The sequence below is a fragment of the Phytomonospora sp. NPDC050363 genome, assembly GCF_040655735.1.
Lineage (GTDB): Bacteria > Actinomycetota > Actinomycetes > Mycobacteriales > Micromonosporaceae > Phytomonospora.
Genome location: NZ_JBFAKK010000014.1, coordinates 55721 through 110954 on the forward strand (window position 1 = coordinate 55721; position 55234 = coordinate 110954).

The window sequence follows — 55234 nt, forward strand, 5'->3', positions numbered from 1 at the left end:
GCTGGATCCGAACGGAGGGGCCACCCGGTCCGCCTCCCACTTCTGACTGTAGATGGGCGCCACGCGTGGGTGTGTAGGGCTGAGCCGGCGACCCTGTGGATAACTCGCGGGTTGTGGACAGCCCCGCGCCCCCCAACCCCGCCCCCACGAGGCCCACACCCCACCCACGCCCCCGCAACCCCCGCCCGCCCCCACGAGTGTCCAGAAGGCCGCGAACCTTCCCGATCACCCCCGCAGCCCCCGTCCGCCCGAAAGGCACCCCCATGTCCCCAGCCGACCTCGCCCAACTCCTCGTCGCCTTCCTCGCCGCGGCCGTCCTCACCGCGCGCCTGCCCACCGCCCGCGAGTCGCCCCGCACGCCGGAATCCCGCTGGCTCACCGCCTTACTGGCGTGCACCGCCGCGGCCGTGATCGTCGGCTGGCCGCCCCTCATGACGGCTCTTGCCGGCGACGGCGGCGGCCTCGTCGCCCTCCGGCTCGTCCAGCACGCCTTCGTCCTCGCGATGGGCCTGACCTTCCTGGCCTTCTCCGAGCACGGGGACCACTCCTCGACGACCACCCGCCGCCGCGTTCTGCGCTGGGCCGCCGGGTTCGCCGTGGCGTTGTGCGTCATGGTCGCCTCCGCCGTCGTCGGCCACCTGCGAACTCCCGACGCACCGTCGATGCACCTGCTGACCCCGGAGTACGCCACCACCTCGGCGATCGCGGTGTACCTCGCGGCCTACGCCCTCCCGCTGGCGGCGATCGCCGGCAGAGTCGCGGTCCTGTGCTTCGGCCGCTTCCGGCGGGCGGAGAACGTCGCGCCGAGGGTCGCGTTCCTGCTGTTCTTCGTCGGTTCGACGGCGGGCGGCCTGTACTGCGTGCTTCGGGCTGTCGCGGCGATCCTCACGGCGGCTGGCGGCTCGCCGGACACCGCCGGAGTCTCGTTCGTGCTGACGCTCGTCGCCATGGTGTGCGTGCTCGCCGCCGCCGCGACCCTCGCCGCGCTGCGCCTGGGACAGCGGGCAACGAATACCCGCGACCCCCAGCCATAGCCCAACCCAACCCCCACCAATTCAGGCGTATCCCAACCCCGGGAACCCAGCACCGAAGGCAGTGCCGCAGCCCGATCCCCTACCCGCAAGCCGTCCTCGTTAGCTGCCGACCATGAACACAGAGACAAGCATCCGACAGCCCCCGCCCCCTCCTCTGCGTACGCTGCCGGGCATGGGCCGCTTTGGGGGTGTTGCAGCCGGTCACCCGGCTACGGTCGACGCCGGTGCCTCGGTGCTGGCCGCCGGCGGGAACGCCGCCGACGCCGCTGTCGCCGCGGTGTTCGCGTCCTGCGTCGGCGAGACGATCATGACGGGCCTCGGCGGGGGCGGGTTCGCGACCTACGTGGACGCGGCGACGGGCACGGTCACCTGTCTCGACTTCTTCACGTCCGTCCCCGGTCTCGACGGCGGCACGGTCGCGCCGATGACGGCGATCGACGTGTCCTTCGGCGGGGTGCCGATGCGGTTCGCGATCGGGGCGCCGAGCATCGGCGTCCCCGGCGTCGTCGCGGGCGCCGCCGAGATCCACCGTCGTTGGGGCCGCACGCCCTGGCCCGACCTCCTCTCACCCGCCGTGGCGCTCGCCGAGCGCGGTGTGCCCTTGCCCGACGAGCACGCCTCGACGCTCCCGTCGGTGGCCCCCGCCCTCGCCACCGGTGAGGGCCGTGCGGCCTACGCGCCCAACGGCGAGCTGTTACGCGGGGGCCAGATCCTCTACCACCCGGGTCTGGCCGACGCTCTCGATCGCCTGGCGCAGGCGGGTTCGGAGGACTTCTACACCGGCCTGCTCGCCGACACGCTCGTCGAGACGGTCCGCGCCGCCGGCGGCCGGCTCGGTCCCACCGACCTGGCCTCCTACCGGGTCCTGTCGGTCCCGGTGCGGCGGACGATGTTCGCCGGCCGCGTCGTCTACGGCCGCGACGACCTCAACCGCACCCTCGCGACCTTGGCCGCCCTGCCCGAACTCTCCCGCCTCGACGAGGGCGACCGGGCGGTCGCGATGGCCGACGCCCTGTCCGGGCCGGACCCGGGCGGTCCGGGCGACACGACGAACATCTCGGTGATCGACCGCCACGGCAACGCCTGCGTGGTCACCACGACCCTCGGGATCGGTTCTGCGGTGTGGCTCGCCGACTACGGGGTGCACCTCAACTCGATGCTCGGGGAGGGCGAACTGCTGCGCGGCCCGTTGACGCCGGGCCACCGGATGGGCAGCATGATGTGCCCGCTGGTGGTCCTCGACCGCAGCGGCGTGGTCATGGCCGCGGGCTCGGCCGGCGCGTCGCGGATCCGCACGGCCCTGCTGCACGTCCTGGTCAACCACCTCGTCGCCGGCAATTCCTTGCAGGATTCGTTGTCGCGGCCGCGCTTCCACGTCGCCGGCCCGCTGGTGCACACCGAGCCGGGCGTGTCGACCGACTCCATGACGGCGCTGGTGAAGGCGGGCTACGACCTCAACGAGTGGGCCACCGACCGCCACTACTTCGGCGGCGCGAGCGCGGTGTCACCGACGGAAGCGGCGGGCGATCCTCGGCGGGCGGGGGCGGGAAGGGTCGTGCCGGGCTGAGGCGGGCATTCCCGACCCGGCCCGGTTGGTGCAGGATCTCGCGTGTGACCAACCCCCATTCGCACGTGTCGCAACGCCGTGGTGTCGCACGTCCGTGGTTGGCTGGCGCGGTGAGTTCGCGCTTCGCCTTCCGGCGGCAGACCGAACAGGGGTCATACGTACCGGACGAGACACAGCGGGCCGTCATCGATCACGATGCCGGTCCGCTCCTGGTGCTCGGCGGTCCGGGGACGGGCAAGACGGCGACGCTGGTGGAGTCGGTGGCCGCGCGGGTGGCGTCGGGTGTGGCGCCGGAGCGGATCCTGGTGTTCACCTTCGGCCGGCGCGGGGCGCAGCGGCTGCGGCGCGCGATCGCCGCGCGGGTCGCCGAGCAGGCCGGCGGGACGGTCGCCGAGGTGAACGTGCACACCTTCCACGGGTACGCCTTCGCCGTGCTGCGGTCGGCCGGCGGCCCGCCGCCGAGGCTGCTGACCGGTCCCGAGCAGGACCTGATCATCCGGGAGATGCTGGCCGAGGCCGATCCCGCCGACTGGCCGGACTCCCTGCGGGCGGCGGTGCCCACGCGCGGTTTCGCGACGCAGTTGCGCGACCTGCTGCTGCGCTGCGCCGAGCGGGGCATCGGGCCGGCGAGGCTGGCCGCGCACGGCCGCGCGGAGGGCCGTCCAGAGTGGACGGCGGCGGCCGCCTTCTACCACTCCTACATCGACCAGCTCGCGCTTCGCGAAGGCGGAGCGCGCTACGACACCGCCGAGATCGTGCGGGTCGCGGCGGCGAAACTGCGAGACGATCAGGAGCTGGCGGCGAGCCTGCGGCCGGACTACGTCTACGTCGACGAACTGCACGACACCGACCCCGGCCAGCTCACGCTGCTGCGCGAGGTCACCGGCGAGGGCGCGCACGTGGTCGCCTTCGGTGACCCGGACTCGGCGACCTTCGCCTTCCGCGGCGCCGACCCGGAAGGCGTGCGGCGCTTCCCCGACACCTTCACCGCCGTCCACGGTGGACCTTCGCCGTCGGCGGTGCTGTCGACCTGCCACCGCGCCGGGCCGACGCTGATCGGCACCGCCCGGCGGGTCTCCCGGCGCCTGGCGGGCACCGGCCCGCATCGCGCTCGCGGCGCCGGGCCGTCCACAGAGGACGGGCAGGCCGCCGTGCGGGTCTTCACCAGCGGCAGCGCCGAGGCCGCGCACATCGCCGACGTCCTGCGGGTGGCGCACCTGCGCGACGGTGTGCCGTGGTCGCGGATGGCGGTCCTGGTCAAGTCGACCGCGAGCCACCTGCCCGTCCTGTCGCGGGCGCTGCGCCAGGCCCAGGTCCCGATGACCGTCTCCAGCGAGGACCTGCCGCTGTCGGCGCAGCCCCTTGTCCGTCCACTGTTGACGCTCATCCGCTGCGGCCTCGACCCCAAGCGCCTCGACGAGGAGACCGCCGTGGCGCTCCTCCACTCTCCTTACGGCGGCGCCGATCCGCTCGGCGAGCGCCGCCTCCGCCAGGGCCTGCGCGCCCTGGCCGCACAGGCCGGCGACCGCCGCACCTCCGGTGAGCTGCTCGTCGAAGCGCTGCGCGAACCCGAGCAGCTCGCCGCCCTCGACACCGAGGAGCAGCCCGCCTGGGTCGGTCCACTGCGGACGCTCGCCGACCTGCTGGCGCTGGTCCGCGAGACCAAGGGCACCGTCGAGGAGCTGCTCTGGACCCTGTGGGATCACACGGGTCTGGCGCAGACGCTGAGCGGACTCGCGATCGAGGGCGGGCCCCGCGCGGCCGCCGCCGATGCCGACCTCGACGCGATGATGACCCTCTTCGACGGCGCCGCCCGCTTCTGCGACCGTCTGCCCGGCGCCGGCGCGGAGGTCTTCGTCGAGCACGTGCTGGCCCAGGATCTGCCTGCCGACACGCTGGCCGCCCACGCCGATCGGGGCGAGGCCGTCCGGGTCATCACCGCGCACGCCGCCAAGGGGCTCGAATGGGATCTCGTGGTCATCGCCGGTGTTCAGGAGGGCTCCTGGCCGAACCTGCGGCTGCGCGACGGGCTGCTGGCCGCCGACGCCCTCGTCGACACCGAGGCCGGGCGCGCCGCGAAGGTCGTCAACCGGGCCTCGGTGCTGCTGGCCGAGGAGCGGCGCCTGTTCTACGTGGCCGTCGGGCGCGCGGCCAAGCGGCTGCTGGTGACCGCCGTCGACGACGAGGAGGACAGCGTTCCCAGCCGCTTCATCGAGGAACTCGGTGTTCCCGTCGAGGAGGCCGGCGCCCCTGAACGTCCCCTGACGCTGCCCGCGCTGGTCGCCCGGTTGCGCCTCGCCGCCGTTGACGAGAACGAGACGCCGGTCCGCCGCCGTGCCGCCGCGGCGCAACTGGCCCGGCTCGCGGCCGAGGGTGTGCCGGGCGCCGACCCGGACAGCTGGTGGGGCCTGGCGCCGCTGTCCGACGAGCGGCCGCTGGCCGTGGCGGGGGAGACCGTGCGCGTCTCGCCCTCGACCGCCGAGAACGTCCTCGAATGCGGGCTGCGCTGGGTCCTCGAACGCCACGGCGGTTCGGAGGCTTCCGGTGCGGCGCAACAGATCGGGAACCTCGTGCACGCCGCCGCCGAGGACGCCGTCGCGGCGGCCGACGTCGGCGAGGCCATGCACACCTATGTCGGCGCCAACATGGAGTCGATGCCCGTCGAGGCGCCCTGGCTGAGCGCGAAGCAGCGTGAGCGCGTCACGAAGATGGTCGACAAGTTCGCCGACTGGGTCCGCGACAACCCGCGCGAACTGATCGCCGCCGAGAAGGGCTTCAAGGTCCGCCTGTCCGAAGGCGACGTGACCGTTGAGCTGTCGGGGACGGTCGACCGTCTGGAGCGCGACGCGCAGGGGCGTCTCTACATCGTCGACATCAAGACGGGTTCGGGGGCGCCGCCCAGCGCCGCCGACACCCAGCAGAACCCGCAGCTGGCCTCCTACCAGGTGGCCGCCGAGAACGGTGCCTTCGGCGAGGTCGAGGGCGTCGGCGAGGGTGCCGAGTCGGCGGGCGCGGCCCTGCTGCACATCGGCAACGACACCAAGAGCGCAAGCGTGCGCGAGCAGCCCGCACTGTCCTCTGCGGACGATCCGGGCTGGGCGGAGAACCTGGTGCTCAACGTGGCCGAGAAGATGGCCGCGTCGACCTTCGAGGCTCGCCACACCGGCAAGTGCACGCACTGCAAGGTCAAGGACGCCTGTCCGATTTCTGGTAAGGGAAGGCAGGTGACGGATTGAGCTCTACCGAGGAGCAGCCTTCCCCGGCACCCCGGTACTCCGCAGTCGAACTGGCCCGCATGCTCGGCGACGACAACCTGCCGACCGAGCAGCAGGCCGCCGTCATCGAGGCGCCGCTGACGCCGACGATCGTGGTCGCCGGCGCGGGCTCGGGCAAGACCGCGACCATGGCCGCGCGCGTCGTCTGGCTGATAGCCAACGGTTTCGCGCGCCCCGAGCACATTCTCGGCCTGACCTTCACCCGCAAGGCCGCCGCCGAGCTGGGCCTGCGGGTCCGGCGACGGCTGGCCCGCCTTGCCGGATTGTCGATCCTGCCCGACATCGAGGGCGACGACGCCGGTGAGCCCACCGTGGCCACCTACCACTCATATGCCGCCCGCGTCGTCGGCGAGCACGGTCTGCGCGCCGGGCTTGAGGCGCAGACGCGGATGCTGTCGGAGTCGGCGGCCTGGCAGCTGGCCGACGCCGTCGTGCGCGGCTACGGCGGCGACATGTCCTATGTGGACTTGGAGTTGTCGACGGTGGTCGACCGCACGCGCGCCCTGGCCGGTGAGCTGGCCGAGCACCTGTGCACGCCCGACGAGCTGCGCCGCTTCACCGACGACATCGTCGAGCAGATCGAGGCGACCGTCGGGACCCGCTCCAACGACGACATCCGCAGCGCCCTTGCCGCCCAGCGCGCCCGGATCCAGCTGCTGCCGCTCGTCGAGGCCTACCACGACCGCAAGCGTGAGCTCGGTGCCGCCGACTTCGCCGACGTGATGGAGAACGCCGCCCGGCTGGCCGTCGGCGTCCCGGAGGTCGGTGCGGCCGAACGGGACCGGCACCGCGTCGTGCTCCTCGACGAGTACCAGGACACCAGCCACGCCCAGGTCGTGCTGCTGCGGTCCCTTTACGGCGGCGGGCATCCGGTCACCGCCGTCGGTGATCCCTGCCAGTCCATCTACGGCTGGCGCGGGGCCAGTTCGGGGACCCTCAACCGCTTCGACGACAGCTTCCCGCCGCCCGAGGGCGGCGCACGGTCGCGTTTCGAGCTGACGATCTCCTGGCGCAACCGGGCCCGGATCCTCACCGTCGCCAACGCGATCTCGCGGCCCCTTCGCGACGGCGGGCACTCCGTCGCGGCGCTGTCGCCGGGCGCCCCGGGCGCCGGTGACGTGCGCTGCGCGCTGCTGCCGACCGTCCTCGACGAGGCCGAGTACCTGGCCGACGCGGTGGAGGAGCTGTGGGGTCCACAGTGGCCTTCGACGCCGCCGAACGAGCTGCCGAGCACGGCGTTCCTGGTCCGCAAGCGCAGCCAGATCCCGCTGCTGGAAAGGGCTCTGCGCGCGCGTGGTCTTCCCGTCGAGGTCGTCGGCGTCGGCGGTCTGCTCGACGTGCCCGAGGTCCGCGAGGTCTACTGCACCCTGCGCGTCCTGGCCGACCCGGGCGCCGGCGGGCAGTTGATCCGGCTGCTCACCGGTCCGCGCTGGAGGCTGGGCCCGCGCGACCTGGTCGCCTTGTACCGCAGGGCCTCCGAGCTGGCCGAGGACCGCGGCTACACGCGCCAGTCCCGCAACGCCGACCGCGCCGAGGAGACCGCGCTGGCCGAGGCCGTCGAGGATCCCGGCGAGGAGGAGAACTACACCCCGCTGGCCTACGAGCGCATCACCGCGCTGCGCGAGGAGATCGCCGGCCTGCGATCACGGCTGTCGCAGCCCTTGCCGGAGCTGATCGCCGACATCGAGCGCACCACCGGGCTGGACGTCGAGGTCTCCCTGCATCGCGGGGACCGGACCCAGCTCGACGCCTTCGCCGACCTGGCCGCCAAGTACTCCGCGGACTCCCAGATCGCGTCGCTGACGGGTTTTCTGGCCTATCTGACGGCCGCCGAGGACACCGAGCGCGGCCTGGAGACCGCGCCGGCGAAGCCGCAGCCCGGGGCGGTGCAGATCCTGACCGTGCACGCGGCGAAGGGCCTGGAGTGGGACCTGGTCGCCGTGACGGGCCTGGCCAAGGGCGTGTTCCCCGGTGACCGGGCGCGGTCGAGCTGGATGACCTCGGCCGGCGAGCTGCCCGTGCCGCTGCGCGGCGACGCCGAGGACCTGCCGGTGCTGGAGCTGTCGGGGACCACCGCGGCCAAGGCGATCAAGGCGTTCAAGAGCGACTGGCGCGCCCACGACCTGGCCGAGGACCGTCGGCTGGCCTACGTGGCCTTCACCAGGGCCCGCCACACGCTTCTGGCGAGCGGGTACTGGTGGAGCGAGACGGGGACGCGCGTGTGCGGGCCGTCGGACTTCCTGACGGAGCTGCGCGAGGCCGAGGCCACGGTCGACCAGTGGGCCGAGCGTCCCGGCGACGAGCGCAACCCGATGCTCGACAACCCGGTGAGCGCGACCTGGCCGGTGGCCGCGCCGCTGGGGGAGCGGCAGTCGGCGGTGGCCGAGGCCGCCGAGATGGTGCGCGCGGCCGCTTCCGCCGCCGAGGGCGCGGCTGTGGACAACTCTGTGGAGGAAGCCGCCGACGAGCCCGAGGACGAGGCCGCCGTGCTGTGGGCGCTGGAGGCCGACCTGTTGCTGGCCGAGCGCGCGGAGGCCTCCTCGGGCACGACCGAGTTGTCGCTGCCCGGACAGTTGTCGGTGTCGCAGCTGGTGGCGATCCGCCGCGACCGGGAGGCCTTCGCCGAACGTCTGCGGCGGCCCCTGCCCGGCAAGCCCGAGCCGAGGACCCGGCAGGGGACGGCGTTCCACGCCTGGGTCGAGGAGTTCTACGGTGTGCGGCCGCTGCTGGACATCGACGAGCTGCCCGGCGCCTCGGATGACCGGGCCGCGCCCGACAAGGACCTCGACTCCCTGCGCCGCAAGTTCACCAGGAGCCGATGGGCCTCGCGCCTTCCGGTAGCCGTGGAGGTGCCGTTCGTGACGCTGGTCGGCGGAGTGCCCGTGCGGGGACGCATCGACGCGGTGTTCGCCGGCGACGGCGATGAGTTCGACTACGAGGTCGTCGACTGGAAGACCGGCCACATGCCGCGCGGGCTGGAGGCGCGCAGGGTCGCGGCGGTGCAGCTGGCTGCGTACCGGCAGGCATGGGCGGGGCTGAAGGGCGTGCCGGTGGAACGGGTCCGGGCGTGCTTCCACTACGTGGGGCAGGGCCGGACGATCGACGCCGGGGAGTTCCCGGAGCTGGAGGAGATCCTGCCGCGCTAGAGGGCGGGCGAAAGACAGTGAGGCGTCGGCGGCGAGAGCCGCCGACACCTCAGGATCGGGGGTTCGAGGTCCACAAGGGACTGTTTGCCGGTGCGGTGCGGTGACCAGTGCGGTGGTCGGTGCGGGCTAGTCCAGCCCGTCGGTGAGCTTCCCGCCGTTGTTCATGCTGGCGTTGAGGTTCGGGCGCAGCGGCATCACCGGGCTCGACAGGCCGCTGCTGTTGGCGGCGGCGCGCAGGGTGGTGATGTTGGTGTAGTTGGTGTTGAGCGTCTTGACGATCTTGTCCTCTTCGGTGCTGATCGTCTCGTACATCTTCGTCATCGCGTCGGCCATGTTGCGGATGACGCCGTTGACGGTGTCGGCGCCCAGGGGGATGTCGCCGTCCTCGGGCACGAACTTGTCGCCGACGGCGATGCCGCCCTTGACGGCCTCGATGGTGCAGTTGATCGCCAGTCCCGCCGCGATCGACATGCCGCCGGTCACCGGAGCCAGCGCCACACCCGCCACGGAGATCACCGCGCCGGCCACCGCGAGGCCGAGGCCGGTGTCGTCGCCGCTCTTGTCGCCGACGGCTTCGAGCGCGGTGATGGTGCGCTGGGCGAGGTTGAGGGCGTCGGTGCGCGTCGCGGCGAAGATCGCCTCGTTGGCCTCCATCTGCTGGCGCAGGACCATGGCGATCTTCTTCTGGTTGTCCGGAATGGACTCCGGGCCGCTCATCGGGGTGAGGAAGTTGTTGACGAAGTTCGTCGACAGCGCGCCGTCCCAGCCGCCGTCGCCCATGTATCCCTTGGCGGTGTCGATCCAGCCGAGCCCGCCGCCCTCGAAGGCCTTCTCAGCGGTGCGCATCGACTCGGTCAGCGCTTCGAGCGCGGAGATGTCGGGCTCGGTGAAGTTCTCGAAGGCGCCGACGATCCAGTCGTAGGCGTGCTCCTGGCTGTCCATCCACTCCGCGAGGTCGCGCGGGCTGGTGTCGACGCCGTTGAGCGAGCCTTCGCCGTGCTGCGCCTCGTAGGCCTCGACGTAGGAGTCGGTCTCCTCTTTCATCTTCTTCCACGCCAGTGGCGGGATCTTGCGCGCCTCGGCGAGGATCTCGTCCTTGGACGGGTACTGGTATGCCATCGCCGGGCCCTTACTTCTTGTCCGCGGGAGATTCGTAGTACTCGGGCAGTACGGGCGTGCCGGGCTTGTACTCGCCTTCGGGCGGGTTCTGGCTCGGGTCGTTGGGGTCGTGCTTGGAGGGGTTCTCCAGGTAGTTCTTCTGGAGGTCCTGGGCGGCCGCCTGGTCTTGGTCCTTGTACGCCTCGATGGCGTTGTTGAGGGCGGTCTGCGCGTCGATGATGTTCTGGGCGGTCTGCGCGACGATGAGCTGGAACTCGTTGCGCACCGGCGCCCAGGCGCTGTAGACCTTGCTGCCGCCGGGTCCTCCCGAGCGGCTTTCCCCGTGACTGAACGCTCCGAAGTCGCCGTTGGAGGTGCCGGCGATTCCGCCGTTCACGTCGGTGAAGACCTTGGCGACTCTCGGCAGACACACGTTGGCGGTCTGCCAGAGCTTGAAGAGGTCACCTCCGGTGACGTCGTCAGCCATTCTCGTCTCCCTCGTCATAGGCCGGGCCGAGGGGTGGAAGGACGGGCATGCCACTTCGCCGCCGTTCCAACACATCCGGCGTGGATTGCGCGAGGCTAGCAGGGCCGCGCAAGCCGCCGGGGAGAAAGAAGTCCGCATCCGCGAAAAGGGTCCCGGTTGATGGGGGCCGGTAATATCGCCGCCACGCCGGTGAGCGGGTTTTCCGGCGTCGACGACAGAGAGGTGGGCACGCCGTGGGCATTCTGGCCGACCGTCTGGACAACATGGTCCTGCGGGTGACGTCCCCCGACAACATGATCATGGCGAAGGTGGAGAAGCGCTTCACCGTGACCCTGGCCTTTCGGCCCGACACCTATGAGCGGTATCGGCCGACGGTGCTGGAGCACCAGCTCGCGCGCTTGGGAACGCTGGTGTGGACGGGTTATCAGCGCGGGTACTACATGGCGCTGAGCGAGGCGACGGGGCAGAAGGTCACCGGTCCGCGCCCGACCTGGGATCCCAACCGGCGGCGGTTTCGGGAGGAGCAGGCCGCGACGGTGTTCAAGGCCGAGTCGCCCGGTGGCTGGATCCGTTGCGAGAACGTCGGGATGCTGAACTGGCAGGTGCGCTTGAAGTCGGGGGCGCTGGAGCGGCTCGACGAGCGGACTTTCCTGTCGGAGGCGACCGAGACGGTCCGGCGCTTGATCGCGGACTACCGGATGAAGATGATCGTGCTCAAGGACGAGCATTACGGGCTTGATCTGCCGCCCGGCCTGCGGATGAGCAAGGGCGCGCTGCGTCCGCGTCCGGCTCGCTGAGCGGTGCGCCGATAGAATCGCGGGCGTCTCAATACGCGGTTGTCATTACGCGACAGGAAACGGGCGGGTACCGGCATGATCGCGCGACTCGGAACCATCGGTGGCTTGGCTTCCAAGGCTGCTTCCAGGACCCTGATCGCGGTGGTGGCCGGCGTGGTGTTGCTCGCCGGGGCCGGGTGTGCCGGCAGGGATGGTGCGGACCCGGGATCCTCGGCCTCGCCGGACGCCGAGGAGTCGTATCCGCTGGCGGCGCCGCCCGACGGTGGCGAGGTGCGCGTGGTCGACAAGGGTTTCAGTGCCGGCGAGAAGGATGGAAAGCCGGTGGTGTCGTACGGCGTGGTCGTGGAGAACACGAGTGGCTGGGTGGCTTACCTGGCGGCGGTGTCGGTGCGGATGGTCGATGGGGGCGGGGAGACCATCGAGGACACCGTGTCGGGGACTGTTGGGGATGGCGGGGCCGATGGGGCCGTGGTGAGGGATGTGCGCGCGATCATGCCGGGGACTCAGGCGGTGCTGGGGAACAGCACTTTCGTTGGGGCGGAAGGCATCGCCGACCTGGAAGTGACTGTTGACGGCGTCCAGTGGTTCCCGGTCGAGAATGACGAGCATGAGTTCGCGGAGTTGACGGCGTCGGATGTGCGGACGACGTGGGGCGAGGGGCGCGAGACCGCCACGCTTGATTACACGGTGAACTCGGGGTACTCCGGGGAGCTGGAGAAGGTGTGGGCCGAGGCGGTGTTCAGGAATGGTGAGGGTGTGATCGTCGGGGGGACGCATCCGTCGGGGACTGTTGCCGGGGTGCATGGGCCGGGGGCGTCGCCAGGGCAGATCGATGTCGTGGGATGGGTGCCGTCCGATGTGGACGATGCGCGGACGGTGGTTTACCTGTACCCGTGAGGGTCGGGGCTTGGGGAGATCAGGTCGTGGGCAGGGTGGCGAGGAAACCGCGCCAGGTCTCACGGTCGATGGCGAGCACCGGGCAGGCAGGGGACGCGGCGAGCTTGGAATCGCGGATGAGGACGGAGTCCTTGTAGGCGGCTTCGATGCAGTTGCCGCCGTTCGTTCCGCTCCTGCTGGACTTGCGCCAGACGAGTTGACTCATCACATATCCTTCCGTAGGCCTTCGAGCATTTCCTTAGTCTGTGACGGAGTAAGGGCCATCGTGGCCAGCCGCTCGAACACTGAGTGGTACTCGGCGACCTCGGTTTCCTCCTCCAAGTACAGCCCGCCGCAACGTGTCTCCAGGTAGATGACGCCGGAATCGTCTGCCTCGGCGAAATCGATGCAGTGAAAGCCACCACCGAACCCCGGGTGTGGTCCGGCTTCGAACGGCAGAATCTGGACCGTCACATGTGGATGGTCTGACATCGCCAGCAAATGCTCAAGTTGACCGCGCATCGTTCCTGGCTCACGAACCACTCTGTTGATTACGGCCTGGTCGAGGATTGCGTGCAAGCTAAGCGGATTCTGCGTGCGGTGGAGGGGGTCCTGGCGGCGCATTCGGTGTTCGATGAACTTGGCGATGAGTTCGTCTTCCCCGGGGGAATCGACCTCGAAGAGCGCGGCCATGTAGTCCGCGGTCTGGAGGAGTCCAGGCACGAGCCCCAATTCGTACGTCCGGATCTGCGAGGCGCCCCATTCCAATCCGATCAAGGTCGTGAACCACTCCGGGATCCCCTCGGCCCCGTCCCACCAGCCCTTTTCCTTCGCCTTCGCGGCCAGGTCCAGGTACCAGACCTGCCGCTCCGCCGGGACCTTGTACATCTGGAGCATCACCAGCAGATCCGAGCGCCTCGGCTGATTCCGGCGCGTCTCCATGTGCCCCACGCGCCCGGGAGTGCAGCCGAGTTCCCGCGCCACGTCGGCCTGGCTGAGGCCCGCACGGGTTCGCAACTGTCGCAGTTCGTTGGCGAGCAGCCGCGCGGCGACCGTGGGGCTGCCGTTCTGGGCCTGCTTTCGTCGTGGCATCTGTCGGCTTCCCGTCAGTTCAGGCGTGCGCGGAGGACACGCCGCCCACAGGTTCTTGAGTGCTAGTGCGGCGAAAACTATTGTCTACTGATAGTTCCGGGGAGGCAACCGCAGAGTTAAGGAGCCCGCCATGAGCAACAACGAGACACGTTCCACTGAGGACACGTGTGACATCCAATACGAGTTCTTGCTGTGGGAGATCTGCAAGACCCCCGAGGACAACACCCTCCACTTCGTCCTCCGCGACTCGAAGCTCCTCGCCCCTCACGAAACCCTCCGCGCCCACACCGCCGCCCTCGTCCCCTGGGCGCTCACATCCCTCTCCGCGACCTTCCACGACCTCGGCTTCTACTACGCCGCCCTCGCCCCCACCGACCCCGAAGGCGAGCACACCGCCCTCCCCGTCGCCTCCCACTACCTCACCTGGGGCACCGGCACACTCGCCGCATAACCCAGCCGTCCAACCCCGTCGCCTAACCCGGGCCACCCCAGGCCCGCAACTTCTCCGGGTTGCGGATCACCCAGATGCGCGCCACCCGCTCACCCACCACGTCGAAGGCCAGTACCGTCACGACGACCCCGTCCTGCTCGGCCACCAGACCCGGCCGCCCGTTGACCACCCTCTCCACGAACACCATGCCCTCCGGAATCCGGTCGGCGATCTCGACCCAGGCGTGCGCGATCTCCTCCGCGCCCACGAACGGCTCCGTGAACGCGATCGCGAGCCCACCACTGTCGGCGGTCGCCGTCGCCTCCGGATCCAGCAACCCCACCAGCGCCCCGATGTCCTTGGCCTCCCACGCCTTCTGGAACTCCCGGACCACCGCGGCCTGCCGGGCCGCCGGAGTCGCCGCGCGCACCTCGCCGACCCGTCGCCGCGCCGAGAACGCCAGCTGACGACACGCCGCCGGCGTGCGCCCCACGACCTCGGCCACCTCGGCGAAGGAGTAGCGGAAGACGTCGTGCAGCACGAACGACACCCGCTCGGCCGGCGTCATCGACTCCAGCACCACCAGGAACGCCATGCTCACCGACTCGTCGAGGGTGATCCGGTCGACCGGGTCGCCCACGCCCACCATCGACGACGCGGCCGGTCCCGGCACCGGCTCGGGAAGCCAGTCGCCGACATAGCGCTCCCGCCTCGCCCGCGCCGACCCCAGCAAGTCGAGGCACACCCTCCCGGCGACCTTCACCAGCCAGGCGCGCGGCGACTCGATCGCGTCCTGCTGCTCCGGCGTCATCGCATACCAGCGGGCGTAGGTCTCCTGCACGGCGTCCTCGGCCTCGGCGACCGAGCCGAGCAGGCGGTAGGCGAGGTTGATCAGCCGTCGCCGCTCGCTCATGATCTCGCTCAGCCGCATGTCGTCCCCGCTGCCCATCGCCCGTCCTCTCGTCGGTTCATCCTGAAGGACGAGACAGCCCCCGCGAATGTCAGGCCGATCACCCTCCCTGACATTCCACGATGCCGCGTCGTCCTTACTCCCGACACCACGGCCACCCGCCGTGGGCGACGAGGAAGGACCGAACGTGACCAGAATCGGCATCATCATCGGCAGCACCAGGCCCGGACGCAACGGCGAGCAGGTCGCCCAGTGGGTGCGGGAGACGGCGGCGGCTCGCGGCGACGCCGAGTTCGAGCTGATCGACCTGCTCGACCACCGGCTGCCCCACCTCGACGAGCCGTACCCGGCGATGTCGGGCCAGTACGAGCACGAGCACACCAAGGCCTGGCGGGACCGGATCACCCAGTTCGACGGCTTCGTGATCGTGACCCCCGAGTACAACGGCTCCACCACCGGCGTGCTCAAGACCGCACTCGACTTCCTCTACGCCGAATGGAACAACAAGGCCGTCGGGCTCGTCTCGTACGGGTTCTCCGGCGGCAACCGGGCCGCCGACTACCTGCGGTTGGTGTGCGGCACGTTGCAGATGGCCGTCGCCGGCCCGCAGGTGATGCTGCCGCTGGCGACCGAGTTCGAGGGCAACACGGTGTTCAAGCCGTCCGCCCGCAGCGCGGCGATGCTGGACGCGCTGCTGAACCAGGTGGTGGGCTGGAGCACGGCCCTGGTGGCGGTACGGGCGGTGCCGGCCGCCGCCTGAGGCCGTGCGCGGGCCTCGACCGACAAGCCGTGATGGCGGGGCTGGGGACACGCGGGCACGACGCACCGCGCGGAGACGGCAGCGCAGGCCGTCTCCGCGCCCGCACCGCGCCCGTCTGTCTCGTGAGCCCGGCCGCCGTCCCCGCCGGGCTCACCGCGCGGCGGTGGAGGAGTGGGCATCGGGAGCGTGCGGGGACGGCCTCGCAGCGGGAGCGGCCCTTATCCGCCGGGCGAGGCCGTGGGGCGGGATGCCGTGACGGAGAACCGCGCGGCGGGGCAGCCGGATGGCCGGCGCGACGTGGCCACGGAAAAGCCGCGTGGCCGTAGGGGAGCGTTCACTTCGAGCCGTGCGGCGGGGCGGTCGGGGGCGGAATGCGGTGACGGGGAACCGTGCGGCCGGGGGTGGCCGGGGCGGCGGGACGTGGCCGCGGAAAAGCCGCGCGCCGGTAGAGGAGCGGACCACCGCGAGCCCCGCGACGGACGCGGCCGCACGTAGGGCGGCCGCCTGGGCGGCGGTGACAGCCGCGCGCCCGTACCCGCACTAGATTCGTGCGATGCCCGCCCCTCTCGACACCCGCCCGCTGCGCGCATGGATGCACCGCCGCCTCGCGCCACGCACGACCTTCCTCGTCAGCGCCGCTTGGCTCATCGCGTTCCCTGCGGTGGCTGCGGCCGCCGTCGTGTACCAGCGCGCCTGGGCCATGGCGTTCGCGGTGTTCTGGCTGGTGGGCTGCCTAGCCGCCGCCGGTGCCCTCTACGACCTCGCCGTATGGCACTTCTCGCCCGCCGACGATGGCCGCGGCACGAAGCCACCAGGCGGCCAGGGAAACCGCAAGCGCAAGCTCAAGAACCCCACCACCCGCCGCCGTCCGCCCGCGCGTCCGAGCAGGTGAGGCCGGCAGGGGACCGGCGGGTCCTGGCGGGCCCGGCGGGCTCATGCCCCGCACCGTGCGGCCCCGGCAGCGTCACGCCCCGAACTGCGCCGGGCGGTGGACGGAAAGGCGGGGGACGCTGGGGGAAGGCGGTGCGCGAACACACCGGGGTCTCACGGGTACGGCGCGGCCGTGCCCACAACCCGCCGTATCCGGAGGGCGCTGCCGGAGGTGGTGGGAGGGCAGCGCCAGAGCGCACCGGCGGCCATCGGCCGGATTGGCCTGCTGCCAGGCGGTGGATCACTTCGGCGTCCTGCCCGCCGAGCGGGGTGGTCGCTCGTCCGCCGCGCCGGGGCGCGCAGGTGTGTTGGCCGCTGAGCGGGCTGGTTCTCACGTCTCGGCGGTGCCGAAGGCGGTGCTCGGACACGCCGACGACCTACCGCCCGGCTGCGGGCGGCAAGTGTTGGAGCGTTCGGGGTCCCGCCGACCGAGCGGCGCTGGGCCTCACCTCTCGGCGGTGCCGAAAGGCGGTTGGGGGAGGGACGGTGCTGGAGCGCACCGGTGCCTCGCTGGGGCCGGGCGAGGCCCGTGCGCCACATCGCTCCGGCCGTGGCGGCGGGGGGACAGGGTGCCGGAGGCTGGGCCGGAGCGCGCGGCGCCCCACCGGGCCGGGCGCTGCCGTGCCTCGCGCGTTGCCGTACCCGGACCTCCGGGCCGGGCGCTGCCGGCGGGGAGGCCGCGCCGCAGCACACCGGCATCTCATGTCCGGTGCTGCCGCGACCTATCCGGGCCGTTACCCCGTCCCGCCGGTGCCGGTGCCGGTGCCGGTGCCCGAGGCGGTGCAGCGCGGCGGAAGAGCTCACGCGGGTCCTTCAGCGGCTCGAAGGGGACGAGGACTGACCGGCGGCACGGGGGCGAGCGGGGGGAGCGTGCCTCGGGGCATGGCGGTCGGGACAGCCCCCGCAGCGCATCGCCCGCCTGCTCGCTCGCCGGGCACCTTCCCCGGCGTTCCCCCGGCTAGAGGGGGCGTGGGTGGAGACGGAGTCGCCCCCACCGCGAGCGCAGCGAGCCGCGGCACTGCGCAGCGAGCCGCGGCAATGCGCAGCGAGCAATCAAACGAGCCGCGCCCCGGAAACCGGAGCGCGGCTCGTCGTCACTTCATCCGCCGCAGCACTGCCACAGCGCGCCGCTCGCTCGCCGGGCACCTTCCCCGGCGTTCCCCCGGCTAGAGGGGGCGTGGGCGGAGACGGAGTCTCGCCCACCGCGAGCGCAGCGAGCCGCGGCACTGCGCAGCGAGCCGTTAAACCAGTCCCGCGACCAGCGTCGTGAACCCGTCGTGCCCGAGGCGGTTGGGGTGGTACGACTCGATGATCGGCCAGGACAGCCCGTTGATCCACGCGGTGGAGTCACAGATGGCGTGTCCGCCGTAGATCGTCCGCGCGTCGGCGTAGGTGAAGCCGTGCGCGGCGGCGCGCGAACCGATCGCGGCCGACAGCTTGTCGGCCGTGCCGTTGAGGCGCTCCCGCTCGGCGGCGCTGATCCCGTTGATCACGGAGCAGTTGTTGCCCTTGAACAGCCGGGGGTAGCCGACCACGATCACGTGCGCGTTGGGCGCCCGCGAGGTGATCTCGTTGTACACGGTGTCCAGTCGGCCGGGCAGCGTGTTGGTGATGAACGCGTTGGCGTTGTCGATGTCGTCGTTGCAGTTGCTGAAGGGGATGTTGCACTGCGTGACGACATCGGCGAAGCCGGCGTCGTTGCCACCGATGGAGATGGTGACGAGGTCGGTCCCGCTGTTGAGCGCCGACACCTGGTTGGCCAGGACGTCGTTCGTGCGCGCGCCGGAGCAGGCCTTGAAGTTGAAGTTCGCCCCGATCTGCTGGGCGAGCTGGTACGGATACGCGTGCGTCGAGGTGTAGCAGCCGGTCTCGATGTATGCACCGGTACCGGTTCCCGAGGAGTACGAGTCGCCGAGTGCGACGTAGTCCTGGGCGGCCGCCTGTGCCGGGGCGGCGGCCGTAATGACGAACGCGGTTGCGACAGCGGCAGTTAAAGCCAGCAGGCGCGGGAGGCGTCGTGCCATCGGTGTCTCCTTGGGGGGTAAGGAAAGGGCGTCGACTGTTACCCGCAGGTAACAGTCGACGCCAGGTTAGTGGAAGATCCGTCCGGAGGGAATCCTCAGAGGAGCAGTGGTTTCACGAGTCCCGTGTAAGCGGTTTGGCCGCCGCGGTTGGGGTGGTACGACTCGATCACCGGGTTCGACAGTCCGTTGATCCACTCGGTGTCGTCGCAGACCTGGTGTCCCTCGAAGGGATCGCGGGGGTCCACAAAGGAGTAGCCGTGCGCGGTGACGCGGCCCTTGGTGGTCGTGGCCAGCAGGTCGGCGGTCTTGTTGAGCTCCGACTGCTCACCGGCGCTCAGCCGCGCCAGCGCGTTGCAGGTCTCGCCGTTGAACAGGCGGGGATACCCGACGACGACCACGCGCGCGTTCGGCGCCTTCGACCGGATCTGCTCGTAGACGTTGTCCAGCCGGCCCGGCAGGGTGTCGCGGATGAAGGCGTTCGCCGCGGCGATCTCCTTCGTGCACGTGTACGGCCACGGCTTGGCGCACTGGGTGATCACCGACGAGAACCCGGCGTCGTTGCCGCCGATGGATATCGTGACCAGATCGGTCTCGGCCGACAGGGTTCCCAGCTGCTTGCTCAGCACGTCGGCGGTCTTGGCGCCCGAGCACGCCTGGAACGACAGCGTCGCCCCGATCTCGGCGGCGGCCTTGTAGGGATAGGCGTGCTTCGATCGGTAACAGCCGTCGTCGGCCAGGTATTCGCGGGTGCCGACACCCGAGGAGTACGAGTCGCCGAGGGCGACGTACTGCTCACCGGCCGCCTGTGCCGGGGAAGCGGTGAGAAGGGCGGCGAGTACGGCGAGAGCGGCGACTAAAGTCGGGCCGGCCAGTCTCCGCCGGGTCGTGGTGCCGGGCATCTGGGCTCCTTAGACGGGGGCGCGAAAACCGTCCACAGTGGACGATCTGTGACGGTCGCCACAATCATAGAGGTGATCACGTGTCGTGGAACAGTGCACGGAGGCGAATTTCCGCCGCCGTCGCGACCCTCGCGTTGTGCCTGGTCACGGCGTGCACACCGGGGTCGAACGGTCCGGATCCCGACACTCCCGTCGAGGTCGACGAGTACACCGAGAAGATCGCCGCGTGCCTCACCTCCGTCGAGGACTCCACCGGCCCCGCCACCCCGCTCGACGGCGACCCCGGCGACACCGCCACCACCGACACCGAGGCCGGCGTGTCCTACCGCGCCTACGGCGAGCCCTGGGAGTCCTTCGACCTGTCCTGGCAGACCCCTGAACTCCAGCTCGCCTTCACCGGCGGCCAGAAACTCCTCGCCGAGACCGGCACCGACAACACCTCCAACTGGGCCGTGATCAGCTCCACCCGCATGCCCAACGTCGTCGGCGACGCCCTCGTCACCGACCTGGGGTGCCTCGGCGCGCTCGCCGTCGCCGACATCATCGGCATGACCGGCTACCGCTCCGGCGCGGCGAGCACGAAGGTCCTCGAACAGGGCGACCGCGAGGTCGACGGCCGGGCGGCGTGGCTCAACGTCAGCCGCTACGAGGTCATCGACGACCGCTTCGAGTCCGAGAGCGAACTCCAGGGCACCCTCCTGGTCGACACCGACCGGGGCGTCGGCATCGTCTACGTGACCATCCCCGACGCCCGCGACGACCTCGACGGCCTGATCCAGGAGGTCTTCGCGTCCGTGCGAGTGCTGTGACCTTGCCCCTTCGGGTACTTGCGGACTGGTGCGCCTCGGGGACACTGTCCAGGTGTACGCCACCGACCACCGCCCCGGACCGCCCGCGCCGCCCCCGCCCGGCATCGACCGCCGCATGCTGCGCTGGTTCATCGCCGCGGGTGCCGCGATCGTCGCCGTCGGCCTGGTCGTCGTGATCGTCCTGGCCGGTCAGGGCGCCCTCCCCGGTGACGAGCCGGTCTCCGCCGACGACTTCGACGCCCCCGACGAGGACCTGCCGCCGCTGGCCGAGCTGTGCCCGCCGCTGGCGGAGTCGCCCAAGGCGAAGGAGGCCAAGCCGCCGCCCGAGGGCGAGCGGACCGTCGACGAGACCTCCGGCATCTCGTACGCGGCCTACGCCGAACCGTGGCTGCCGTGGCGCCAGACCTGGGACGCCGGCGAGCTGGAGGTCGCCTACCGCACCGGCCAGTACTTCGTCACCGAGGAGTACTCCGGCGGCGACTACCTCGCCTCGATCCTGTCCGGCTCGGTCGCCGCGCGCGTCAACGACGGCGCCGACCTGGACCTGGAGTGCACCGCCCACCAGGTCGCCGCCGACGTGCGCGTCTCCTACTACCCGCAGCCCAACGAGATGGAGGTCATGCGCGACGAGCTCGTCGACATCGGCGGCCGTCCCGCCTGGCTCATGCGGATGCGCTTCACCTTCGACGAGCCGGGCCTTTCGTCGAAGGACGAACTGGTCGGGCTGGCGCTCATCGACGTCGGCCGGCCCGAGGCGGCCGTCCTCTACGTCTCCATCCCCGGCAGTCACGGCGAGGAGTTCGACTGGGTCGTCGACGACGTCCTCGACTCCGTGCGGCCCGCCTAGACGCCCGAAGAGCCCTACGTCACCGCCACACGCCATCGCCGCACCCCCGCGTGAGCACCCGGCCGAGATAGGGTCATCGCGTGGCTTCTCCCCAGATTCGCATCCCCGCGACCTCTTACCCCGTGGAGCGGTTCACGCTCCCGAACGGGCTGCGAGTGGTCCTGAGTCCGGACCGCAGCGCGCCCGTCGTGGGCGTCTCGGTCGTCTACGACGTGGGCATCCGCAGCGAGCCCGAGGGGCGCACGGGCTTCGCGCACCTCTTCGAGCACCTGATGTTCCAGGGTTCGCAGAACCTGGAGAAACTCGCGCACTTCCGCTACGTCCAGGGCTCCGGCGGCACCTTCAACGGGTCGACGCACCTCGACTACACCGACTACTACGAGCAGCTGCCCTCCAACGCCCTGGAGCGCGCGCTGTTCCTGGAGGCCGACCGGATGCGCAGCCCGCGCATCACCGAGGAGAACCTGGCCAACCAGATCGCGGTGGTCAAGGAGGAGATCCGCGTCCGCGTGATGAACCAGCCCTACGGCGGGTTCCCGTGGATCAAGCTCCCCCCGGTCATGTTCGACACCTTCCCCAACGCCCACGACGGCTACGGGTCCTTCACCGACCTCGAAGCGGCGACCGTCGACAACGCCACGGCCTTCTTCGAGAAGTACTACGCGGCCGGCAACGCGGTCCTGTCGGTCTCCGGCGACTTCGACCTCGCCGAGGCCACCCGCCTCGTCGAGCGGCACTTCTCCGACGTCCCGGCCCGCCCGGCGCCCGAGCGCCCCGACTTCTCCGAGCCGGACCTGACCGCCGAGCGCCGCGACTCCTACACCGACGAGCGCGCGCCCCTTCCCGCGATCGCCGCCGCCTGGCGCGTCCCGAACCCGATCACCGACCTGGCCGGGTACCTGCCCTACGTCGTGCTCGCCGAGGTCCTCACCGACGGCGACGCCTCCCGCCTGGTCGAGCGCCTGGTCTCCCGCGACCGGATCGCCACCAGCATCGGCGGCTACCTCGGCTTCATGGGGGAGCCCTTCGCCGTCCGGGACCCAACGGCCCTGGTCCTGTCGGCGCACCTGCCGCCCGGCGGGGACGTCGACAAGCTCCTGACCACCGTCGACGAGGAACTCCAGCGCCTGGCAGGCGACGGCCTGTCCGCCGAGGAACTCGCCCGCGTGCAGGCCCGCATCGCCACGCACCTTCTGCGCGACGACGACTCGGTCCTCAACCGCGCGCTGCACCTGGCCACCTACGAGATCCAGCGCGGCGACGCCGGACTCGCCGGCGAACTGCCCCGCCAGCTCGGCGAGGTCACCCCCGAGCAGGTCGTTTCCGCGGCCGCCACCCTGCGGCCGCAGCGCCGCGCCGCGATCGAGGTCATCCCGGGAGGAGACCAGTGAGCATCACCGAGGTTCCGGACCTGGCGCCGGAGACCACCCTCACCCTGCCCGACACCGCCGAACGCACCCTCGGCAACGGCCTGAACATCATCGCCGTGCACCGACCGAGCGTGCCCCTGGTGGAACTGCGGCTGCGGATCCCGTTCGCGAAGGCCGACGTGGCCATCTCCTCGGTCCTGTCGCAGACGCTGCTGGCCGGGACCGCCGACAAGTCGATGGTCGACATCGCCGCGGCGCTCCAGGCCGTCGGCGGAGGACTCTCGGCCGGGTCGGACCCCGACCGCCTCCTCATCGCCGGCAACAGCCTCGCCGACGGGCTGCCCTACGTCCTCGACCTGCTCGCCGAGGTCCTGACCGGGGCGACCTACCCGTCGACGGAGGTCACCACCGAACGCGAGCGCCTCGCCGACCGGCTCAAGGTCGCCGCGCAGCAGCCCGCGCACCTGGTCGCCCGCGCCGTGAACAAGCGCGTCTACGGCGACCACCCCTACGGCTCGCAGACGCCGGAGGCCGAGGAGGTCCTGGCCGTCGGCACGCCCGAGCTGGCCGCGCTGCACGCCGGGCGCCTCCACCCGCGCGGCGCCACGCTCGTCGTGGTCGGCGACGTCGAACCGCAGGCCGCACTCGACGCCTGCGAGCGCGCCCTGTCGGCGTGGAACGGCGGCGGCGAGGAGATCGCCCTGCCTCCGATCCCGAAGCTGGTCACCGGACCGCTGACCCTGCTCGACCGGCCCGGATCGGTGCAGTCCTCCATCCGCCTGGTCATGCACGGGATCCCGCGCACGCACCCCGACAGCGCCGCGCAGCAGCTGGCGAACCTCGTCTACGGCGGGTACTTCTCCTCGCGCCTGGTGGAGAACATCCGCGAGGACAAGGGCTACACGTACTCGCCGCGCTCCTCGGTCGAGCACTCCCTGGCCGGCACCGAGATCTCCATCTCCGCCGACGTGGCCACCGAGGTGACCGCGCCCGCGCTGTGGGAGACCTACTACGAGCTGGGCCGCTTCGCGACCGTCGCGCCCGGCAAGGAGGAGGTCGAGCAGGCCCGCCGCTACGCCCTGGGCACCCTGCGCCTCGGCACCTCCACGCAGGCCGGACTCGCCGGGCTCGTGTCGGTCCTCGCCGGTTACGAGCTGCGCCTCGACTGGCTCACCGGGCACGCCACGCGCCTGGCCGAGGCTACCGTCGACGACATCGCGCGCGTCGCGGCGAACCTGTTCGCGCCGTCGAAGTCGGTGGCCGTCATCCTCGGCGACGCCGGTGCCGTCACCGGACCGCTGTCGGCGATCACCGAGACCACGCCCGCCGACACGGGTGCGTGACGTGTCGCCCGACCCCTCCTTGGGCGACACCGACCTGCCGCTGCTGTCCCGCGGCGTCATCGAGCGAGCGGCCCACCGCCGCACCGATGACGCCTGGCTGGCCTCGGCGTGGCTGTCGGCGCGCATCCTGCTCATGGACGACGACGGCCGCGTACCCGTCGACGCCGAAGGCCGCCTCGCCTACGTCGAGGCGGCCGACGCGCCGGAAGGGGAACGCTGGTTCCTCGGCCTGGACGTGACCGGCACGCCGTACTTCGCGGTGCGCACCGAGGTCGGCGCGTCCTCGTCGAACCTGCGCCAACTGGCGATGGAGCTGTCCGACGTCGACGCCGAGCTGTGCTCGATGGCGCTGGCGCTGGTCAACTGGCACCGGACGCACGTCTACAGCCCCGTCAACGGCGAGCGCGCCGTGACCTCGCACGCCGGCTGGGTCCGCCAGCCCGAGGGCGGGCCGCCCATGTGGCCGCGGACAGACCCGGCGATGATCGTGCTGGTCACCGACGGCGGCGACCGCTGCCTCCTGGCGCGCGGCGCGGGCCGTCCGGAGAACTGGTACTCGTGCCTGGCGGGCTTCGTCGAACCCGGTGAGTCGGCCGAGGCGTGCGTGGCGCGCGAGGTCTTCGAGGAGGTCGGTCTGCGCGTGCACGGCGTGCGGTACGTCGTCTCGCAGCCCTGGCCCTTCCCCGCTTCGCTGATGCTCGGGTTCTACGCGCTGGCCGACCCCGACGCGCCGATCACCCGCGACCCCGGCGAGATCGCCGACGCGCGCTGGTTCACCCGCGACGAGCTTCGCGACGCCCTAGAAGGGCGCTCGACCTCGATGGCCACGCCGGGCGGGATCTCGGTGGCCCACCACCTGATGGACCGCTGGGTTCGGTCGGGCTGAGGGATCCTCAGCCCTCCGCGAGCCCGGCGAGCAGGCCGAGCCCGTTGCGCCAGGACAGCTCGGTGACCCCCGCGTCCTCCAGCTCGCCCTCCTCGGTGACCACGACCGTCGTGCCGCCGTCGGCCGCCGTCAGCGTGATCTCGACCCGCGGGCCCGGGTCGGGCAGCATGCGAAAGGCGAAGAGCCGCCCGGGTTCGACGCGGTCGACGACGCCGGGGAAGTCGCCGTGCTCGGGCCAGCGCAGCACGATGCGCCCGCCGGGGCGGGCGTCGACCTCGGCGCCCCCGAAGGAGTACCACCGCGACAGGTTCGCCGGCTCGGTGATCAGCGCCCACACTTCTGCGGGCGAGGCGGGGATCAGGGCCTTCACGCGCACGCGGTCCATACGGCGACGCTAACAGCGCCCGGGCCCACCGTCGGCGATTCGGCCCGGCGGCCCGGTACGCGCGGCCGGTGGCGGCTGACGTTCGCCGCGCCCCGGTCCACGTTCGGGCCGGATTCACCGCCGAGGCCGAAGATCGGTAACACGAACGCTTCTCGCGTCGCTGCATAATTGCGGCGGCCCAACGCCGGCGATCTTCTCCCGTACCAGAAAGCAGCCCTCAGTGTTCATGACGAAGAAGGCCCTGCGCTTCGGTCTGCCGACGTTCCTCGCGGCGGCCGCCACGGCCGTCGCGATGCTCCTCGCGTCGCCCGCGTACGCCACCACCAACACGATCTCCCTGCGTGACGCGCACCAGGGCACCAAGGCGGCCGATTTCGGCAAGCCCAGTTGCGACCAGGTGCCCGGCGGTCCCCTGACCGGCCAGGACGGCTGGGTGTTCGTCCTGCCCGGCGCGGTCGGCGCGGAGGGGAACTTCCTTTCGCTGACGGTCACCTTCGCCGACCTCGGCGGCGTCGAGCACGTGGTGCAGATCCCGGGCGCCTCCGGCGGCATCGTCAGCGGCTCGGGCGACAACAAGGCCTACGCGATCACCGAGGCCGGATGGACCCTCGTGGACGCGACCGCCGTGGTCGAGGGCGGGAACCCCAACGGGATCTTCAACCTGACCCACACCTGCCCGGGCACCGAGGGCGGCGGCCCCAGCCCGTCGACCAGCCCCTCGGTCACCGAGAGCCCGACCGCGTCCCCGACCGCGACGCCCACCCCGACCACGACCCCGTCGTCGTCGCAGACCCCGACCGGGCCCACGCCGTCGTCGTCGACCACCGCGCCCGCGCCGACCACCACGACCACCACGCCGGGCGGCCTGCCCGTGACCGGGGCCGGCCTCACCGGCATCCTCGTCGCCGGTGTCGCGCTCGCCGCGGCCGGAACCGCCGCGCTGCTGTTCGTCCGCCGTCGCCGCGCCGTCGCCGGAGCCGAGGACTGACATCGCCGTCGACCGCCCCCGCCGTCACCGTCGGCGGGGGCGGTTAACGCTTTGCGCCCATCCGTCCTGTTCGCTTAGCGTCGCCCGATGATCGAACCTCCCCCGCGCCTCGCCCGCATGCGCTTCCACGGACCGCTGTCCGACGCCCGCGCCGCCCGCATGGTCGCCCGCCTCGGCGCACGCGTCCCCGCGACCGTCCTCGACCTCGGCTGCGGCTGGGGCGAGCTGATGCTCGACGTCCTTGCCGCCGTGCCCGGCGCCCGCGGCACCGGCGTCGACGTCACCGCCGAAGACCTCGAACGCGGCCGCCGCAACGCCGGCGACCGCGGACTGGCCGGCAGCGTCGAGTTCGTCGAGGGCTCGGCCGCCGACCACACCGGCGAGCCCGCCGACCTCGTGCTGTGCCTGGGATCCAGCCACGCCCTCAGCGACGAGCAGCCGCCCCACCACACCGCCGCCGCCCTGCGCAGGCTCCGCGAACTCGTCGCCCCCGGCGGCCGCGTCCTGCTCGGCGAGAGCTTCTGGGAGCGCACGCCCACGCCCGCCGAACTCGACGCGATGTGGCCCGACGCGTCGGTCGCGGAGTTCGGCGACCTCGCCGGGCTCGTCCGGCTCGCGCTCGACGCAGGCTTTCGCGTCGAGTGGGTCGAGACGGCGACCTTCGGGGAGTGGGAGGAGTTCGAGTCGGCCTACCTCGCCGACAAGGAGGTGTGGCTGGCGGCCAACGCCGGGCACCCCGAGGCCGAGCGGATCAGGGGCGAGGTCGACGGGCACCGGCGGTCGTTCCTCGGCGGGTACCGGCGGGTGCTGGGGCAGGCGTACTTGACGTTGGTGCCGGTGGGGTAGCGGCGGGGCCGGGTCAGGACGGCGGGGAGGCGGCGTGCCGGTGGGCCGCTCCCCGTCGGGGGCGTCCGGCCGTGCGCTCGGCGGCCTCGTCGGGGGCGATGTCGGTCATCGTGACCAGCGCCCAGATGACGAAGACGTCGAGGGCGATGATGATCAGCGCCCAGAACGGCTGGTGGGGCAGCCAGAGGAACTGCGCGGTCGCCGAGAGGGCGGCCAGCACGGCGCCGACGGCTCGCGCCCAGGCCGCACCGGTGAAGACGAAACAGCCGGCGACGAAGGCCACGACACCGATGATCAGGTGGATCCAGCCCCAGGTGGTCGTGTCCATCGCCCACAGGTAGCCGGTTTTCGCGCCGAAGAACTCACCGCCGGCGATCGCCGCGATGCCCAGGAGGGCCTGCCAGATTCCGGCGACGGTCAGCATCCACGCACCGAAGTAGGCGCCCCCGACCGACCATGCCTTGCTGCTCATGATCTCTTCCCCCTCTAGACCGTTCTACGCGGTTCCGGTCTCCGGCGCGGTGGAACGTCAGGAGTCGCGCATCCGGGCCCTGAGCACGTCGAACTCGCAGCCCGGCGCGTCGGGATCGAAGCCGTGCTCGATCAGCCAGCGCGATGCCTTCAGGCTGCGCAGCGACCACCAGGCGCGGATCACGTCCCGGTCGGCGTCGTCGCCGTAGCCGGCCAGCAGGTCGTCCAGGCACTCCTCGTGCCCGAGCGTCAAGGTGGCGAGGTCGAACATGGCGTCGCCGGGGGCGGCCTCGGACCAGTCGATGATGCCGGTGAGCTCGTCGCCCTCGACGAAGATGTGGGTGATCTGCAGGTCGCCGTGGATGAAGGACGGTTTCCACGGCCGGAGCGCGCCCTCGGCGATCTCGCGGTTGCGCCTGACCACCTCGGCGGGCAGTACGGCGCTGTCCAGCAGCCACGCGCACTCGCGGTCGAGTTCGGCGGCGACGTCTTCGAGCCGGACCCCGGGCCAGGGTGGCAGCGGCGCGTCGTGCATCCGGCGGATGGCGGCGCCCGCCGCGGCCCACGCGGCCGGGGACGCCGGCGACGGTTCGCCGAGGACACCGAGGGCCTTGCCGGACACCGCGGCGATCGCCAGGACGGGCGGTTCTCGCCAGAGGATCGGCGGGGTCGGCACCGGCACCATGGCCATCGCCCGCACCTCGACCTCGGCGTGCGCCGGGTCGGCGTCGACCTTCAAGAACACGTCGCCGACCCGCAGCGTCGCGCGCTGGCTGTGGGCGACGACGACCTCGACCTTTTCCATAGCGGCCATCCTGGCGGGGACGGCCGCCGCTGTCGCCGGATTTTCACGATGGAGGCCGCCCTGTCGCGGAGCGGCGGTCCGAACGCTCGAAAGAGGGCCCCGGCGTCTCGCCGGGGCCCTGCCAAGCCTTGGGGCGGCCGAGGCGGCTCGATCGGCCCGCGCCGGCCACCGCCGCTATTTCGCCAGCTGCGCCTTGACCTGCACGATCGTCGGGTTCGTCAGCGCCGTGCCGTCGGCGAAGCGCACCGTGGGCACCGTCTGGTTGCCGCCGTTGACGCTCATCACGAACTCGGCCGCCTTCGGGTCGGCCTCGATGTCGACGACCTCGTACGCGATGCCCTCGCGGTCCATCTGCGACTTCAGCCGGCGGCAGTAGCCGCACCACTCGGTCGAGTACATCGTCAGCATCTCTGCACATCCTTAACATTCGACGGGGGGCCCCGAAAGAGGCTACGCCAGGCACCAACGTCAGAGCGGCCTGAAATGATGGCGTGCTGTGAGCTACGACCGCGCCGAACGAGTACTCGCAGGATTGGACGACGAGCAGCGCGAGGCGGTGTCGGCCCCCGCCGGGCCGGTGTGCATCCTCGCCGGTGCCGGCACCGGCAAGACCCGGGCCGTCACGCACCGCATCGCCTACCGCGTCCTGCGCGGTGACGTGCGCCCGCAGCACGTCCTGGCGGTGACCTTCACCGCCCGCGCGGCCGGCGAACTGCGCGACCGCCTCCGCCGGCTCGACACCGACGGCGTGCAGGCCCGGACCTTCCACTCGGCGGCCCTGCGCCAGCTCCGCTACTTCGCCCCGCGCCTGCTCAAGAGCCGCGAGGCCCCCGACCTGCTCGACTCGAAGGCCAAGTTCGTCGGCATCGCCGCCGCCCGCCTCGGCCTGTCGTTCAGCCGCACGAAACTGCGCGACCTCGCCGGCGAGATCGAGTGGGCCAAGTCCAGCCTCGTCGAGCCCGACTCCTACCAGACGATGGCCCTGCGCGCCGGGCGCGACATCCCCGGCGACGCCGCCGAGGTCGCCAAGGTCTACACCGCCTACGAGGAGGCCAAGACCCGCGCCGGCGTCATCGACTTCGAGGACATGCTCTCGCTGACCGCCCGCGGCATCGAGGAGCACGAGGACATGGCCGAGCAGATCCGGGCGCAGTACCGGCTGTTCATCGTCGACGAGTACCAGGACGTCAACCCCCTCCAGCAGCGGCTGCTCAACGCCTGGCTCGGCGAGCGCGACGACCTCACCGTCGTCGGCGACGCCGCCCAGACGATCTACTCGTTCACCGGCGCCACCGCCGACTACCTCCTCGACTTCACGCGCGCCCACCCCTCGTCGAAGGTGGTCCGCCTCGTCCGCGACTACCGCTCGACGCCGCAGGTCGTCAAGCTCGCCAACGACACCATCGCCGCGGCCACCGGCGCGCAGGCGAAGCTGCGCCTCCAGCTCATCGGCCAGCGCCCCGACGGCCCGCCCCCGCAGACGCTGACCTTCGACGACGAGCCCGCCGAGGCCGCCGCGGTCGCCGCGCGCTGCGCCGAACTCATCGCGCGCGGCACCCCTCCGGGCCAGATCGCGGTGCTGTTTCGCACCAACGCCCAGTCGGAGGTCTACGAGGCCGCCCTCGCCGACGCCGACATCCCGACGGTCGTGCAGGGCGCGGCCCGCTTCTTCGACCGGCCGGAAGTCCGCCAGGCCGTCGTGGCGCTGCGCGCGGCCACCCGCACTTCCCACGATGGCCAGAGCCTCCCTGAGGCCGTCACCGAGGCTCTGGAGGCCGTCGGCTGGCGCCCCGGCTCGGCCCCCGGGGGCGGTCAGGCGCGCGAGAAGTGGGAGGCCGTCGCCGCGCTCGTGCGCCTCGCCGAGGAGCACACCGAGATGAGCCTGCCGGAGTTCAACGACGAACTCGCCCGGCGCGCGTCGGTGCAGCACGTGCCCACCGTCGACGGTGTGACGCTGGCCTCCCTCCACGCGGCCAAGGGCCTGGAGTGGGACGCGGTGTTCCTCGTCGGCCTCGCCGAGGGCACTCTCCCGACGACCTACGCGCGCACGCCCGTGCAGGTCGAGGAGGAGCGGCGGCTGCTCTACGTCGGCATCACCCGCGCCCGCGAGCAGCTGTGGCTGTCATGGTCGCTGGCGCGTTCACCGGGCAGCAGGCCGAGGCGTCCCTGCCGCTTCCTGGCGAGCGCGCTGACCGCCGACCGGCCCGAACTGGCCGCGCAGGCCAAGGCGCCGGGCAAGAAGCGCTCGTCGAGGTCGGGGCCGATCAAGTGCCGGATCTGCGGCAAGACGCTCATCGACGCCGAGCCGCGCAAACTGGGCCGCTGCCTCGACTGTCCGTCCGATGTGGACGAGGAGCTGTACGAGCGGCTGGTGGCCTGGCGGACGCTGGTCGCGAGCAAGGCGGGGCTGCCCGCCTACACCGTTTTCACCAACGCCACGTTGACCGCGATCGCCGAGCAGCGACCGGAAGCGCTGACCGCGCTGACCAAGATCAGCGGCGTCGGGCCGCGCAAGCTCATGGTCTATGGTGAGGCGGTGATCTCCCTGGTAGCTGGCGCGGAACCTGATGAGGTATCGGCCGAAGGGTTGAGTTCGGCAACGGATTCATAAATACGGTTGCGCTCTTCATACGAGGGGGCATAGCCTTCAAACCGCTGCGGCAGGACCAGGTGTGATCGCCGGTCGCGGCAGGTGTCGGGTTAGGGTTGACACCGTTCCAGCAAGGCAAGTGCGAGACCCGCAAGTTCCGTAGATCGCCCCGAGAGTCAGAGCAGGAGGTGTTTCCAGTGGCAAGCAACACAGAATTCGCGCGGCGTTGGACGCACACCGCTGCCCTGATGTCGGCGGCGATCCGTAGCGGCGAAGCCAAAGCGAGCCTGATGGACGTCAGCGTCCTCGGTTCCCTTCCGGTTCTGTCCGCGTCGGCGGGTCTATCGCACGACGAGTGCCCGGTCTTCTCCGTCACTCCGGCGGTGCGTCGTCTCGCGCCGTTCGGTGCAGCGGTCCAGGGGACCAGTGTGCCCTTTGCTCAGGGTGTCGAGGTCGCGTACCTCGTCGCCCAGGCGCAGGACCAGGCCCTCGCGTACCTCCAGACCGCCGCCGCCGAGCGCCGGGGCACGACCGTGCTCGCCACGACCGTGCCCGTCGCCGCCGCGCTGCGCAACCACAAGTCCATCTCTGTCGACCCGCGTCCGGTTAGTGGCAAGGGTCGTAAGGGCGGAGTCCCCCCTCGGGGCAGACCGGATGAAAAGGGCTGACACAGCCCATCCGGACTCACCTCGAGGCCGCGGACCCGCTACCGGGTTCGCGGCCTTTGTTTTGTCCAAGGTCCCGGTTCACACAAAAGGAACGAAATTGTCAGTCCACCTGCTCCGCAACGACCGAACCGAAACCGAAAGTGAGGTGACCGGGGTGTTCACCCTTGGTCTGGACCTGACCGCCGACACCGCCGTGGCCGACGGTCGCCAGCTGCCCTGCCGGCAGAACGACGCCGACCTGTGGTTCGCCGAGACCCCCACCGAGCTCGAGTACGCCAAGTCGCTGTGCGGCGACTGCCCCGTGCGCGTCGAGTGCCTGGCCGGCGCCCTTGAGCGCCAGGAGCCCTGGGGCGTCTGGGGCGGCGAGATCTTCGAGCGCGGCGTGATCGTCGCCCGCAAGCGGCCCCGTGGCCGTCCCCGCAAGGACGACGCCGTGACCGCCGCGAAGGCGCAGGCCGCCCTGGTCAGCCGTACCGCCGAGCTCCTCGTCGAGAAGGCGGCCGCCTGACATGTATGCCGAACTGGGTGTCAAACCCGCAGAGGGAAACACGATGACTCCGGAGCGAAAGCCGAGCATCGAGCCGACGAAGCAACCGATCTTCACGAACCTGCGCACCAAGAAGGACAGCACCATGAATCTTCTCAATGAAGCCTTGGCTCGAGCGCGAATGCGCGAGCTCTGGCGCTACGAGACCCGCGGCTACGTCGGCCGGCACCGCAGTGCCCGCGACATCGCCGCGAAGGTCCGCAAGCGCGAGAGCCTCTAAGCCTTCGAGTTCGAAGTACCACCGAACAGATCATTTCGCCGGGGTCCTGCAACCGCAGGGCCCCGGCGTTCGTGCAAAAGGTGGGCATCCATAGATCAACATCAAGGTGTCCGCGAGTTGACACTCGGCACCGTGCGCTTTGTCCAGGGTCGCCCCCGGTGATCGGCGTAGCGTCGGTGTCGAGGCAGCAGGGAGGTTGTTTCAGGTGTCGACGGCATCAGAGGACATCGCCACGAAAGACCCCGACGGCGAGCTACGGCGCGACTGCGGACGCTGCGGGCGCACCGCCACGGCGGACGGCTTGGGGGAGACGCTCACCTGGACCCGCGAGGCGAGCGCGCAGGGAACCGTGTGGATCTGCACCGAGTGCACGCGCAGAAACCTCGACGCCATCGAAGGCGGTCTCGACGACGCCTACTGGGTGTAGGACCCGCCCGGCGCAGCCGGGATGTCGAGGAGCCGGGCGCGGCTCCGACCCACTCGTGAGAGGCACGCCACCGCGCGCCGCGATCACGAGGAGAGACCCATGGACTTCGACCGCGACAGCGCCGAGATCCTCGCCCAGACCGAGCTGCTGGCCGCGGCGGTCGAGGGCGCCGACCTGCGCTCGCCCGTCCCGTCCTGCCCCGGCTGGACCCTCGGCGAGCTGCTGCGGCACATCGGTGAGGGGCACCGCTGGGCCGCCGAGATGGTCCGCACCCGCGCCAAGGGCCCCCTCCCCGACGACCGCCTGCGTCACCTGACCGGCGACGACACCGGCGCCGCGCCGGTCACCTGGCTCCGCGAAGGCGCGGCCGAGCTGTCGTCGACGCTCACGGAGGCCGGCCCCGACCAGGAGATGTGGGCCTACTTCGACTACCGCTCGCCGGTGTTCTGGGCCCGCCGCTTCGCCAACGAGACGCTGGTCCACCGGGCCGACGCCTTCCTGGCCGTCGGCGAGCACTTCACCGCCGCCCGGAGGTCGCCGCCGCCGCGCTCGACGAGTGGTTCGAGCTCGACGCCTTCCCGCAGCACTTCGAGTACGACCCGGCCAAGCGCGAACTGCTCGGCCCCGGCCGCACCCTGGCCTTCGAGGCCGCCGACACCGGTGAGCGCCGGCTCGCCGACCTCACCGGTGAGCTCATCGCCTGGCGCAAGGGCGAGGGCGAGGCCGCGGTGACCGTCCGCGCGCCGCTGACCGAGTTGCTGCTGCTGATCTACCGGCGGCGCCCGGTGCAGGGCCTCGCGGTCACCGGCGACGCCGCCCTGCTCGACCTCTGGCTGGGCCACGCCGCCTTCGGGTGACGGATCAGTCGCCGAAGCCCGGCAGCCACTTCTCCAGCACCTCGCGGTAGGCGGCCTTGGCCTCCAGTTGGCACAGCACGCCGATCGAGCCGAGCGTCACCCGGTGGATCATCAGGTACGACGGGGGCAGGTTGAGCTTCTTGCCGAGCTGGTAGGCCTCGCTGCGCGGGTTGGCGATCCGGGTCGCCTCGCCCCGCAGCCACGCGCGGCTGAAGCGGAACTCCGGCTTGGCGATCGGCTCCAGCATCGGCAGCAGGAAGTCCAGCACCGCCTGGGCGTCGATCTCCAGGTCGGCCGGGACGAAGCCCTCGTCGCGCAGGCCCTGGAGGACCAGATCGGCCTCGCCGTCGAGGGACAGTCGGGTCAGGCGGCCGATCGGCTTGGGCAGCCCGTACGGCAGCCGCGCGACCGCGCCGAAGTCGAGGACGCCGAGGCGGCCGTCGTCGAGCATCCGGAAGTTGCCCGGGTGCGGGTCGGCGTGCAGGAGCTTGCAGCGCTTCGGCGCCGAGAAGTGCAGGGTCGCCATGAGCCGCCCGGCGTGGTCGCGCTCATCCTCGGCACCGTCGGCGATGACCTTCGCCATAGGCGTGCCGTCGGTCCACTCGGTCACCAGGACGCGCATCGACCCGGCCACCACGGATGGGACGTAGATCTCATCGTCCTCGGCGTAGGCCTTGGCGAACGCGCGCTGCGCCTTGGCCTCAAGCGTGTAGTCGAGTTCCTCGACGACGCGCTCGCGCAGCTCGGTGACCAGCGGCTTCACGTCCAGGCCCGGCTGGAGCGCGCCGAACAGCGCGGCGAAGCGGCCGAGCTGCTTGAGGTCGCTGACCAGTGCGTCGCCGGCACCGGGGTACTGGACCTTCACCGCGACGTCGCGGCCGTCCTTCCACACCGCCCGGTGCACCTGGCCGATGCTGGCCGCGGCCGTCGGCTTGTCGTCGAACTCCTTGAAGCGCTGCCGCCAGCGCGGCCCCAGCTCGCTGGCCAGGACCTTGTGCACGCTTGCCGCCGGAAGCGGGGGAGCGGCCTCCTGGAGCTTGACCAGCGCCGCCCGGTAGGGACCGGCGAGGTTCTCCGGCAGGGCCGCCTCGAAGACCGAGAGGGCCTGGCCGAGCTTCATCGCACCGCCCTTGAGCTGCCCGAGCACGCTGAACAGCTGCTCGGCGGTGCGCTCCTGGACCTGCGCGCTGATGACGTCGCCGGCCATGCCCGTGATGCGCTTGCCGAAGCCCAGGGCTGTGCGCCCGGCGAAGCCGAGAGGCAGGGATGCCAGCCGCGCCGTTCGGCTGATGGCGCGGCGTGGGATGTCGGTCAACGTGTCCCGCCCTCCTGCTCATGCGTTCCGCGCCCCGAAAGGGACGCGCCCACAATGCTGCCACGCGGCCGTGGGTGAGGCACGCGGACGGCGACGCCGGAGAGGGCGACACGCGAATTACGCCCCGTACGCACGAATTACGCCTACACATGGCATTCTGTGGCAGTTGTACGCGTACGCGCGACAATGGTTGTGCTCGTCGAAAGACGGCGGGTGGAGGTCGCAACAGGAGGCAAGGGTGGCTACGGATACTCAGACCTACAACGGCTACTGCGTGAAGTGCCGTGAGAAGCGCGACTTCGAGGGCACGGTCAACGTGACCGACTCGGGTCGTCGCATGGCCAAGGGCAAGTGCCCGGTCTGCGGGACGACCATGAACCGCATCCTCGGCAAGGCATCCTGAGGCTTAAGAGAGTCAGGCCAGGGGTGGCCGACGGCCCCGTGTGGGGACGGCAACGTTGCCGTCCCCACACGGGGCCGTTCGAAGCCGGACGCCATCACTCCCATAGGCCGTGACGGTCACTCGGGGCTCATCGGCCACTCCCGTCCCACCACGGGCAGTGTGAGCTCCCTCGACAGAGCAAGTGAGGTGTTCTCATGTCCCCGCGGACTTCATCGCCGAACTTCCCACATACTGGGATCGCCAGGGAGACCTGTCAGGGATTCTTCGCCCAGACCGCCACAATCCAGCGCAAGTTGAAAAGTCAACCCTTGCGCTGTGGTGGCACCGGTTGATTAGCGTACGTCATGGCCCGGAAGGCAGTCCCACTGAAGGCCGCGCCCGCCGTCGAAGTACGGCGCAGCGCTCGCCGTCGCCGCACCGTGTCCGCCTACCGCGACGGCGGCCGGGTAGTGGTGCTCATCCCCGACAAGTTCACCCGCCGCGAAGAGCGCGAGTGGGTCGACCACATGCTCGGCCGGCTCGACGCCCGTGACAAGCGAGCAGGCCGCGACGGCGACGACGCGCTCATGGAGCGCGCGAAGAACCTCGCCACCAAGTACCTGCCCGACCACCCCCGCGCCGCCCGTCCCGCCAGCGTGCGGTGGGTGAAGAACCAGCAGGGCCGCTGGGGCTCGTGCACCCCCGAGGACCGCACCATCCGCCTGTCGGAGCGGCTGCGCTCGGCCCCCGGATGGGTCATCGACTACGTGCTGCTCCACGAACTGGCCCACCTGGTCGTCCCGCGGCACGGCACGGAGTTCTGGGCGCTGCTCGACGCCTACCCGCGCACCGAACGCGCCCGGGGGTACCTCGAAGGGATCGCGGACGCTTCGGCCGCGTAGGGGTGGAGGCGCTGGTCAGGGCATGTGCCCGCCAGCAGTCCCCGCAGGCCGAGAGCGTCGAAGCCCGAAACGGTGGTGGGCTCGCTAGAAGAGCGGTGAGATGGAAACCGGTCCGAGGCGAAGTTCCGCGCAACTCTGCACGAGCCCGCTTCGTTCCAGCTGGGTCAAGACGTCCTCGAACGCCTCCGGTGGTCTGGACCGAGAGTCCGCGATCTGCTGGATAGAGCTGTAGATCACGCGTTCGTCCAGGTCGATGAGGTTCAGGACGAACTCGTCGGGAGACTCGGCGACGATGTTCCACGGCTCCAGCGCGCTGGCAGGAAAGTCCGCCAGGTTCGAGGTCACGATGGTGTCGGCGCCGGCCTTGATGGCCGCAGCGAGGACGTGACGGTCGTCGACGTCGGGCAGCTTCAGCCCTTCGATCAGCGACTCGTATCCCGTGACGAGGCAGTCCGGGACGGCTTCGTTGATGCGCTCGCGAAGCCGCTGCCGCTTCTCCTGTGCGACCGGGCGCCTTTCCAGCGCCCGGTCGAGTTCGTCCAGGATCGTGTCGGTCCACTTCGGTTGCACCAGGCGTGCGAGGCCAATGCGCAACAGCAGATCGCGGACGCTGTTGCCGTACAAGGCGCAAGCGTCGTAGATCACCACACGGGGCACCGGTCAGTCCTCTCCGAGCTCCTGGCTCAGGCGCGCGAGTTCGTCGACCGCCGCTCGCCGGCTGACGTCGTCCTTCTTCTGGTACTCGACGAGGTCGTTGAACAAGACGCGGCGATGCCGTCCCACGCGCCGGCACGGGATTTTGCCCTCGTCGAGCAGCCCGATGAGATACGGGCGTGAAACGTTCAGCATGTCCGCTGCCTGCTGGGTGGTGAGTTCGGCATGGACGGGCATGATCTGAACCCCGAAACCCCGCGCCATGGAGTCGAGGACGAAGGCGAACATCTCGACCGCCTGCCGAGGCAGTACCAGTGCTTCGTCGGCACCGCCTTCGATGTGGATCGCGAGTTCATCTTCATGCGTGTGTCGTGCCAGATAGTCGTTCACGCGCCGCGATGCGCGCTCGGCCTTGTCCTGATCCACCGACCCGGGTTTCACCGAGCCCTTTCGGATACCTGTGGCCATGAGTGATCTCCTCCCTCATATTCGAAGTATCCGCAACAAGTGAAGCAAACGCAACGGCTTCAGTGGCGTGTTCCAGGAACTTTCGGCCACCGCGACACTTGCGAACACGCAGAAAGCACCGCCGACAAATCGGCGGTGCTTTCGCAACGATCCTCACCTCGGATCGATACCGCAGGTCCGAAGCGCCCCCGCTCTAACCGTCCTTCTTCCCCGGCCCCTCGCCCGCGTCGCCTTCAGCTCCGCCGTCGGCGTCACCGTCGCCGTCACCATCGGCCCCACCGCCACCCTCGCGCGGCGCGTCGCCCCCAGTCCCCTCGAAGAAGGACATGTCGATGTCCCCGAGGTCGAACTGCCCGCTCACGTACCCCTCCGGGTCCGCCAGCGCCTCGGCGTCGGGCAGCAGGTCCGGGTGCTCCCAGATCGCGTCGCGACCTTCCACGCCGCGCTCCTCGGTCAGCCGCCTCCACAGCAGCGTCGCCTCGCGCAGCCGCTTCGGCCGCAGCTCCAGCCCCACGAGCGTGGCGAAGGTCTGCTCGGCCGGCCCACCGGCCGCGCGGCGGCGCTGGAACAGCTCACCGAGCTGCGGCAGCGACGGCAGACGGTCGCCGGCGGCCGACTCCACCACGTGGGTGACCCACCCGGCGATGAGCGCCAGCACGGTCTCCAGCCTGGTCAGCGCGGCCTTCTGCGCCGGCGTGTCGGTTGGCTTGAGCACCTCCGACAGGTCGAGCCCCTGCATGGTCTCGGGCCGCGACGGATCGATCTCGCCGACGGCCTCCTCGACCGCCGCCGGGTCGATGTGAATACCGGAGGCGTAGGCCTCGACGGTTCCGAAGACATAGGCGCGCAGCCACGGCACATGCTCGTACAGGCGGTGGTGCGCCGCCTCGCGCATGGCCATGTAGAGGCGCAGCTCGTCATCGGGAAGTTCGTGCCCCTCGCCGTAGGCGGCGAGGTTGGCGGGGATGATCGCGGCGGTGCCCGCGGGCCCGAGCGGCAGCCCGATCTCGGTCGAGGTCTGCACCTCGGTGGCCAGCCCGGCGAGAGCCTGCCCGAGCTGGGTGCCGAACATGACGCTGCCCAGCCCCTTCATCAGGTCGGCCATCGGCCCGAGCATGGCGCGCATGTCGTCGGGGACCAGGTCGCCCATCGACGCGACCATCTTCGAGGCCACCGGGTCGCACAACCGCTTCCACGTGTCGACGGTGTTGGCGATCCAGTCCATGCGGCTCCACGCGGCCGTCGACGAGATGCCCGAGGGCAGCGTCGTGACCGGTTCGAGCCACAGGTCGGCCAGGCGGAGGGCCTCGGTCGTCTTGGTGCGCGCGACGCCGTCGACCCCGGGGTCCTCGGCGCGGGTGGCGTTGTCGGCCAGCTGGCGCGCCATGTCCCAGTTGACGGGGCCGGACTGCGAGGTCGACGCGGCCATCATCTGCTGCAACTGGGCGAGCATCTGCTTGACCTTGGGGTCATTGGGGTCAGGCATGCCACCGGGCATGTTGAAGCCGAACGGGATATCGCTGCTCACCGGAACAACGGTACGTCAAGGAAGCTGAGAAGTTGACCCGAGCGGGCTCAAGTCACGCCCCGCGACAGCGCTGGCTACGCTTCCCCAATGAAACGTCGTGGCTGGACGGTGCTGCTGGGCGCTGTGTTGGTGGCTCTGTTGACCTGGCAGTCGCTGTCAGTGAAGGTCGCCTATGTCGCACTCGGCCCCGGCCCGACGGTGGACACCCTCGGCAGCGTCGACACCAAGACCGGCGAGCAGCGGATCATCACCGCCGCGCCGGAGTACTCCACCGAGTCGACCGGTGAGTTGCAGCTGGTCACGGTCCGTGTCTACGACGAGGTCGAACTCGCGCGGGCCATCTTCTACTGGCTGTCCGACGAGTACGCCGTCGTGCCCCGGGACCTGATCTACCCCGAGGACCAGACCGACGAGCAGATCGCGCAGCAGCAGACCGAACAGTGGACCCAGTCGCAGTCGAGCGCCGAGACGGCCGCCCTGCGAGTGCTGGGTCAGCCGGTGCGGGTCGTGGTCACGCAGATCACACCCGGCTCGGCCGCCGAGGGCGTGCTCGCGGCCGGTGACGTGATCACCGCCGTCGACGGCACGCCGGTCATCTCGGCCGGCGACCTGGCCGGCCAGATCTCCGCCGAGCCGCCCGGGACCGAGCGCGAGCTCACCTTCACCCGCGGCGGCAAGACCGAGAAGGCGAAGGTCACCCCCGGCGACGGCGGCCAGGGCAGCGCCTTCCTCGGCGTCTCGCTCGAACAGCAGCAGGACAACCCCTTCGACGTGAAGATCAACACCGAGAGCCTCGACATCGGCGGGCCGTCGGCCGGGCTGATGTTCGCGCTGGGGATCATCGACCGCGTCGACGCCGTGGACCTGACCGGCGGGATCAACATCGCCGGTACCGGCGAGATCGACGACGACGGCGTGGTCGGGCCGATCGGCGGCGTCGCCGAGAAGGTCATCGCCGCCAAGGACAACGGCGCCACCGTCTTCCTCACCCCCGAGGCGAACTGCCCGGCGGCCAAGGGCAACGTGCCCGATGGCCTGACCCTGGTGAAGGTGGGCACTCTTGACGAAGCCCTCAACGCTCTGGCGGCGTTGCGGGACGGTAAGCAGCCCCCGCTGTGCTGACGACTGATCGGTCAACCCGCTAGTGAGGAGTCACCCGTGGCGATGCGCAACCCGCTGCCGCGCATGAACCGACGAGGCCGCTATGTCCTCATCCTGCTCGTCGGTCTCATCGCGCTGCTGACGGCCACCGGCTGGATGGTGGGCATCTGGACGGACTATCTGTGGTACGACGAAGTCAATTTCACCGAGGTCTTCAGCACGACGCTGCGCACCCGCGCGCTGCTGTTCGTGATGTTCGGCGGGTTGATGGCGCTGTGGGTCGCGCTCAACCTGTTCCTCGCCTACCGCTTCCGGCCGTCGGCGGCGATGCTGACCTCACCCGACCAGCAGGTCCTCGACCGGTACCGCCGGGCGATCAGCCCGCGCCTGAAGCTGTGGGCGGCGCTGGTCTCCGGTGTCGTCGGCCTGTTCACCGGCCTGGCCGCGCAGGACCAGTGGCAGCAGTGGCTGCTGTTCACCAACTCGCAGACGGTGGGGGAGGTCGATCCGCAGTTCCAGATCGACATCGGCTTCTACCTCTTCGAGTACCCGTTCTGGACCTACATGCTCAGCGTCGGGTTCACCGCGACGATCATCGCGCTCATCGGCGCGCTGGGCGCCCACTACCTGTACGGCGCGATCCGGCTGTCGGGCCGCGGTGAGCGGATCTCGACCGCCGCGCGGGTGCACATCTCCTCGCTGATCGCGCTGTTCGTGCTGCTCAAGGCGGTCGCGTACTGGTTCGACCGCTACGGCCTGGTCATCGCCGAGAACAGCGTCACAAAGCTGACCGGTGGCGGCTACGCCGAGATGAACGCCCTGCTGTTCGCCAAGGAGATCCTCATCTTCGTGGCGATCATCGGCGCCATCGCGGTGGTGATCTTCTCCAACGGCTTCGGCAAGACGATGCTGTGGCCGGCCTGCGCGATCGGTCTCGTGGTCGTCTCGGCCATCGCGATCGGCGGGATCTACCCCGCCGCGGTCAAGTCGATCACCGTCCAGCCGAACGTGCCCGGCAAGGAGGGCCCGTACACGCAGTGGTCCATCGACGCCACGCGCGCGGCCTACGGCATGACCGACGTGACCCCGATCGACGCGCAGCTCAGCGCCAACGGCGACGCCAAGGCCATCAACAGCGACGAGTTCTCGGTGCCCAACATCCGGCTGCTCGACCCGAGCATCGTGTCGGACACCTTCAGTCAGAAGCAGCAGGCCCGCGGTTTCCACGGCTTCTCCGACAAGCTCGACGTCGACCGCTACATGGTCGACGGCAAGCTCCAGGACTTCGTGGTCGGCGTCCGCGAGCTCAACCCGGAGAAGTACTCCGAGACGCAGAGCGACTGGACCGTGCGGCACACGCAGTACACGCACGGGTACGGCTTCGTCGCGGCCCCGGCCAACCAGATCTGCGGCGACGGCGAGCCCTACTTCGTGTCGGGCTTCCTCAACGTCCCCGCGGAGGGCCAGGACGCCACGAGCTGCCGTTCGGCGACCGACCTGATCCCCACCGACCGGCCGCAGATCTACTACGGCGAGCTGATGACCGACTACGCGGTCGTCGGGGTGCCCGACGGCGCCGCGCCGAAGGAGTACGACCACCCGACCGGCGACGCCGACGTGCTGACGACCTACGAGGGCTCCGGCGGCGTCGAGATGTCGTCGATGTGGAACCGGATGCTCTACGCGTGGGAGTTCCGGGAGACGAAGTTCCTGCTGTCGGACGCGTTCAACGAGAACTCGAAGCTTCTCTACAACCGCAACCCGCGCGATCGCGTCGAGAACGTCGCGCCGTTCCTGACCGTCGACGGCGACCCCTACCCGGCGGTCGTGGACGGCAAGATCGTGTGGATCCTCGACGGTTACACGACCTCGTCGACCTATCCGTACTCGGAGAAGGTCAACCTGTCCGACGCCAGCACCGACACCCTCACCGGCTCGGGCACGACCCAGCAGGAGGGGCGCGACGTCAACTACGTGCGCAACTCGGTGAAGGCCACCGTGGACGCCTACGACGGCAGCGTCAACCTCTACACCTTCGACGAGTCGGACCCGGTGCTGAAGGCCTGGAACGCGGCCTACGGCGGGATCGTCAAGCCGAAGGCGGAGATCCCGGCGAGCCTGGCGGCGCACTTCCGCTACCCCGAGGACCTGTTCAAGATCCAGCGGGACCTGCTCCAGCGCTTCCACGTCACCGACGCCCAGGTCTTCATCCAGGGCAGCGACGCGTGGGAGACCCCGGTCGACCCGGCCAAGCCCACCGAGGGCAAGCAGCCGCCGTACTACGTGGTGGCGAACTACCCGGGCCAGACCGGGCCGCAGTTCCAGCTGACGTCGACGATGACGCCGGTGTCGCGGGCGAACGTGACCTCGGCGCTGCTGTCGGCGTACTACGACGAGTCCGGGCAACCGAAGCTCAGCGTGTACCAGGTGAGCGGTGACAGCCTTTCCTCGGCGCTTCAGACACATCAGAACCTGACGTCACTGGACACGGTGGTGCAGGACCTGCGGCTGTTCGAGACGGAGAAGACCAACGTCGAGTACGGCAACATGCTCGCGCTGCCGGTGGGCAACGGCGTGCTCTACGTCGAGCCGCTGTACCTGCGAAGGCAGGGGACGGGCGCGGGGACGACGCTGCCGCAGATGCGGAAGGTGCTGGTCTCCTACGGCCCGTTCAACGCCTACGCCGACACACTGCCGGAGGCGTTGAAGTCGATCGTCGAGCAGTACACCGGGCAGGCCCCGCCGCCGGATCCGTCCGATCCGGGCACGGAGCCGCCGCCGTCCGATCCGGGTACGACCGATCCGGCCGTGACGGCCGCGGTGGTCAAGATGAACCAGGCCATCACGGACTTGAAGGCGGCCCAGACGGCCGGCGACTTCGAGGCCTACGGCGCGGCCCTGGCGGCGCTGGACGCGGCGATCAAGGAGTACGACGCGGCGGTCGCGGCCGCGGCGACGGGCCGTTAGCGGCCCGGACGGAGGCGATGGGAAGGCGGCGGGCTTCGGCTCGCCGCCTTTCTCGTGACGGATGCCACGGCGGCGCCGACCAGAGGTGGACGGCCCCGGCCCGCCCGGCGGCGTGATCGACGATTCGGTGCGTCCGCACTCGCGGGCGCACCGCCCTTGGCAATAGGCTGTGCGGCATGTCGAACCTGCCCGACCCCATCGACCGGCGCGACCTGCGCGCGTCGGACAGCGACCGCGAGCGGATCGCCCTCCTGCTGCGCGAGGCGGCGGGGGAGGGGCGGCTGAGCCTTCCCGAGCTCGACGAGCGGCTCGCGAGGCTCTACGAGGCCCGCACCTACGCCGAACTCCAGCCCCTGATCGCCGACCTGCCCTACGAGGAGCTGTCGACGCGTGCCCGGCAGCGCGCCTTCGACGAGATCGCCGTCGGCGGTACGCCGAAGATGGCCGTCGCCTTCATGAGCGGCTTCCAGAAGCGCGGGTCGTGGTCGGTGGGCTCGTCGTTCACGGCGATCACGTTCATGGGCGGCGGTGAGCTCGACCTGCGCGACGCGCGCCTGATCGAGGGCGAGGTGACCATCCGCGTGTACGCCTGCATGGGCGGCGTGAAGGTGATCGTGCCCCCGGATGCTGACGTGCACGTCAACGGCATGGCGGTGATGGGCGGCTTCGGGCACAACACCGAGGGCAGGCCCGGTCGCGGACCGCGCATCAACATCACCGGCTTCGCGCTCATGGGCGGCGTCGACATCCGCCGCAAGGAGCGCAAGGGCACCGGACAGGGGCCTAAGCCCACGTCGTGACGGGTGCTGTACCCAGCGTCGAAAGGCCGCGACGATCTTAACGTGGGACGAGCAGTCCTCGATCCCACGAAAGGTCCGCCGATGTCCCTCCCGTCCGGTTCGCCGAGCGCCCGTTCCCTGTGGCCGCTGATCATCGCCGTCCTGGCCATCCTCATCGTCGGCGCGGCCGTCACCGGGGTCGTATGGACCCTGGCCGGCCTCGGGTAGTGGGCGGCGTACGCTCCGACGGTGATCTCCACGCTCCCCTCGTGCCATATGCGGTGCGGCGGATGCGTGATCTCCTATCTTGCCAATAGGATTAGTAGGACTTGAGGGGCGGTGGTCATGCGTACAGTCCAGGTGGCCGTGATCGGCGGAGGCGCCGGCGGCGTGCTCACGGTGGCGGCGCTGCTCGGCACCCCGGTGCACGAGGTCGTGCTGATCGACCCCGAACCCGGGCGCGGCCTGGCATACGGGCCGGCCGAGCCCTATCACCTGCTCAACTCCCCGGCCCGCTCGATGAGCGCCTACGAGGGCGAGCCGACCCACTTCCTTGAGTGGTGCCGGGGCATCGAGGCCTCGGCGGGGCCCGGCGACTTCATGTCCCGCGCCCGCTACGGCGACTACCTCTCGGAGACCCTCGGCGTCGAGGAGGCCGCCTCGCTGGGGCGCCTGACGCTGCTGCGCGACCGCGCGGTGTCGGCGGTTCCGCACGCCGAGGCCGGCATGGTCGTGACGACCGCCGCCGGCGAGCGGGTGATCGCCTCGCACGTCGTCCTGGCCGTCGGGCAGGGGCGTGCGCGGCGTCTGGCCGTCATGGAGCCGGTGCGGCACGACCCCCGCTACGTCGAGGACCCGTGGGCGCCCGGAGCGCTCGACGGGATCGGCGCCGGCGAGCCCGTGCTGCTGATCGGCACCGGCCTGACCGCCATCGACGTCGCCTTCGGTCTCGCCGAGCGGGGCGTCGCCGGGCCGATCGTCGCCGTCTCCCGGCACGGTCTCCTTCCTCGCGAGCACACGCGGGGCGCGGCCGAGGCCGTCGGCGGACTGGTCGCCCCGGAGCCGACGCCGTCGCTGGCCGAACTGACCCGCCGGGTGCGGGCGCTGGCCGACTCGGTGCCCGACTGGCGTGCCGTCGTCGACCTGATGCGCCCCTCCGTCGACCGCTACTGGCGCGGGCTCAGCCCCGACGGCCGTGAGCGTTTCGTCCGACACCTCGCCCGATACTGGGAGATCCACCGGCACCGCATGGCTCCGGCCGTCGCCGACCGCGTCGAGCGCATGCGCGCCGCCGGGTCGCTGCGGATCGAGTCGGGTGCCGTCGAGTCCGCCGAGGTCGCCCCTGACGCGCTGTCGGTGCGGCTCAACGGAACCCGCCGCTTCGGCGCCGTCGTCAACTGCACCGGCCGCGACCGCCTCACCGCCTCCGGCGATCCGCTCATCACCCGGCTGCTCGCCGACGGCCTCGCCGCCCCAGGTCCCGCCGGGCAGGGCCTGGACGTGGCGCCCGACGGTGCCGTCCTCGACGCCGCCGGCCGGCCGAACTCCGCACTGTGGACGGTCGGGCCGCCCCGGTACGGCCACCTGTGGGAGACCACGGCCGTGCCCGAGATCCGTTTGCAGGCACGGCAGTTGGCCGACCGGCTGGTCACGGGCGCGCCCCTAGGGGTCTGAGCGGGGGATTCCCCGCAGTCCCTCGCCGCGCTGGCCGAGCACCCCACCGCCGCCGCCCTCGTGCTCTGGCTGCCCGGCCCGGCATTCCCGCTGTCGATGATCGCCCTCGGCCTGGCGCTGGCGATGACCCGCAAGGCACCACTGTGGACGGCCGTCCTGCTGGCCGTCGCCGGTGCGGTGTTCCCGATCAGCCGGATTCCCAGGATCGAAGCCGTCGCCCACGTCGCCGACCTGCTGTTGCTGGGGCCCTCGGCCTTCCTCGGTGTCACGCTGATCCTCGCCGTGCTGAACGGTAGGAGATCGCCCGCGCGATGAAGGCGCAGAGCAGGAGAAGTGCCAGGGCGCCGGTCGTGTAGGGGTCGGAGGGACCGCCACCGAGATCGCGGTCGACGAGATGCGAGATCGCGTGCGTGACAGTCCCCACGGCCCCCGCGAACAGCCCGACCAGGAGGACGTCCGTCCACACCAGACACGCCAGCGACCCCGCCCCCACCGCCAGCTGGAACGCGCCGAGGTCGTGGAAGAGGTGGAGGTTGAAGGGCGGGAAGGTCGCGATCGTCGAGTAGAAGCTCGAAGGCCAGAAGTACGACCAGAACCCGCAGACGAGGAATTGCAGGCCGCCGATGGCCAGGACGACCTTGAGGACGATGTCGGCCTTGGTGTGCTTCATGGTGTCTCCTGGTTTCGCGGCGGCCGAACGGCGGCGGCGTGTGCGGTGTGGTGGCGCCGCCGAGGTCCGGCGACGTGCAGGAGACACCGCGAGCACGGCAGGTGTGACAGGGGGAGGTGGGGGTCACAGGCCCCCCGTCACACCAGCAACCCCGGCACCACCGGCCCCGGCGAACCGTAGGCCGCCGCGAACTCGCCCAGCAGCCGCTCCAGCTCCCCGACCGGCTCACCGTGCTCGTCGACCCGCAGGCTCACCGCCACGTCGTCCCACCCCGCGTAGCCGAGCCCGTCGCCGACCACCAGCAGCGCCGAACTCCTCGACCCCCGCGCGTCCCCGCCCGCATCCGCGCCGGCCCACAGCGCCGCCACCGCCCCAGCACCCGCCGACGCGGCGGGCACCATCACCCCGGCGCACACCTGCGGCCCGGCGACCGCGACGCCGAAAAGCCTGCCGTACGAGGGATCGAAGTCGCGCGCCACGACGGAGAAGGTCATGCCGGCAAGCTACGCCGCCACCACCCCACCCCGCAGCCCTCAAAGCGCCGGGACGCCCCGCCAGAGCGCCCCGGCGCCTCCACCCCGCCTACCCGATCCCCGCCGGCGACGCCCCCGCGAACAACACCCGAGGCGCACCGGACCCGTCGGCGGGCACCGAGAACACCGTCGGCCGCCCGTCATGCGGCTTCACATAACCGATCTCGCCGTCGGGCAGCCAGGCCGGCTGGTCGTCGACGTGGCCGGTCTCGGCCAGCGCCACATCGGCGCCCGAGACCAGATCCAGCACGTGCAACCGCCAGCGCTCGCCCGTCCGCCGCTTGTAGGCGATCCGCGTCCCGTCCGGCGACAGTGAGGGGCACTCGACGTTCTCCCGCACCGCCGTCAGCGTCCGCGCGGCCATGTCCCCGCGCATCAGCCGGGTGCGGCCGCCGGTCGACATGGTCGCGTAGAAGGTCAGGTCGTCGGCGGCGAAGGTGATGCCCCAGTAGTTGACATCAGCCGCCTCCACGACCTGTCCATCCACATAGGACGTGTAGTCCTCCAGCGAGCCGTGGTGCTCGCCGGTGCGGAGGTCGTAGATGCCCGCCGTGGTGGAGAAGCGTCCGTCGGCCATGTACGAGTCGCCTTCGCGGAACACCGTCCAGGCCACCAGACTCCCCGACGGCGAGACCCGCGTCCGGCTCGGCGTTCCCCAGATCGGCAGCCGCAGCCGCTCGCGCGACTTCGCGTCGTAGACCACCAGCTCCGACGAGAACGCCGGCCCGAGCCCGTACAGGCACGACAGCGTCCCACCTGCGACATAGGACCGCCGGCACAGCGGGCCGGTCGCGTCCGAACCCGTCTGCCGGGTCAGCCCGTCATCCGAGACGTAGACGATCGACCCCGCCCGGGCGAGGTCCAGCGGCGCACCGCCGGCGGCCGTCCCCGCCGAGGCGCCGCGCCAGACCACGTACGCCGCACCCAGGGCCAGCACCAGCGCGATCGCACAGACTCCGTTGACGATCCGGCGACGGCTCACGCGGCACCTCCACGACTCTCGGTCCACATCCCGGCCGTGACGGCGATCGAGAGGGCCACCGCGGCGACGGCGAAGGCCGTCCCCAGCGAGACCGTCTGCGCGAGCACGCCGAACGCGATCGCCCCGGCCGCCCGCGCCAGCGCCTGGGTGGTCTGCACGACGGCCATGCCGGTCGAGCGGATCCGTTCGGGCAGCAGCGATCCGGCGTGCGCCATCAGCACACCGTCGGCGGCGGCGTAGAACAGCCCGTGCAGCAGCAGGACCGCGACCGCGAAGCCCCACCCGCGCGCGCCGCCCGCCAGCAGCAGGTACCCGCCGACCAGCAGGACGTGCCCGGTGAGGAACACCCGCATCCGCCCGACGCGGTCGGCGAGCCGCCCGACCGGCGTCGCGGCGAGCATGAAGGTCAGCGCCGAAGCCAGCGGCAGCAGGGGAAGCGCGGCCGGCGGCAGCCCGAGGCGCTGCTGCACGGCCAGGTACAGGAACATGTCGCCGACGGTCGCCAGCCCGAGAACGCCGGTGAGCGACCAGATCCGGCGCACCGCCGGCGCCGTGACCGCCGCGAACGCCTCGCGCAGCGCGGTCCGCCGCGAACGGTCGGCCGGCACCGGTTCCCGAACGAAGAAGACCAACGCGAGCACGCCCACCAGGGCGATGCAGAAGCTGCCGACGAAGACCACGTCGTAACCCTCGGCCACAGTGGACAGCAGCCCGAACGCGAGAAGCGGCCCGAGCAGGGCACCGGCCGTGTCGAGGGTCCGGTGGACCCCGAAGGCGCGGCCCAGCGCCTCCGGAGGGGTCGCCCCGGCGATCATCGCGTCGCGCGGAGCGGTGCGCAGGCCCTTGCCGAGCCGGTCGACGCCGACCATGACGCCGATCCCGGCCATCGACGCTCCGGCCAGCGGGAAGCCGAGCTTCGTCATCGCCGAGAGGCCGTAACCGGCCCCGGCCACCAGTTTGGGTCGCCCGAGCCGGTCGGCGGCGTACCCGCCGCCGAGCCGCAGCAGCGCCGACGCGCCGGTGTACAGCCCGTCGAGCATCCCCAGCTGGAGATAGCCCAGCCCGAGGCCGTACATCAGATACATCGGCAGGATCGCGGTGACCATCTCCGCCGACATGTCGGTGAGCAGGCTGACCACGCCGAGCGCCACGACGGTGCCGGAGACCTTCGCCGCGCCCCCGGGGGGAGTGGTCCGCCCGGCCTGGGCCGAGCGGGTGGCGGACAGGTACATGCCGAACCTCCTTGGAAGAGGACCGGCCGCCGCGATGCGAGCGGCGGCCGGTCATCGGCGTCAGTCCCGGACCGCGACACCGTCGAAGACGGCGGCGCCGTGGACCGCGACCGAATAGCCCGGCGAGGCCGCACCGGAGGAGCCGGCGACCTTCACGTCGTCTACCTGCGCCTCGAAGAGGCTCCCGCCCGAAGCGTCGGCGGCCGCGACCAGCAGGGTCACGCTCTGACCGGCGTAGGCCGACAGACTCACCGTCGCGCTCCTCCAGGTCCCGGCGACCTCGGAGGCCGCGCCCAGCGTCTCCCAGACCTTGGCGGTGCCCGAGGCCGAGACGACGCTGACCCGCAGGTAGTCGGCGGAGCTGGAGTTGTCGCCGTGCGCCACGTTGTAGGCGAAGGTCAGGCTCGCGCCCGCCGGCACCGTCAGCGCCGGGGATCGGATCGAGGTGACCCCGCCGTCGAGATCGTTGGCGCCGTAGGCGGACCCGGCCGCCCGCCCGGTCGACAGCGCGTTGCCGCCGCTGACGGTCGTCCCGAGCTGCTTGACCTGGTCGCTGTAGGTCGAGACGGTCTGGTCGGGATCACCGCGCTCCCACCGCCCGATGGTCGCCGTGTCGGAGCCGGAGGCGTTGACCGCCCAGCCCTTGTCGGACTCGAAGTCGTCGCTGAACGCGGCGCTTCCCGACCCCGAGACCGTCAGCGAGACCGCCGCCGTGCGCGACGCACTTCCCGACGTGCCGGTCACGGTGACCTGGTAGGTCCCCGTCGCGGCCGCAGCCGTCGCCGACAGGCGCAGCGTCGAGGTGGCACTTCCGTTGGCGGCGGGGGTGACCGCGGCCGGAGTGAACACCGCCGAGACGCCCGAGGGCAGTCCGCTCGCCGAAAGCGTTACGGCGGAGGCGAAGCCGCCGCTGCTGGAGACCGTCACCGTCGAGGTGCCCGAAGAGCCCTGTGGCACCGACACCGACGAAGGTGAGGCCGCCACACCGAAGTCGGGGCCCTGGCTCGCCTTGTGGCAGGTGCCGGTGACGCGGTCGGTGAAGGTGCGGCCGGCGACGGGCACGAAGTCCATCGTGTAGCCGGTCGCGGTGAGCTGGAACTTGCCGACGCCGAAGGTGTTGTTGTTGAACACCTGCGTGGGACCGGCCGTTGTCGACCGCGACGAGTACAGCGCCCGGCCGCCGGTGCCGATCACGAAGTGCCGCAGGCCGTTGGCGTTGTCGACGGCACCGCTCGGCGTGGCCGGCGCGAAGCGCTCGTAGTGGTGGTCGTGGCCGGTGACGAAGATGTCGGCCTTCGCGTTGTACAGCGCGGTGACGAGCGCGTTCATGCCGGTGTCGTCGCCGTGGTCGCCGCCGGAGAAGCGGGGGTGGTGCGTGTAGGCGGCTGTGCAGGGTTTGGTGCTGGCGGCCAGGTCGGCCTTGAGCCACTGCTCCTGCGCCGATCCCGTGCCGTGCGCGATGTCGGAGTTGAGCGCGACGAAGTGCCAATCGCCGACGTCGTAGGAGTAGTAGCCCTTGCCGCGTTCACCGGCGCGACCGGAGTTGTTGCCGGTGCCGTTGAAGTAGTCGAAGTAGCCCTTGGCGCCGGAGGTCCCGTACTCGTGGTTGCCGGGCGTGGGATAGGTCTTCGACCTGAAGGCGCCCCAGGTCGGGGCGTACTGGTCGTTGAACTCCGCCAGCGTGCCGCTCTCGTAGGCGTTGTCGCCCGCCGTGAACACCGAGACCGGGTTGATGCTCGCGATGAGGTCGTCGGTCTGGTTGCAGGCCGTGCCGCAGATGTCGCCCGCGCCCGCGACGGTGACCGTCGCCAGGGCCAGATCGGTGGTGCCGTACTGGTAGGAGTCGACGGCGAAGCGGCTGCCGGGGTCGCTGAGCCGGGCGCTGACGCTGACGCAGGACCCGGGGAAGGCGCGGGTGTGGAAGGCCCGGCCGGGCCAGTTCCTCGCGGTGAGCACATAGGACCCGCCGGTCGAGCCGGTGACCGTGACGGAGTCGCCGCCGCGCAGGTCTAGGACGCTGAAACGCGGTCGCAGCCAGCGCGCGTCCTGGTCGCAGATGGACTCGGCGCCCGACGCGCGATCGCCGGCACCGCCGGTGATCGAGGCCGGCCGGGCCGCCGCGCCCGGTTCGGTGAGCTGGGTGACCTGGTCGATCTGGGGGACGGTGAGAGCCACGCCGTCGCGGTCGGGAGCAGAGGTCTGCTCGTCGGCGGCCGAGGCCACCGCCGTCGACGCGATTAACAGCGCGACGGCGGCGGTGGCGACGACGAGTTTTCGTCCGGTGCGCATTTCCTACCTCCTGAGAGTGCCGGGGCTGCCGCTGATTACACCGGGCGCGCAGGCGGTGCCGCAGCGGGGAAAGGGCCCGAATCCGGATAACTCTGTATGAAGACTTCGAGGATGGATTCCGGCCGCCGGTGGCGGTAGCATCCGGCTCAGAGGCCAGGAGGTCAGCGGTCGTGAGCAGCCTTTTCAGTACCGCGCTCCGGGCGGCGGTGGCCGGCAGCGGGCAGAGCCTCGCGGCGCTGTCGCGGCAGTTGCGCACCCGGGGGACGCCGGCGAGCGTGAGCACGCTGAGTTCCTGGCAGACCGGGGAGAACCATCCCGAGCGCACCGCGTCGGTCGCCGCGCTGGCGACTCTGGAAGGCTTACTGGGTCTGCCGTCCCGCTCGCTGATCGGTCTGCTGCCGCCCCGGCGCCCGCGCGGACGCTGGCGCCCGCCGGCCCGCACGACCCTGCCGCACCAGCGGATGTGGCGCTCACCCGAGGCCGTCGAGCGCGTCCTGGCGCGCCTCGACGCCATCCCCGACGACCTCTACGTGCCCGCCCGCGTCTCGCGGACCATGAAGGTCTACATCGACGCGGAGGGTTACGAACGGGAGTCTCGCCAGCGCCACCTCCTGCGCGGCGACGAGCGGCCCGCCGGCCGGCTGATCAGCCTGCTGCGTTCGGCCTCGCTGCCTCAGCCGCCCACGATCTTCGCCACCGAGGGCTGCCGCGCCGGCCGGGTGCGCGCCGACGTTCCCGGCCTCCTGTCGGCCTTCGAGCTGCTCTTCGACCGGCCGCTCGAACCCGGTGAGCTGCGCCAGATCGACTTCGGCATCCGCTTCCCGCCCGGACAGCGCGAATGTCACGCCGACCTGCGCGTGCCGCCGGGGATGCGCGACATCGTCCTGCAGGCGAGCTTCGACTCCGCCCAGCCGCCCGCCAGGTGCTTCGGGTTCTACCAGGCGGCGCGGGGCAGGCCCGAGCAGATCGCGCTGGATCTGGTGCGAGCGGCGGGATCGGGCGCCGGAGTGGCCTTCCAGTACGTGGTGCTCGATCCGGCTCCGGGGATCTACGGGGTGCGGTGGGAGTGGCCCGCCGCGACCGGCTGACGCACGCGCCCGGGCCACCCCGATCCCAGCACCCCCAACACGCCCGACCCCGCCACGACACCGCCCGCGACCATCACCGTCGCCGCCGAGGACGCGTCCACGAGCAGCCCGCCCAGCAACGCGCCGACCGAGATCGTGGCCTGGAACGACGATGTGAACAGCACCGTCGCGGCCTCCGGCGCGTCGGGGGCCGCGCGGGCGAACCAGGTCTGCGAGCACACCGGCACCGCTCCGTAGGCGAGGCCCCAGATCACCAGCGCGGCGACGGTTCCGGGTAGCCACGAACCGAAGAGCGGCAGCAGCGCGGTGGCCAGGCCGATGGTCCCGGCGGCTGCGGCGAAGGTCGCGCGGAAGCCGCGCGCGATCGCCGCGCCGGCCAGGAAGTTCCCGGCGACCCCGGCGGCGCCGTACACGAGCAGCAGGGTGCCGACCGGTCCGTCACCGACGCCCTGGTCGCGCAGGAACGGTGTGACGTAGGTGTAGGTCCCGAAGTGCGCGAGCACGATGAGGAACGTGACGAGCAGTCCGGCGCGGATTCCCTTGCGCCGCAGCAGGTCGGCGAGCACCGCTCGGTTCGTCGCGCCGCCCTCGGCGGGCAGCGGCGGGGTCAGGGCGATGAGCGCGGTGAAGACCGCGAGGCTGAGGATGCCCAGCACGACCATGGCGGTTCGCCATCCGGCGAGGTGGCCGATGAAGGTCCCGGCCGGCACGCCGAGGACCGAGCCGAGGGGAACGGCCGAGAAGATCACGGCGGTCGCGGTCGTCGCCGATCTCCGGCCGACCAGTCGCGGGGCCAGTCCGGCGCCCACCGACCAGAACCCGCCGATCGTGACGCCCACGAGGATCCGTGCGGCCAGGAGCACCCAGTAGGCGGTCGCGACGGCGGCGAGGAACCCGGCGAGCGCGAGCAGCAGCATGAACGCGCACAGCATGATCCGCCGGTCGAAGCGGCCGGTGGCGGCGGTGACGAGGGGCGCGGCGATCGCGGCGACGATGCCCGGCATCGTCATGGTGAGTCCGGCCGCTCCGGAGGAGATGCCGAAGTCGCCGCCGATCGTCGTGAGCAGCCCGATCGGCAGGATCTCGGTGGTGACCACGGCGAAGATCCCGGCGGTGACGGAGATGACGGCGAGCCATCCGGCCAGCGGCCGGCTGCGGGTTGAGGACATGCCCCCACTACAGCGTCGTCGGGAGCGCTGGGCTGGCGGTTTCGCGACGACCCGGTGGAGGCCGCGAGGTCGCGAAACCGCTTGTTCAGGCCGCTTTCGCGTGCTCCCGCACCGCTTCCTGGAAGTCGGTCTCGGGGTGTTCGAGGCCGCCGAGCTGGACGGCTTCGCGGCGGAAGAGACCCGACAGGAGCCAGTCGGCCAGGACCCTCGCCTTGTGGTCGAAGGTCGGCACCCACGCGAGGTGGTAGACGCGGTGCGCGAGCCAGCCGAGGAAGCCGGTGAGCCGGATCCGGTACACCTGCGCGACTCCCTGGTGGTGGCCGAGCCCGGCGACCGAGCCGAGATAGGCGTGCCGGTATGCCTTGAGCCGCCGGCCCCGGACGTGGGCGACGAGGTTGCGGCCGAGCAGTTTCGCCTGCCGCACCGCGTGCTGCGCGTTGGGCGCGGTGAACTCGCCGGGCCGGGTGAGGTCGGGCACGGCGGCGCCGTCACCGGCGGCGAACGCGTCGGGGATCCCTTCCACGGTCAGGTATGCGGTCGCCTTCACGCGCCCGGTGGCGTCGACGGGCAGGCCGCTGTCGGCCGCGAGCGGGCTGGGTCGCCCGCCGGCCGCCCACACGAGGGTCCCGGCGTCGAGTTCGGTGCCGTCGCTGAGGACGGCGACACCGCCGGCCGCCGAGGTCAGCAGTGCGTTGAGCCGCACGTGCACGCCCCGCTCGGTGAGGGCCTCGACGGTCCACCGGCCGAGTTCGGGAGCCAGTTCGGGCAGGATCGCATCCTTTGCCTCGACGAGGTTCCAGCTCAGTTCGGCGCGGTCGAGACCCGGGTGGTAGCGCAGGGCGTCGTCGGCCAGGCCCTGCATCTCCGCCAGTGCCTCGACGCCCGAGAAGCCGCCCCCGACGACCACGAAGGTCAGCGCCCGGCGCCGCACCTCGGGGTCGTCGGTCGACGCGGCCGCCGCGAGCTGCGCGAGCACGTGATTGCGCAGGTGCACGGCCTCGCCGATGGTCTTGAAGCCCACGGCCCGCTCGGCGAGGCCGGGGATCGGCATGCCGCGGGTGATCGAGCCGGCGGCCAGCACGACGATGTCGTAGGCCAGGTCGTAGGCGGGGCCTTGGGCGGGTTCGAAGCGGGCGGTGCGGTTGTCGTGGTCGACGCCCGTGACGCGGCCGGTCAGCACGCGCATCCCCTTGAGGAGGCGGTTGAGCGGTGCCACGACGTGTCGCGGCTCGATCGCCCCGCCCGCGGCCTCGGCCAGGAAGGGCTGGTAGGTCATGTATCCGCGAGGGTCGACGACGGTGACCTCGGCTTCGCCGCGCCGGACGAGTCCGCGCAGCCCGAGAGCGCTGTAGAGGCCGACGTAGCCGCCGCCGATGATGAGGATCCGCTTGTTCATGGCCTTCTCCTTCACGTCTTCGCCAGTTAGACGCCGGGGGAGGCCGGGGTGTGACAGCTGTGCGGATGACGGTGGTCACAGGGCCTGGAAGTACGTCCGAAGCCTTGCCGCGTAGGGTTTCCGCTGTGCGGCCGTGGCATAGCCGGGCAGCGGCGCCGACGTGCAGAGCGCGTCGCCGGCGTAGCGGGGGAAGACGTGGACGTGCAGGTGCCAGACGTCCTGGTTCCCGGCCGGTTCGTTGTGCCGGCGGGTCGACACCCCATCGCACCCGTAGGTCGCGCGGATCGCGACGGCGACCTCCCGCGTGACCGGCGAGACGGCGGCAGAACGGACATTCGTACCCGGAAGGCTCGTGACTGATCCGCATGGGAGAGAGGATGCCGGAAGTCAATCGCAAAGAGCTTTGCAAAGAGCTTTGCAATCGGCTAGCCTTCCCGCATGACCGACACCCCGCTGCCCGCGCACAACGACGCCGGAAACCTCGCCGGCGTCGCCCACCCCACCCGCGTGCGCATCCTGGCGATCCTGCGCACCGACGGCCCCACCACCGCCACCGCGCTGGCCGCCCGCCTCGGCCTCAACAGCGGCGCCACCAGCTACCACCTGCGGCAGCTCGCCGAGCACGGTTTCGTTGTCGACGACCCCGAGCGCGGCAATCGTCGTGAACGCTGGTGGAAGGCCGCGCAGGACAACACCGCGCCGCCCGTGGACGGGCAGCTCG

Annotated in this window: 55 protein-coding genes and 1 pseudogene (1 of these 56 only partly in view); 33 read left to right on the plus strand and 23 right to left on the minus strand. The window is 71.1% G+C overall.

Annotated features, from left to right (window positions below; all coding sequences use genetic code 11):
• Positions 1–263 precede the first annotated feature (263 nt).
• The 4 genes from AB0I28_RS31125 (at position 264) to AB0I28_RS31140 (ending at position 9022) form a co-directional block, all read left to right on the plus strand.
• Positions 264–1034: a hypothetical protein gene (locus AB0I28_RS31125; RefSeq protein WP_357499262.1), complete on the plus strand. Its 771-nt coding sequence runs from the start codon at positions 264–266 to the stop codon at positions 1032–1034.
• Between the two features lie 172 nt (positions 1035–1206).
• Positions 1207–2601, plus strand: coding sequence for a gamma-glutamyltransferase (locus AB0I28_RS31130; RefSeq protein WP_357499263.1), 1395 nt, complete (start codon positions 1207–1209; stop codon positions 2599–2601).
• 110 nt (positions 2602–2711) lie between these two features.
• Entirely contained in the window at positions 2712–5837 is a 3126-nt protein-coding gene (locus AB0I28_RS31135; protein ID WP_357499264.1) for an ATP-dependent DNA helicase, read from the plus strand.
• Positions 5834–9022, plus strand: a complete 3189-nt coding sequence (locus AB0I28_RS31140) for an ATP-dependent DNA helicase (protein ID WP_357499265.1) — start codon at positions 5834–5836, stop codon at positions 9020–9022. The genes AB0I28_RS31135 and AB0I28_RS31140 overlap by 4 nt, the downstream gene beginning before the upstream one ends.
• Positions 9023–9148: 126 nt before the next feature.
• On the opposite strand, the gene AB0I28_RS31145 is transcribed toward AB0I28_RS31140, so the two are convergent.
• Both AB0I28_RS31145 and AB0I28_RS31150 read right to left on the minus strand, forming a co-directional pair.
• Entirely contained in the window at positions 9149–10141 is a 993-nt protein-coding gene (locus tag AB0I28_RS31145; RefSeq protein ID WP_357499266.1) for a hypothetical protein, read from the minus strand.
• Positions 10142–10151: 10 nt separating this feature from the next.
• A complete protein-coding gene (locus tag AB0I28_RS31150) occupies positions 10152–10607 on the minus strand; it encodes a hypothetical protein (protein WP_357499267.1) in 456 nt (151 codons plus the stop codon).
• A 233-nt stretch (positions 10608–10840) separates the two neighbouring features.
• Between AB0I28_RS31150 and AB0I28_RS31155 the strand changes: the two genes are divergently transcribed.
• Both AB0I28_RS31155 and AB0I28_RS31160 read left to right on the plus strand, forming a co-directional pair.
• Complete coding sequence (locus tag AB0I28_RS31155; protein WP_357499268.1) at positions 10841–11404, plus strand: hypothetical protein; 564 nt, start codon at positions 10841–10843, stop codon at positions 11402–11404.
• Between the two features lie 75 nt (positions 11405–11479).
• On the plus strand, positions 11480–12301 hold the full coding sequence (locus AB0I28_RS31160; RefSeq protein ID WP_357499269.1) for a hypothetical protein: 822 nt from the start codon (positions 11480–11482) through the stop codon (positions 12299–12301).
• A gap of 19 nt (positions 12302–12320) precedes the next feature.
• On the opposite strand, the gene AB0I28_RS31165 is transcribed toward AB0I28_RS31160, so the two are convergent.
• Both AB0I28_RS31165 and AB0I28_RS31170 read right to left on the minus strand, forming a co-directional pair.
• Positions 12321–12506, minus strand: coding sequence for a DUF397 domain-containing protein (locus tag AB0I28_RS31165; RefSeq protein ID WP_357499270.1), 186 nt, complete (start codon positions 12504–12506; stop codon positions 12321–12323).
• Positions 12506–13372 (minus strand): helix-turn-helix transcriptional regulator, encoded by an 867-nt coding sequence (locus AB0I28_RS31170; protein ID WP_357499271.1) that lies wholly within the window; start codon positions 13370–13372, stop codon positions 12506–12508. The genes AB0I28_RS31165 and AB0I28_RS31170 overlap by 1 nt, the downstream gene beginning before the upstream one ends.
• Positions 13373–13502: 130 nt before the next feature.
• On the opposite strand from AB0I28_RS31170, the gene AB0I28_RS31175 reads away from it, so the two are divergent.
• Positions 13503–13823: a hypothetical protein gene (locus tag AB0I28_RS31175; protein WP_357499272.1), complete on the plus strand. Its 321-nt coding sequence runs from the start codon at positions 13503–13505 to the stop codon at positions 13821–13823.
• 22 nt (positions 13824–13845) lie between these two features.
• Here AB0I28_RS31175 and sigJ read toward each other — a convergent pair whose 3' ends face one another.
• Positions 13846–14751, minus strand: coding sequence for an RNA polymerase sigma factor SigJ (gene sigJ, locus AB0I28_RS31180; RefSeq protein WP_357499273.1), 906 nt, complete (start codon positions 14749–14751; stop codon positions 13846–13848).
• A 148-nt stretch (positions 14752–14899) separates the two neighbouring features.
• On the opposite strand from sigJ, the gene AB0I28_RS31185 reads away from it, so the two are divergent.
• Both AB0I28_RS31185 and AB0I28_RS31190 read left to right on the plus strand, forming a co-directional pair.
• Positions 14900–15472 carry an NAD(P)H-dependent oxidoreductase gene (locus tag AB0I28_RS31185; RefSeq protein WP_357499274.1) on the plus strand — a complete coding sequence of 191 codons (573 nt, stop codon included), beginning with the start codon at positions 14900–14902 and terminating at the stop codon, positions 15470–15472.
• Between the two features lie 553 nt (positions 15473–16025).
• Positions 16026–16364, plus strand: a complete 339-nt coding sequence (locus AB0I28_RS31190) for a hypothetical protein (protein WP_357499275.1) — start codon at positions 16026–16028, stop codon at positions 16362–16364.
• Positions 16365–17643: 1279 nt separating this feature from the next.
• Here AB0I28_RS31190 and AB0I28_RS31195 read toward each other — a convergent pair.
• Entirely contained in the window at positions 17644–18426 is a 783-nt protein-coding gene (locus tag AB0I28_RS31195; RefSeq protein WP_357499276.1) for an SGNH/GDSL hydrolase family protein, read from the minus strand.
• A gap of 95 nt (positions 18427–18521) precedes the next feature.
• A complete protein-coding gene (locus AB0I28_RS31200; RefSeq protein WP_357499277.1) occupies positions 18522–19325 on the minus strand; it encodes an SGNH/GDSL hydrolase family protein in 804 nt (267 codons plus the stop codon).
• Positions 19326–19405: 80 nt separating this feature from the next.
• Between AB0I28_RS31200 and AB0I28_RS31205 the strand changes: the two genes are divergently transcribed.
• The 5 genes from AB0I28_RS31205 (at position 19406) to nudC (ending at position 24580) form a co-directional block, all read left to right on the plus strand.
• Positions 19406–20134 carry a hypothetical protein gene (locus AB0I28_RS31205; RefSeq protein WP_357499278.1) on the plus strand — a complete coding sequence of 243 codons (729 nt, stop codon included), beginning with the start codon at positions 19406–19408 and terminating at the stop codon, positions 20132–20134.
• 52 nt (positions 20135–20186) lie between these two features.
• Entirely contained in the window at positions 20187–20981 is a 795-nt protein-coding gene (locus tag AB0I28_RS31210; protein ID WP_357499279.1) for a hypothetical protein, read from the plus strand.
• A gap of 80 nt (positions 20982–21061) precedes the next feature.
• Positions 21062–22372 carry a pitrilysin family protein gene (locus tag AB0I28_RS31215; RefSeq protein ID WP_357499280.1) on the plus strand — a complete coding sequence of 437 codons (1311 nt, stop codon included), beginning with the start codon at positions 21062–21064 and terminating at the stop codon, positions 22370–22372.
• Positions 22369–23694: a pitrilysin family protein gene (locus tag AB0I28_RS31220; protein WP_357499281.1), complete on the plus strand. Its 1326-nt coding sequence runs from the start codon at positions 22369–22371 to the stop codon at positions 23692–23694. Before AB0I28_RS31215 ends, AB0I28_RS31220 begins: the two co-directional genes overlap by 4 nt.
• A gap of 1 nt (position 23695) precedes the next feature.
• Complete coding sequence (nudC, locus tag AB0I28_RS31225) at positions 23696–24580, plus strand: NAD(+) diphosphatase (protein WP_357499282.1); 885 nt, start codon at positions 23696–23698, stop codon at positions 24578–24580.
• Between the two features lie 7 nt (positions 24581–24587).
• Here nudC and AB0I28_RS31230 read toward each other — a convergent pair whose 3' ends face one another.
• Entirely contained in the window at positions 24588–24965 is a 378-nt protein-coding gene (locus tag AB0I28_RS31230) for an SRPBCC domain-containing protein (protein ID WP_357499283.1), read from the minus strand.
• 226 nt (positions 24966–25191) lie between these two features.
• Here AB0I28_RS31230 and AB0I28_RS31235 point away from each other — a divergent pair, with 226 nt between their 5' ends.
• Together AB0I28_RS31235 and AB0I28_RS31240 are read left to right on the plus strand one after the other, a co-directional pair.
• A complete protein-coding gene (locus tag AB0I28_RS31235; RefSeq protein WP_357499284.1) occupies positions 25192–25953 on the plus strand; it encodes an LPXTG cell wall anchor domain-containing protein in 762 nt (253 codons plus the stop codon).
• 87 nt (positions 25954–26040) lie between these two features.
• On the plus strand, positions 26041–26799 hold the full coding sequence (locus AB0I28_RS31240) for a class I SAM-dependent methyltransferase (RefSeq protein ID WP_357499285.1): 759 nt from the start codon (positions 26041–26043) through the stop codon (positions 26797–26799).
• Positions 26800–26812: 13 nt separating this feature from the next.
• On the opposite strand, the gene AB0I28_RS31245 is transcribed toward AB0I28_RS31240, so the two are convergent.
• From AB0I28_RS31245 to AB0I28_RS31255, 3 genes are all read right to left on the minus strand, one after another.
• Positions 26813–27271 (minus strand): hypothetical protein, encoded by a 459-nt coding sequence (locus tag AB0I28_RS31245; protein WP_357499286.1) that lies wholly within the window; start codon positions 27269–27271, stop codon positions 26813–26815.
• Positions 27272–27328: 57 nt separating this feature from the next.
• On the minus strand, positions 27329–28075 hold the full coding sequence (locus AB0I28_RS31250) for an aminoglycoside phosphotransferase family protein (protein WP_357499287.1): 747 nt from the start codon (positions 28073–28075) through the stop codon (positions 27329–27331).
• A gap of 174 nt (positions 28076–28249) precedes the next feature.
• On the minus strand, positions 28250–28483 hold the full coding sequence (locus AB0I28_RS31255; RefSeq protein ID WP_357499288.1) for a mycoredoxin: 234 nt from the start codon (positions 28481–28483) through the stop codon (positions 28250–28252).
• An 88-nt stretch (positions 28484–28571) separates the two neighbouring features.
• On the opposite strand from AB0I28_RS31255, the gene AB0I28_RS31260 reads away from it, so the two are divergent.
• From AB0I28_RS31260 to AB0I28_RS31290, 7 genes and pseudogenes are all read left to right on the plus strand, one after another.
• On the plus strand, positions 28572–30686 hold the full coding sequence (locus AB0I28_RS31260) for an ATP-dependent DNA helicase UvrD2 (RefSeq protein ID WP_357499289.1): 2115 nt from the start codon (positions 28572–28574) through the stop codon (positions 30684–30686).
• Positions 30687–30862: 176 nt separating this feature from the next.
• A complete protein-coding gene (locus AB0I28_RS31265) occupies positions 30863–31333 on the plus strand; it encodes a hypothetical protein (RefSeq protein WP_357499290.1) in 471 nt (156 codons plus the stop codon).
• A 169-nt stretch (positions 31334–31502) separates the two neighbouring features.
• Positions 31503–31841 carry a WhiB family transcriptional regulator gene (locus AB0I28_RS31270; RefSeq protein WP_357499415.1) on the plus strand — a complete coding sequence of 113 codons (339 nt, stop codon included), beginning with the start codon at positions 31503–31505 and terminating at the stop codon, positions 31839–31841.
• 1 nt (position 31842) lies between these two features.
• Positions 31843–32100: a hypothetical protein gene (locus AB0I28_RS31275; RefSeq protein ID WP_357499291.1), complete on the plus strand. Its 258-nt coding sequence runs from the start codon at positions 31843–31845 to the stop codon at positions 32098–32100.
• 205 nt (positions 32101–32305) lie between these two features.
• Positions 32306–32527, plus strand: coding sequence for a hypothetical protein (locus AB0I28_RS31280; RefSeq protein WP_357499292.1), 222 nt, complete (start codon positions 32306–32308; stop codon positions 32525–32527).
• A 99-nt stretch (positions 32528–32626) separates the two neighbouring features.
• Positions 32627–33046 (plus strand): annotated as a pseudogene (locus AB0I28_RS31285) (maleylpyruvate isomerase N-terminal domain-containing protein); the annotation flags it as partial.
• On the plus strand, positions 32941–33384 hold the full coding sequence (locus tag AB0I28_RS31290; RefSeq protein WP_357499416.1) for a hypothetical protein: 444 nt from the start codon (positions 32941–32943) through the stop codon (positions 33382–33384). The pseudogene AB0I28_RS31285 and the gene AB0I28_RS31290, both read left to right, overlap by 106 nt.
• Before the next feature lie 4 nt (positions 33385–33388).
• Here the strand turns inward: AB0I28_RS31290 and AB0I28_RS31295 are convergent, their stop codons facing one another.
• Complete coding sequence (locus AB0I28_RS31295; protein WP_357499293.1) at positions 33389–34699, minus strand: AarF/ABC1/UbiB kinase family protein; 1311 nt, start codon at positions 34697–34699, stop codon at positions 33389–33391.
• Positions 34700–34937: 238 nt separating this feature from the next.
• On the opposite strand from AB0I28_RS31295, the gene AB0I28_RS31300 reads away from it, so the two are divergent.
• Complete coding sequence (locus tag AB0I28_RS31300; protein ID WP_357499294.1) at positions 34938–35102, plus strand: DUF5679 domain-containing protein; 165 nt, start codon at positions 34938–34940, stop codon at positions 35100–35102.
• Positions 35103–35446: 344 nt separating this feature from the next.
• Positions 35447–35983: a M48 family metallopeptidase gene (locus tag AB0I28_RS31305; protein ID WP_357499295.1), complete on the plus strand. Its 537-nt coding sequence runs from the start codon at positions 35447–35449 to the stop codon at positions 35981–35983.
• Positions 35984–36067: 84 nt separating this feature from the next.
• Here the strand turns inward: AB0I28_RS31305 and AB0I28_RS31310 are convergent, their stop codons facing one another.
• The 3 genes from AB0I28_RS31310 to AB0I28_RS31320 all read right to left on the minus strand — a co-directional run bounded on the left by AB0I28_RS31310 (position 36068) and on the right by AB0I28_RS31320 (position 38603).
• Positions 36068–36631: a PIN domain-containing protein gene (locus AB0I28_RS31310; protein ID WP_357499296.1), complete on the minus strand. Its 564-nt coding sequence runs from the start codon at positions 36629–36631 to the stop codon at positions 36068–36070.
• Positions 36632–36643: 12 nt separating this feature from the next.
• Entirely contained in the window at positions 36644–37105 is a 462-nt protein-coding gene (locus tag AB0I28_RS31315) for a helix-turn-helix domain-containing protein (protein WP_357499297.1), read from the minus strand.
• 193 nt (positions 37106–37298) lie between these two features.
• Positions 37299–38603, minus strand: coding sequence for a zinc-dependent metalloprotease (locus tag AB0I28_RS31320; RefSeq protein WP_357499417.1), 1305 nt, complete (start codon positions 38601–38603; stop codon positions 37299–37301).
• Positions 38604–38720: 117 nt separating this feature from the next.
• Between AB0I28_RS31320 and AB0I28_RS31325 the strand changes: the two genes are divergently transcribed.
• From AB0I28_RS31325 to AB0I28_RS31350, 6 genes are all read left to right on the plus strand, one after another.
• Positions 38721–39755 carry a PDZ domain-containing protein gene (locus AB0I28_RS31325; protein ID WP_357499298.1) on the plus strand — a complete coding sequence of 345 codons (1035 nt, stop codon included), beginning with the start codon at positions 38721–38723 and terminating at the stop codon, positions 39753–39755.
• 42 nt (positions 39756–39797) lie between these two features.
• Positions 39798–42701: a UPF0182 family protein gene (locus AB0I28_RS31330; RefSeq protein WP_357499418.1), complete on the plus strand. Its 2904-nt coding sequence runs from the start codon at positions 39798–39800 to the stop codon at positions 42699–42701.
• A 176-nt stretch (positions 42702–42877) separates the two neighbouring features.
• Positions 42878–43501 (plus strand): DUF1707 domain-containing protein, encoded by a 624-nt coding sequence (locus tag AB0I28_RS31335; protein WP_357499299.1) that lies wholly within the window; start codon positions 42878–42880, stop codon positions 43499–43501.
• Between the two features lie 81 nt (positions 43502–43582).
• Positions 43583–43708, plus strand: a complete 126-nt coding sequence (locus AB0I28_RS31340) for a hypothetical protein (protein WP_357499300.1) — start codon at positions 43583–43585, stop codon at positions 43706–43708.
• Between the two features lie 117 nt (positions 43709–43825).
• Positions 43826–45154: an FAD/NAD(P)-binding protein gene (locus AB0I28_RS31345; RefSeq protein WP_357499301.1), complete on the plus strand. Its 1329-nt coding sequence runs from the start codon at positions 43826–43828 to the stop codon at positions 45152–45154.
• A 60-nt stretch (positions 45155–45214) separates the two neighbouring features.
• On the plus strand, positions 45215–45469 hold the full coding sequence (locus AB0I28_RS31350) for a hypothetical protein (RefSeq protein ID WP_357499302.1): 255 nt from the start codon (positions 45215–45217) through the stop codon (positions 45467–45469).
• On the opposite strand, the gene AB0I28_RS31355 is transcribed toward AB0I28_RS31350, so the two are convergent.
• The 5 genes from AB0I28_RS31355 to AB0I28_RS31375 form a co-directional block, all read right to left on the minus strand.
• Positions 45420–45824 carry a hypothetical protein gene (locus AB0I28_RS31355; RefSeq protein ID WP_357499303.1) on the minus strand — a complete coding sequence of 135 codons (405 nt, stop codon included), beginning with the start codon at positions 45822–45824 and terminating at the stop codon, positions 45420–45422. The two genes, AB0I28_RS31350 and AB0I28_RS31355, sit on opposite strands and share 50 nt — an antisense overlap.
• Positions 45825–45961: 137 nt before the next feature.
• Positions 45962–46318: a DUF1028 domain-containing protein gene (locus AB0I28_RS31360; RefSeq protein WP_357499304.1), complete on the minus strand. Its 357-nt coding sequence runs from the start codon at positions 46316–46318 to the stop codon at positions 45962–45964.
• A gap of 88 nt (positions 46319–46406) precedes the next feature.
• Positions 46407–47339 carry a hypothetical protein gene (locus AB0I28_RS31365; RefSeq protein WP_357499305.1) on the minus strand — a complete coding sequence of 311 codons (933 nt, stop codon included), beginning with the start codon at positions 47337–47339 and terminating at the stop codon, positions 46407–46409.
• Positions 47336–48571 carry an MFS transporter gene (locus AB0I28_RS31370; RefSeq protein ID WP_357499306.1) on the minus strand — a complete coding sequence of 412 codons (1236 nt, stop codon included), beginning with the start codon at positions 48569–48571 and terminating at the stop codon, positions 47336–47338. Before AB0I28_RS31370 ends, AB0I28_RS31365 begins: the two co-directional genes overlap by 4 nt.
• Before the next feature lie 60 nt (positions 48572–48631).
• On the minus strand, positions 48632–50860 hold the full coding sequence (locus tag AB0I28_RS31375) for a metallophosphoesterase (protein ID WP_357499307.1): 2229 nt from the start codon (positions 50858–50860) through the stop codon (positions 48632–48634).
• 170 nt (positions 50861–51030) lie between these two features.
• On the opposite strand from AB0I28_RS31375, the gene AB0I28_RS31380 reads away from it, so the two are divergent.
• Positions 51031–51948, plus strand: a complete 918-nt coding sequence (locus AB0I28_RS31380) for a hypothetical protein (protein WP_357499308.1) — start codon at positions 51031–51033, stop codon at positions 51946–51948.
• On the opposite strand, the gene AB0I28_RS31385 is transcribed toward AB0I28_RS31380, so the two are convergent.
• The 3 genes from AB0I28_RS31385 to AB0I28_RS31395 form a co-directional block, all read right to left on the minus strand.
• A complete protein-coding gene (locus AB0I28_RS31385; RefSeq protein ID WP_357499309.1) occupies positions 51909–53117 on the minus strand; it encodes an MFS transporter in 1209 nt (402 codons plus the stop codon). The two genes, AB0I28_RS31380 and AB0I28_RS31385, sit on opposite strands and share 40 nt — an antisense overlap.
• An 85-nt stretch (positions 53118–53202) precedes the next feature.
• Complete coding sequence (locus tag AB0I28_RS31390; RefSeq protein WP_357499310.1) at positions 53203–54513, minus strand: FAD-dependent oxidoreductase; 1311 nt, start codon at positions 54511–54513, stop codon at positions 53203–53205.
• Positions 54514–54588: 75 nt separating this feature from the next.
• Positions 54589–54798, minus strand: a complete 210-nt coding sequence (locus tag AB0I28_RS31395; RefSeq protein ID WP_357499419.1) for an HIT domain-containing protein — start codon at positions 54796–54798, stop codon at positions 54589–54591.
• A gap of 153 nt (positions 54799–54951) precedes the next feature.
• On the opposite strand from AB0I28_RS31395, the gene AB0I28_RS31400 reads away from it, so the two are divergent.
• Positions 54952–55234, plus strand: the 5' portion of a protein-coding gene (locus AB0I28_RS31400) for a winged helix-turn-helix domain-containing protein (protein ID WP_357499311.1). Its footprint extends 302 nt past the window's final position; 283 of the gene's 585 nt are visible here — the first part of the coding sequence; the start codon lies at positions 54952–54954; the stop codon falls past the right edge of the window.

Excerpts from the sequence above, each read along its gene's own strand:
- AB0I28_RS31190 (WP_357499275.1), top strand. The coding sequence starts at position 16,026 with ATGCCCGCCCCTCTCGACACCCGCCCGCTGCGCGCATGGATGCACCGC.
- AB0I28_RS31175 (WP_357499272.1), top strand. The coding sequence starts at position 13,503 with ATGAGCAACAACGAGACACGTTCCACTGAGGACACGTGTGACATCCAA.
- AB0I28_RS31315 (WP_357499297.1), bottom strand. The coding sequence starts at position 37,105 with ATGGCCACAGGTATCCGAAAGGGCTCGGTGAAACCCGGGTCGGTGGAT.
- AB0I28_RS31165 (WP_357499270.1), bottom strand. The coding sequence starts at position 12,506 with ATGAGTCAACTCGTCTGGCGCAAGTCCAGCAGGAGCGGAACGAACGGC.
- AB0I28_RS31250 (WP_357499287.1), bottom strand. The coding sequence starts at position 28,075 with ATGGAAAAGGTCGAGGTCGTCGTCGCCCACAGCCAGCGCGCGACGCTG.
- AB0I28_RS31275 (WP_357499291.1), top strand. The coding sequence starts at position 31,843 with ATGTATGCCGAACTGGGTGTCAAACCCGCAGAGGGAAACACGATGACT.
- AB0I28_RS31325 (WP_357499298.1), top strand. The coding sequence starts at position 38,721 with ATGAAACGTCGTGGCTGGACGGTGCTGCTGGGCGCTGTGTTGGTGGCT.
- AB0I28_RS31170 (WP_357499271.1), bottom strand. The coding sequence starts at position 13,372 with ATGCCACGACGAAAGCAGGCCCAGAACGGCAGCCCCACGGTCGCCGCG.
- AB0I28_RS31335 (WP_357499299.1), top strand. The coding sequence starts at position 42,878 with ATGTCGAACCTGCCCGACCCCATCGACCGGCGCGACCTGCGCGCGTCG.
- AB0I28_RS31245 (WP_357499286.1), bottom strand. The coding sequence starts at position 27,271 with ATGAGCAGCAAGGCATGGTCGGTCGGGGGCGCCTACTTCGGTGCGTGG.
- AB0I28_RS31320 (WP_357499417.1), bottom strand. The coding sequence starts at position 38,603 with ATGCCCGGTGGCATGCCTGACCCCAATGACCCCAAGGTCAAGCAGATG.
- AB0I28_RS31125 (WP_357499262.1), top strand. The coding sequence starts at position 264 with ATGTCCCCAGCCGACCTCGCCCAACTCCTCGTCGCCTTCCTCGCCGCG.
- AB0I28_RS31200 (WP_357499277.1), bottom strand. The coding sequence starts at position 19,325 with ATGCCCGGCACCACGACCCGGCGGAGACTGGCCGGCCCGACTTTAGTC.
- AB0I28_RS31145 (WP_357499266.1), bottom strand. The coding sequence starts at position 10,141 with ATGGCATACCAGTACCCGTCCAAGGACGAGATCCTCGCCGAGGCGCGC.
- AB0I28_RS31375 (WP_357499307.1), bottom strand. The coding sequence starts at position 50,860 with ATGCGCACCGGACGAAAACTCGTCGTCGCCACCGCCGCCGTCGCGCTG.
- sigJ (WP_357499273.1), bottom strand. The coding sequence starts at position 14,751 with ATGGGCAGCGGGGACGACATGCGGCTGAGCGAGATCATGAGCGAGCGG.
- AB0I28_RS31150 (WP_357499267.1), bottom strand. The coding sequence starts at position 10,607 with ATGGCTGACGACGTCACCGGAGGTGACCTCTTCAAGCTCTGGCAGACC.
- AB0I28_RS31240 (WP_357499285.1), top strand. The coding sequence starts at position 26,041 with ATGATCGAACCTCCCCCGCGCCTCGCCCGCATGCGCTTCCACGGACCG.
- AB0I28_RS31385 (WP_357499309.1), bottom strand. The coding sequence starts at position 53,117 with ATGTCCTCAACCCGCAGCCGGCCGCTGGCCGGATGGCTCGCCGTCATC.
- AB0I28_RS31370 (WP_357499306.1), bottom strand. The coding sequence starts at position 48,571 with ATGTACCTGTCCGCCACCCGCTCGGCCCAGGCCGGGCGGACCACTCCC.
- AB0I28_RS31355 (WP_357499303.1), bottom strand. The coding sequence starts at position 45,824 with ATGAAGCACACCAAGGCCGACATCGTCCTCAAGGTCGTCCTGGCCATC.
- AB0I28_RS31340 (WP_357499300.1), top strand. The coding sequence starts at position 43,583 with ATGTCCCTCCCGTCCGGTTCGCCGAGCGCCCGTTCCCTGTGGCCGCTG.
- AB0I28_RS31160 (WP_357499269.1), top strand. The coding sequence starts at position 11,480 with ATGATCGCGCGACTCGGAACCATCGGTGGCTTGGCTTCCAAGGCTGCT.
- AB0I28_RS31230 (WP_357499283.1), bottom strand. The coding sequence starts at position 24,965 with ATGGACCGCGTGCGCGTGAAGGCCCTGATCCCCGCCTCGCCCGCAGAA.
- AB0I28_RS31255 (WP_357499288.1), bottom strand. The coding sequence starts at position 28,483 with ATGCTGACGATGTACTCGACCGAGTGGTGCGGCTACTGCCGCCGGCTG.
- AB0I28_RS31235 (WP_357499284.1), top strand. The coding sequence starts at position 25,192 with ATGACGAAGAAGGCCCTGCGCTTCGGTCTGCCGACGTTCCTCGCGGCG.
- AB0I28_RS31330 (WP_357499418.1), top strand. The coding sequence starts at position 39,798 with ATGCGCAACCCGCTGCCGCGCATGAACCGACGAGGCCGCTATGTCCTC.
- AB0I28_RS31130 (WP_357499263.1), top strand. The coding sequence starts at position 1,207 with ATGGGCCGCTTTGGGGGTGTTGCAGCCGGTCACCCGGCTACGGTCGAC.
- AB0I28_RS31345 (WP_357499301.1), top strand. The coding sequence starts at position 43,826 with ATGCGTACAGTCCAGGTGGCCGTGATCGGCGGAGGCGCCGGCGGCGTG.
- AB0I28_RS31305 (WP_357499295.1), top strand. The coding sequence starts at position 35,447 with ATGGCCCGGAAGGCAGTCCCACTGAAGGCCGCGCCCGCCGTCGAAGTA.
- AB0I28_RS31195 (WP_357499276.1), bottom strand. The coding sequence starts at position 18,426 with ATGGCACGACGCCTCCCGCGCCTGCTGGCTTTAACTGCCGCTGTCGCA.
- AB0I28_RS31390 (WP_357499310.1), bottom strand. The coding sequence starts at position 54,513 with ATGAACAAGCGGATCCTCATCATCGGCGGCGGCTACGTCGGCCTCTAC.
- AB0I28_RS31360 (WP_357499304.1), bottom strand. The coding sequence starts at position 46,318 with ATGACCTTCTCCGTCGTGGCGCGCGACTTCGATCCCTCGTACGGCAGG.